The organism is Actinotalea alkalitolerans (genome assembly GCF_023369855.1).
Lineage (GTDB): Bacteria > Actinomycetota > Actinomycetes > Actinomycetales > Cellulomonadaceae > Actinotalea.
This window is the reverse complement of sequence record NZ_JAMBPP010000020.1, coordinates 8,069-65,087: the sequence shown is the minus strand read 5'-3', so window position 1 is coordinate 65,087 and position 57,019 is coordinate 8,069. Positions and strand designations below refer to the sequence as shown.

Annotated in this window: 57 protein-coding genes and 1 pseudogene; 26 read left to right on the top strand and 32 right to left on the bottom strand. The window is 70.3% G+C overall.

Annotated features, from left to right (window positions below; genetic code table 11):
* Nucleotides 1-300: 300 nt before the first annotated feature.
* The gene (locus tag M1R94_RS18715) at nt 301-1,050 is read right to left on the bottom strand and encodes a hypothetical protein (protein WP_249383249.1); all 750 of its coding nucleotides are present in this window, start codon (nt 1,048-1,050) and stop codon (nt 301-303) included.
* A gap of 190 nt (nt 1,051-1,240) precedes the next feature.
* Here M1R94_RS18715 and istA point away from each other — a divergent pair, with 190 nt between their 5' ends.
* Both istA and istB read left to right on the top strand, forming a co-directional pair.
* Nucleotides 1,241-2,467 (top strand): IS21 family transposase, encoded by a 1,227-nt coding sequence (gene istA, locus M1R94_RS18710; RefSeq protein WP_249383248.1) that lies wholly within the window; start codon nt 1,241-1,243, stop codon nt 2,465-2,467.
* Complete coding sequence (istB, locus tag M1R94_RS18705) at nt 2,467-3,252, top strand: IS21-like element helper ATPase IstB (RefSeq protein WP_249383247.1); 786 nt, start codon at nt 2,467-2,469, stop codon at nt 3,250-3,252. The genes istA and istB overlap by 1 nt, the downstream gene beginning before the upstream one ends.
* Nucleotides 3,253-3,511: 259 nt before the next feature.
* Here the strand turns inward: istB and M1R94_RS18700 are convergent, their stop codons facing one another.
* The 15 genes from M1R94_RS18700 to M1R94_RS18630 all read right to left on the bottom strand — a co-directional run bounded on the left by M1R94_RS18700 (nt 3,512) and on the right by M1R94_RS18630 (nt 20,183).
* Nucleotides 3,512-4,483, bottom strand: coding sequence for a site-specific integrase (locus tag M1R94_RS18700; RefSeq protein ID WP_249383246.1), 972 nt, complete (start codon nt 4,481-4,483; stop codon nt 3,512-3,514).
* Nucleotides 4,484-4,560: 77 nt separating this feature from the next.
* Nucleotides 4,561-7,086 (bottom strand): AAA family ATPase, encoded by a 2,526-nt coding sequence (locus M1R94_RS18695; protein WP_249383245.1) that lies wholly within the window; start codon nt 7,084-7,086, stop codon nt 4,561-4,563.
* Entirely contained in the window at nt 7,083-7,250 is a 168-nt protein-coding gene (locus tag M1R94_RS18690) for a hypothetical protein (RefSeq protein ID WP_249383244.1), read from the bottom strand. Before M1R94_RS18690 ends, M1R94_RS18695 begins: the two co-directional genes overlap by 4 nt.
* A gap of 185 nt (nt 7,251-7,435) precedes the next feature.
* Nucleotides 7,436-7,627 (bottom strand): hypothetical protein, encoded by a 192-nt coding sequence (locus M1R94_RS18685; protein WP_249383243.1) that lies wholly within the window; start codon nt 7,625-7,627, stop codon nt 7,436-7,438.
* 129 nt (nt 7,628-7,756) lie between these two features.
* Nucleotides 7,757-8,740, bottom strand: coding sequence for an AbiTii domain-containing protein (locus M1R94_RS18680; RefSeq protein ID WP_249383242.1), 984 nt, complete (start codon nt 8,738-8,740; stop codon nt 7,757-7,759).
* Between the two features lie 314 nt (nt 8,741-9,054).
* On the bottom strand, nt 9,055-10,095 hold the full coding sequence (locus tag M1R94_RS18675) for a PDDEXK nuclease domain-containing protein (protein ID WP_249383241.1): 1,041 nt from the start codon (nt 10,093-10,095) through the stop codon (nt 9,055-9,057).
* 365 nt (nt 10,096-10,460) lie between these two features.
* A complete protein-coding gene (locus M1R94_RS18670) occupies nt 10,461-11,060 on the bottom strand; it encodes a hypothetical protein (RefSeq protein WP_249383240.1) in 600 nt (199 codons plus the stop codon).
* A complete protein-coding gene (locus M1R94_RS18665) occupies nt 11,057-11,626 on the bottom strand; it encodes a DUF4913 domain-containing protein (RefSeq protein WP_249383239.1) in 570 nt (189 codons plus the stop codon). Before M1R94_RS18665 ends, M1R94_RS18670 begins: the two co-directional genes overlap by 4 nt.
* Nucleotides 11,623-13,386: a TraM recognition domain-containing protein gene (locus M1R94_RS18660; protein WP_249383238.1), complete on the bottom strand. Its 1,764-nt coding sequence runs from the start codon at nt 13,384-13,386 to the stop codon at nt 11,623-11,625. Before M1R94_RS18660 ends, M1R94_RS18665 begins: the two co-directional genes overlap by 4 nt.
* Nucleotides 13,383-14,855, bottom strand: a complete 1,473-nt coding sequence (locus M1R94_RS18655) for an ATP/GTP-binding protein (RefSeq protein WP_249383237.1) — start codon at nt 14,853-14,855, stop codon at nt 13,383-13,385. The genes M1R94_RS18660 and M1R94_RS18655 overlap by 4 nt, the downstream gene beginning before the upstream one ends.
* Complete coding sequence (locus M1R94_RS18650) at nt 14,852-16,420, bottom strand: SCO6880 family protein (protein WP_249383236.1); 1,569 nt, start codon at nt 16,418-16,420, stop codon at nt 14,852-14,854. Before M1R94_RS18650 ends, M1R94_RS18655 begins: the two co-directional genes overlap by 4 nt.
* Nucleotides 16,417-18,057, bottom strand: a complete 1,641-nt coding sequence (locus M1R94_RS18645) for a hypothetical protein (RefSeq protein WP_249383235.1) — start codon at nt 18,055-18,057, stop codon at nt 16,417-16,419. Before M1R94_RS18645 ends, M1R94_RS18650 begins: the two co-directional genes overlap by 4 nt.
* 34 nt (nt 18,058-18,091) lie before the next feature.
* Nucleotides 18,092-18,868: a hypothetical protein gene (locus tag M1R94_RS18640; RefSeq protein WP_249383234.1), complete on the bottom strand. Its 777-nt coding sequence runs from the start codon at nt 18,866-18,868 to the stop codon at nt 18,092-18,094.
* Entirely contained in the window at nt 18,868-19,194 is a 327-nt protein-coding gene (locus M1R94_RS18635; RefSeq protein ID WP_249383233.1) for a hypothetical protein, read from the bottom strand. Before M1R94_RS18635 ends, M1R94_RS18640 begins: the two co-directional genes overlap by 1 nt.
* Complete coding sequence (locus tag M1R94_RS18630; RefSeq protein WP_249383232.1) at nt 19,191-20,183, bottom strand: MinD/ParA family ATP-binding protein; 993 nt, start codon at nt 20,181-20,183, stop codon at nt 19,191-19,193. The genes M1R94_RS18635 and M1R94_RS18630 overlap by 4 nt, the downstream gene beginning before the upstream one ends.
* A gap of 392 nt (nt 20,184-20,575) precedes the next feature.
* Between M1R94_RS18630 and M1R94_RS18625 the strand changes: the two genes are divergently transcribed.
* The 9 genes from M1R94_RS18625 (at nt 20,576) to M1R94_RS18585 (ending at nt 28,334) form a co-directional block, all read left to right on the top strand.
* A complete protein-coding gene (locus tag M1R94_RS18625) occupies nt 20,576-20,824 on the top strand; it encodes a helix-turn-helix domain-containing protein (protein WP_249383231.1) in 249 nt (82 codons plus the stop codon).
* 98 nt (nt 20,825-20,922) lie between these two features.
* Nucleotides 20,923-21,369, top strand: coding sequence for a hypothetical protein (locus M1R94_RS18620; RefSeq protein ID WP_249383230.1), 447 nt, complete (start codon nt 20,923-20,925; stop codon nt 21,367-21,369).
* A complete protein-coding gene (locus M1R94_RS18615) occupies nt 21,366-22,499 on the top strand; it encodes a M23 family metallopeptidase (protein ID WP_249383229.1) in 1,134 nt (377 codons plus the stop codon). Before M1R94_RS18620 ends, M1R94_RS18615 begins: the two co-directional genes overlap by 4 nt.
* Before the next feature lie 152 nt (nt 22,500-22,651).
* Complete coding sequence (locus M1R94_RS18610; protein WP_249383228.1) at nt 22,652-22,930, top strand: ArsR/SmtB family transcription factor; 279 nt, start codon at nt 22,652-22,654, stop codon at nt 22,928-22,930.
* Nucleotides 22,931-23,511: 581 nt separating this feature from the next.
* On the top strand, nt 23,512-25,326 hold the full coding sequence (locus M1R94_RS18605; RefSeq protein WP_249383227.1) for a helix-turn-helix domain-containing protein: 1,815 nt from the start codon (nt 23,512-23,514) through the stop codon (nt 25,324-25,326).
* A gap of 731 nt (nt 25,327-26,057) precedes the next feature.
* Nucleotides 26,058-26,951: a ParA family protein gene (locus M1R94_RS18600; protein WP_249383226.1), complete on the top strand. Its 894-nt coding sequence runs from the start codon at nt 26,058-26,060 to the stop codon at nt 26,949-26,951.
* Nucleotides 26,948-27,523 (top strand): hypothetical protein, encoded by a 576-nt coding sequence (locus M1R94_RS18595; RefSeq protein ID WP_249383225.1) that lies wholly within the window; start codon nt 26,948-26,950, stop codon nt 27,521-27,523. The genes M1R94_RS18600 and M1R94_RS18595 overlap by 4 nt, the downstream gene beginning before the upstream one ends.
* Before the next feature lie 29 nt (nt 27,524-27,552).
* On the top strand, nt 27,553-28,026 hold the full coding sequence (locus M1R94_RS18590) for a hypothetical protein (RefSeq protein WP_249383224.1): 474 nt from the start codon (nt 27,553-27,555) through the stop codon (nt 28,024-28,026).
* The gene (locus M1R94_RS18585; protein WP_249383223.1) at nt 28,023-28,334 is read left to right on the top strand and encodes a DUF6225 family protein; all 312 of its coding nucleotides are present in this window, start codon (nt 28,023-28,025) and stop codon (nt 28,332-28,334) included. The genes M1R94_RS18590 and M1R94_RS18585 overlap by 4 nt, the downstream gene beginning before the upstream one ends.
* A gap of 402 nt (nt 28,335-28,736) precedes the next feature.
* Here M1R94_RS18585 and M1R94_RS20970 read toward each other — a convergent pair.
* Both M1R94_RS20970 and M1R94_RS18580 read right to left on the bottom strand, forming a co-directional pair.
* Nucleotides 28,737-29,015 (bottom strand): annotated as a pseudogene (locus M1R94_RS20970) (DUF6650 family protein); the annotation flags it as partial.
* Between the two features lie 34 nt (nt 29,016-29,049).
* Complete coding sequence (locus M1R94_RS18580; protein ID WP_249383222.1) at nt 29,050-29,328, bottom strand: hypothetical protein; 279 nt, start codon at nt 29,326-29,328, stop codon at nt 29,050-29,052.
* Between the two features lie 456 nt (nt 29,329-29,784).
* On the opposite strand from M1R94_RS18580, the gene M1R94_RS18575 reads away from it, so the two are divergent.
* Both M1R94_RS18575 and M1R94_RS18570 read left to right on the top strand, forming a co-directional pair.
* Complete coding sequence (locus M1R94_RS18575; RefSeq protein WP_249383221.1) at nt 29,785-30,807, top strand: DUF4192 domain-containing protein; 1,023 nt, start codon at nt 29,785-29,787, stop codon at nt 30,805-30,807.
* A gap of 184 nt (nt 30,808-30,991) precedes the next feature.
* Entirely contained in the window at nt 30,992-31,738 is a 747-nt protein-coding gene (locus tag M1R94_RS18570) for a DUF6308 family protein (protein ID WP_249383220.1), read from the top strand.
* A 33-nt stretch (nt 31,739-31,771) separates the two neighbouring features.
* Here M1R94_RS18570 and M1R94_RS18565 read toward each other — a convergent pair whose 3' ends face one another.
* Nucleotides 31,772-32,893, bottom strand: a complete 1,122-nt coding sequence (locus M1R94_RS18565) for a hypothetical protein (protein WP_249383219.1) — start codon at nt 32,891-32,893, stop codon at nt 31,772-31,774.
* A 441-nt stretch (nt 32,894-33,334) separates the two neighbouring features.
* On the opposite strand from M1R94_RS18565, the gene M1R94_RS18560 reads away from it, so the two are divergent.
* The 7 genes from M1R94_RS18560 (at nt 33,335) to M1R94_RS18530 (ending at nt 39,040) form a co-directional block, all read left to right on the top strand.
* Complete coding sequence (locus M1R94_RS18560) at nt 33,335-34,795, top strand: ParB/RepB/Spo0J family partition protein (RefSeq protein ID WP_249383218.1); 1,461 nt, start codon at nt 33,335-33,337, stop codon at nt 34,793-34,795.
* A 452-nt stretch (nt 34,796-35,247) separates the two neighbouring features.
* Complete coding sequence (locus M1R94_RS18555; protein WP_249383217.1) at nt 35,248-36,180, top strand: hypothetical protein; 933 nt, start codon at nt 35,248-35,250, stop codon at nt 36,178-36,180.
* Nucleotides 36,181-36,630: 450 nt separating this feature from the next.
* Complete coding sequence (locus tag M1R94_RS18550; protein ID WP_249383216.1) at nt 36,631-37,032, top strand: DUF6573 family protein; 402 nt, start codon at nt 36,631-36,633, stop codon at nt 37,030-37,032.
* Nucleotides 37,033-37,127: 95 nt separating this feature from the next.
* Complete coding sequence (locus tag M1R94_RS18545) at nt 37,128-37,385, top strand: hypothetical protein (protein ID WP_249383215.1); 258 nt, start codon at nt 37,128-37,130, stop codon at nt 37,383-37,385.
* A gap of 12 nt (nt 37,386-37,397) precedes the next feature.
* Nucleotides 37,398-37,682, top strand: coding sequence for a hypothetical protein (locus M1R94_RS18540; RefSeq protein ID WP_249383214.1), 285 nt, complete (start codon nt 37,398-37,400; stop codon nt 37,680-37,682).
* A complete protein-coding gene (locus M1R94_RS18535) occupies nt 37,679-38,089 on the top strand; it encodes a hypothetical protein (RefSeq protein ID WP_249383213.1) in 411 nt (136 codons plus the stop codon). Before M1R94_RS18540 ends, M1R94_RS18535 begins: the two co-directional genes overlap by 4 nt.
* Nucleotides 38,090-38,272: 183 nt before the next feature.
* Entirely contained in the window at nt 38,273-39,040 is a 768-nt protein-coding gene (locus M1R94_RS18530) for a PDDEXK family nuclease (RefSeq protein WP_249383212.1), read from the top strand.
* Here M1R94_RS18530 and dcm read toward each other — a convergent pair.
* The 3 genes from dcm to M1R94_RS18515 form a co-directional block, all read right to left on the bottom strand.
* Nucleotides 39,001-40,476: a DNA (cytosine-5-)-methyltransferase gene (gene dcm / locus M1R94_RS18525; protein ID WP_249383211.1), complete on the bottom strand. Its 1,476-nt coding sequence runs from the start codon at nt 40,474-40,476 to the stop codon at nt 39,001-39,003. The two genes, M1R94_RS18530 and dcm, sit on opposite strands and share 40 nt — an antisense overlap.
* A gap of 99 nt (nt 40,477-40,575) precedes the next feature.
* Entirely contained in the window at nt 40,576-41,739 is a 1,164-nt protein-coding gene (locus M1R94_RS18520; protein ID WP_249383210.1) for a DNA sulfur modification protein DndB, read from the bottom strand.
* Between the two features lie 231 nt (nt 41,740-41,970).
* The gene (locus M1R94_RS18515; RefSeq protein ID WP_249383209.1) at nt 41,971-42,267 is read right to left on the bottom strand and encodes a hypothetical protein; all 297 of its coding nucleotides are present in this window, start codon (nt 42,265-42,267) and stop codon (nt 41,971-41,973) included.
* A gap of 729 nt (nt 42,268-42,996) precedes the next feature.
* Here M1R94_RS18515 and M1R94_RS18510 point away from each other — a divergent pair.
* Complete coding sequence (locus M1R94_RS18510) at nt 42,997-43,911, top strand: AbiTii domain-containing protein (protein WP_249383208.1); 915 nt, start codon at nt 42,997-42,999, stop codon at nt 43,909-43,911.
* Between the two features lie 105 nt (nt 43,912-44,016).
* On the opposite strand, the gene M1R94_RS18505 is transcribed toward M1R94_RS18510, so the two are convergent.
* Complete coding sequence (locus M1R94_RS18505) at nt 44,017-44,406, bottom strand: heavy metal-responsive transcriptional regulator (protein ID WP_249383207.1); 390 nt, start codon at nt 44,404-44,406, stop codon at nt 44,017-44,019.
* A 90-nt stretch (nt 44,407-44,496) separates the two neighbouring features.
* On the opposite strand from M1R94_RS18505, the gene merA reads away from it, so the two are divergent.
* Nucleotides 44,497-45,888: a mercury(II) reductase gene (gene merA, locus M1R94_RS18500; protein WP_249383206.1), complete on the top strand. Its 1,392-nt coding sequence runs from the start codon at nt 44,497-44,499 to the stop codon at nt 45,886-45,888.
* Nucleotides 45,889-46,183: 295 nt separating this feature from the next.
* On the opposite strand, the gene M1R94_RS18495 is transcribed toward merA, so the two are convergent.
* The 8 genes from M1R94_RS18495 to M1R94_RS18460 form a co-directional block, all read right to left on the bottom strand.
* Nucleotides 46,184-46,810 carry a recombinase family protein gene (locus M1R94_RS18495; protein WP_249383205.1) on the bottom strand — a complete coding sequence of 209 codons (627 nt, stop codon included), beginning with the start codon at nt 46,808-46,810 and terminating at the stop codon, nt 46,184-46,186.
* Between the two features lie 175 nt (nt 46,811-46,985).
* Nucleotides 46,986-47,996, bottom strand: a complete 1,011-nt coding sequence (ccsB, locus tag M1R94_RS18490) for a c-type cytochrome biogenesis protein CcsB (protein ID WP_249383204.1) — start codon at nt 47,994-47,996, stop codon at nt 46,986-46,988.
* Between the two features lie 129 nt (nt 47,997-48,125).
* Complete coding sequence (locus tag M1R94_RS18485) at nt 48,126-49,004, bottom strand: F510_1955 family glycosylhydrolase (protein ID WP_249383203.1); 879 nt, start codon at nt 49,002-49,004, stop codon at nt 48,126-48,128.
* Between the two features lie 54 nt (nt 49,005-49,058).
* Nucleotides 49,059-49,829: a cytochrome c biogenesis CcdA family protein gene (locus tag M1R94_RS18480; RefSeq protein WP_249383202.1), complete on the bottom strand. Its 771-nt coding sequence runs from the start codon at nt 49,827-49,829 to the stop codon at nt 49,059-49,061.
* Nucleotides 49,826-50,299 (bottom strand): TlpA family protein disulfide reductase, encoded by a 474-nt coding sequence (locus tag M1R94_RS18475; protein ID WP_308199934.1) that lies wholly within the window; start codon nt 50,297-50,299, stop codon nt 49,826-49,828. The genes M1R94_RS18480 and M1R94_RS18475 overlap by 4 nt, the downstream gene beginning before the upstream one ends.
* 182 nt (nt 50,300-50,481) lie before the next feature.
* The gene (locus tag M1R94_RS18470) at nt 50,482-51,006 is read right to left on the bottom strand and encodes a signal peptidase II (protein ID WP_249383201.1); all 525 of its coding nucleotides are present in this window, start codon (nt 51,004-51,006) and stop codon (nt 50,482-50,484) included.
* A gap of 17 nt (nt 51,007-51,023) precedes the next feature.
* Nucleotides 51,024-52,982, bottom strand: a complete 1,959-nt coding sequence (locus M1R94_RS18465; RefSeq protein WP_249383200.1) for a heavy metal translocating P-type ATPase — start codon at nt 52,980-52,982, stop codon at nt 51,024-51,026.
* A complete protein-coding gene (locus M1R94_RS18460; protein WP_249383199.1) occupies nt 52,975-53,388 on the bottom strand; it encodes an ArsR/SmtB family transcription factor in 414 nt (137 codons plus the stop codon). Before M1R94_RS18460 ends, M1R94_RS18465 begins: the two co-directional genes overlap by 8 nt.
* A 59-nt stretch (nt 53,389-53,447) precedes the next feature.
* On the opposite strand from M1R94_RS18460, the gene M1R94_RS18455 reads away from it, so the two are divergent.
* From M1R94_RS18455 to M1R94_RS18445, 3 genes are read left to right on the top strand one after another with little or no spacing between them, the layout of a single operon-like run.
* Nucleotides 53,448-54,065 carry a class I SAM-dependent methyltransferase gene (locus M1R94_RS18455; RefSeq protein WP_249383250.1) on the top strand — a complete coding sequence of 206 codons (618 nt, stop codon included), beginning with the start codon at nt 53,448-53,450 and terminating at the stop codon, nt 54,063-54,065.
* A complete protein-coding gene (locus M1R94_RS18450; RefSeq protein ID WP_249383198.1) occupies nt 54,062-54,691 on the top strand; it encodes a methyltransferase family protein in 630 nt (209 codons plus the stop codon). The genes M1R94_RS18455 and M1R94_RS18450 overlap by 4 nt, the downstream gene beginning before the upstream one ends.
* Nucleotides 54,692-54,737: 46 nt before the next feature.
* On the top strand, nt 54,738-55,337 hold the full coding sequence (locus M1R94_RS18445; RefSeq protein WP_249383197.1) for a cadmium resistance transporter: 600 nt from the start codon (nt 54,738-54,740) through the stop codon (nt 55,335-55,337).
* A 45-nt stretch (nt 55,338-55,382) separates the two neighbouring features.
* Here M1R94_RS18445 and M1R94_RS18440 read toward each other — a convergent pair whose 3' ends face one another.
* Entirely contained in the window at nt 55,383-56,564 is a 1,182-nt protein-coding gene (locus M1R94_RS18440; protein ID WP_249383196.1) for an IS30 family transposase, read from the bottom strand.
* A 229-nt stretch (nt 56,565-56,793) separates the two neighbouring features.
* Between M1R94_RS18440 and M1R94_RS18435 the strand changes: the two genes are divergently transcribed.
* On the top strand, nt 56,794-57,019 hold a 226-nt coding region (locus M1R94_RS18435; RefSeq protein ID WP_374109495.1), incomplete at its 3' end, for a hypothetical protein.

The window sequence follows — 57,019 nt, the reverse complement described above, 5'->3', positions numbered from 1 at the left end:
GCATGTCGAGAGTTATCAGCGACTGAGCGATCGAGTCGTCCTCGAGACACGAGGCCCACTCGCCCTCCGGGTAGCCGATCCCGACGACCCAGACCTCATCTGCCCCCGTGGCGGGCACCTCCGCGGCTCGTTCCTGCGCGCATCCAGCAAGCAGGACGCCAGTGACCATCATCCAGAGCCCGCCCGCAGTCCACCGCCTTGGTCCGGTTCGCATACCGACCTCCCTTACGGGACCAGTGTCTTCGCGCCCAGCCCGCTTGCATCAACTTCCAGGCGCAACGTTGGAGACGCGTCCTAGGGTCACCCAGCGGCGCGCGACGCCACGACGAAGGTCGCGATCACCGCCGCCCAAGTGCCGGCCATCGCCAGCCAGGTGCCCCAGTTCGCCAAGTTCGCCCGTCGGCTGGCGTCCTTGGTCGCTTGCGCCTGAGCCTTCGCCTCGGTCTCCGCCAATGCGCGGTGCTTCTCGGCGACGTCCCGGTGCTCAGCGGCGACCCGAACCATCTCCGACATCCGCTCGCTGAGGTCGACGATGGCGTCCAGCGTTCTCTGTGGGGTGTCGTCGACCTCGAAGTCCTCGGGGTCGTATCTGGCGATCTCGGGCAGCGGGGCGCCAGCGTCCGCTCCCCGGACCAGGGCTCCCGGCGAAGTGGGACGCGTGAACGTGTGTGGCTTCGGCGCAAGGCCCTCGAACAAGCCATCCAGGTTTGGCCTCATCGCAGCTGCGAGGTTCTCGCCGATCCTTCGGAACTGATCGCCGTACAGGTTCGCGAACATCGGCTTCAGGGACTCCGCGAGGTGGCGTGACGCCGCCTTCGCCGCCTCATGGTCGGGGTGGGTTGGGTCCTCGGCGGCCTCTTGGAGCTCGTCGATTGACAACTCCATCCCTCGGTCGACGAGCGGGTCTCCTGTCAGTTCGCGCTCGATGTCGTCGAGGTTGAAGACGGCCCCGTCCTGGGGCTCACCCGGGTCCGAGGGCGGCTCCTCGTGTTCCGCCGGCTGCTCCTCGCTTGCTTTCGGCTCCTCGTCCTGCGGCTGCTTTTCGCTCATGGCGCCATCCTGCCGCGGCGCTGCGATGAGGGCACCGAAAGCGGCCCCCCTCGCGGAGTGCTCTCGCTGGCTCAAGCCAAGCCTGGTGACGTGACGATGATGACGCCGGCGGCCGCCCGTGTCGACGACGGCTGAAGACTGACCCCCTGGCGTCGGACGAAAGTGAACCCCCTGCGCGACGCTGTGGAGGGTGATGAGCGTGGAGGACTGGGCAGAGATCCGTCGGCTGCACCGGGTCGAGGGGATGGCGATCAAGGCGATCGCGCGTCGGCTGGGTGTCTCGAGGAACGCGGTGCGTCGGGCGTTGGCTCGTGATGCGCCGCCGAAGTATGTCCGGGCGCCCAAGGGGTCGATCGTCGCTGCGGTCGAGCCGGCGGTTCGTGAGCTGTTGCGGACCACCCCGGACATGCCGGCGACGGTGATCGCGGAGCGGATCGGGTGGGACCGGTCGATCACGGTGCTCAGGGACCGGGTCCGCGAGCTGCGTCCGTACTACTTGCCGGTCGATCCGGCCACGCGCACGGCCTATGACCCTGGGCAGCGGGTCCAGTGCGACCTGTGGTTCCCGCCGGCGCCGGTCCCGGTCGGCTTTGGTCACACGGACTCCCCGCCGGTGCTGGTGATGGTGTCGGGCTACTCGCGGATGATCTTCGCCAGGATGGTCCCGACCCGGCAGGCCGAGGATCTGATCGCCGGGCACTGGGCGCTCCTGCAGGTCATGGGCGCCGTCCCCAAGGAGCTGGTCTGGGACAACGAGCCAGCGGTCGGGTCCTGGCGGGCCGGCAAGCCCAAGCTGGCCGATCAGTTCGAGGCGTTCCGCGGGACGTTGGGGATATCGGTGCACCAGTGCCGGCCCCGCGACCCGGAGGCCAAGGGTCTGGTCGAGCGGGTCAACGGCTACTTCGAGACCTCGTTCCTGCCCGGGCGCACGTTCGCCGGTCCGGGCGACTTCAACACCCAGATCAGCGACTGGCTGGTCCGGGCCAACGCCCGTCATCACCGGTCGCTGGGCTGCGCCCCGGCGACCCGCTGGGCCGCGGACAACGCCGCGATGCTCGTGCTGCCGCCCCTGGCCCCGCAGATCGGGTGGTCCACTCAGGTCCGCCTGCCCCGCGATCACTACGTCCGGTTGGACTCCAACGACTACTCCGTGGACCCGGTCGCGGTCGGCCGAAAGGTCACCGTCACCGCCGACCTGGAGCAGGTCAGTGTCCGCATGGGCACCAAGGTCGTCGCGGCCCACCAGCGGTGCTGGGCCCGTCAGCAGACGATCACCGACCCCGCCCACCGGGCCGCGGCGCTGGCGATGTCGTTCGCCGCCGCCCACCGGGCTCCGGCCCCGCCCGTCGAGGAGGTCGAGCAGCGTGACCTGGCCGACTACGACGCCGTGTTCGGGCTGGCCGAGGTGATGGTCTGATGGCGACCGCGATCAAGACCAGGGACATCACCGCCGAGCTGGCGTTCCTGACCCGAGCGCTGAAGGCTCCAACCCTGCGCGAGGCGGTCGCGCGGCTGGCCGAGCGGGCTCGGGCGGAGTCCTGGACCCACGAGGAGTTCCTCGCCGCGTGTCTGCAACGCGAGGTCTCTGCCCGCGAGACTCACGGCGGTGAAGGTCGCATCCGGGCCGCCCGGTTCCCCGGGCGCAAGTCCCTGGAGGACTTCGACTACGACCACGCCCGCGGCCTCAAGCGTGAGCTCATCGCCCATCTGGGGACCTTGGACTTCGTGGCCGCCAAGGAGAACGAGGTCTTCCTCGGCCCGCCCGGGACCGGCAAGACCCACCTGGCCACCGGCATCGCGATCCGCGCCTGCCAAGCCGGCCACCGGGTCCTGTTCGCGACCGCCTCGGAGTGGGTCGATCGCCTCGCAGCCGCTCACCACGACGGGCGCCTGCAGGATGAGCTGCGCCGCCTGGGCCGCTACCCCCTGCTGGTCATCGACGAGGTCGGCTACATCCCCTTCGAACCCGAAGCCGCCAACCTGTTCTTCCAGCTCGTCTCAGCCCGCTACGAACGAGCCTCCCTGATCGTCACCTCCAACAAGCCCTTCGGTCGCTGGGGTGAGGTCTTCGGCGACGACACCGTCGCAGCCGCCATGATCGACCGGCTCGTCCACCACGCCGAAGTCATCGCCCTCAAGGGCGACTCCTACCGACTCAAGAACCGCGACCTCGGCCGGGCACCCAGCCCGACCGACGACTGACCGAACCACCGCAGAGGGGTTCACTTTCAGCCGACGATCCGGGGTTCACTTTCAGGCGACGTTGACAGCCCGTGCTCTATTGCTGGCGCTTCTCGACAACGCGGCGGGCGGCTCGTCGTGGATGCAACCCCGCTGGGGACAGCAGTCCTCGCGTCGAGCCAGGTGCCGCGGCGCCTGCCCAGATGTCGATGCTCCAGCGCATCTCGGTGAACTCATCGTTGTCCTCGTTCCGCACGGCGCCGACGTACCGTGCGCGACATCACAGACCAAGGATGGTGGCGGCGTTGTCGGTCCACGCCTGGTGGACCCGCACGTAGGTTCCCAGGGTGGCCAGGGAGCGGTGGCGGGTTTGGTGGGCGATCGCCCGATCGCTTGCCCCGCGTAGGTGGGCGTAGGTGACGAACCCCGCGCGCAGGCTGTGCGCGCTGTAGGGGCCGGGGTCGATGCCGGCGCGGGCGACGGCCTTCTGGACCAGGGTGTTGACCGACTCCGGGTGCAGGGCGCGGGTGGCCGGCTGGTTGTTCTTGCCGACGGCGCGGAACACTGGGCCGTCGGTGATCCCGGCGAGCTGGATCCAGTGATTCAGCGCGACCACCGGGCAGCGTGCGGGGTTGGCCGCGCGGGGCAGCACGACCAGTTCGACGTGCTCGCCGGTGGGGTTGGTCTTGGACCGTGCGAGGGTTAGGACCAGGCCGTTGGGGTGGGCGGCGACCTGGTCGAGGGTCAGGGCCGCGAGCTCGCTGCGCCGCAGCGCGGCGACGAACCCGACCAGGATGAGCGCTCGGTCCCGCGCACCGGCCAGGTCCGGCTCGTCCTGGCGCCCCGGTGTGCGCCAGGCCTTGGTGACCGGGCATGCGTCCAGGACGTCGAACAGCTCCGGAGGCATCAATGGGGTCGCCTGGTCCGGTGGGGCGCCGTGGGTGCGTCGGATCCCCTCCCACACCGCGACCACCCGGGCGTTGCGGGTGGGGTCGGGATGGTTGCGGAGCTGGTGGGCGAACTTGATCGCCGACAGCCGCCGGCTCATCGTGCCGACCTTCGCGCCGGCCCGGGCCAGATCGGATAGGTACCCGGTCACCGTGGCCGGCGCCGCTGGCATCGGCTCGAGGTCGTGCTCGGTGCACCAGGTGGTGAACTCGCGCCAGTCCGAGCGGTACCCCCGCATCGTGTTGGCCGCCCGGGCAGCCTCGACGTACTCGGTCTCGCTGGAGGTGAGCGGAACGCCGTCCAACAGCGCGGCCGCATCGAGATTGGAGGTTCCGCCCCCTCGATGAGACCGGGCAGGGTGGTGGGAGTCGGTCGGGCCGGTCACAACAGCAGCCCACCCGGCCAGTGCTTGGCGTGGTTCTTCGCGATGCGGCTGAGGTTGCCCTTGATCTGGGCAAGGTCGCCGTTCGACGGAGTCCCGTCGTCGTGGCTGCCTGGGTTGAGTACTTGGCCGAAGCTGCGCCACCGACCCTTCTCGGCCTCATCTGCCGCGTAGTGGCAGACGAGGGGGACGAGATCGCCAAGAAGTGGAGCTTCAGCGTCGACCTCGGCGACGGTGGAGGGCCTTCCCTCACAGGTGCGACCGGTGGCGATGATCTGCTTCGCAAGGCGTTCCGCAGCCGACCGGTAGCTGTTGCATGCGTCCTTCCGGCCGCGCATCGTGCCTGCCTTGAGGTGCACCCCGGCGTCCTGCATCAGTCGGCTGAAGGTGTCGGAGGTCTGAACGGCCTCAGTGCCGGCGAGCGGATCGGCGAGGCTGAGCTCGAACACGAGCATGTCGCGGTAGTTGTGGTTGCTCTGGGCGAGCTCGGCCAGCCTGGTATCGAACGTGGTGAGCACCACCTGTGCTCCAGCGTCCAGCAGCCTGTCAAGCGTGTTCTGGACGAAGGAGAGCCGGTGGTCGGCGTCGCTACCTGGGATGGGGTCGTCGAGCACGATCACGGAAGAGCCCAGCAGTTCGGCGCGGGCGAGGAAGATGGCTAGTCCGAGCGCGTTGAGCTGGGAATCACTGAAGATCCCCAGGGCGTCCCGGACGACAACTTTCTCAGTGGGGGCGCTGCGTAGCGTGGCGTCGAGGTTGACGAAGCGCGAACCCCCTGCGCGGCGTCTGACTCCGCCGAAGCCAACGAGTTCTTCCGGTCGGATGGTGGCCCACCACTCGTCGATGGCCTTGCTCATCTGCTCGAAGCGTGCGTCGAGCACGCGGCCGGCTCCCTTCCTCAGTGCTTGTTCGGCGGCCTTGAGTCGGGTGATGGTCCGCTTCCGTCCGGCTTCGGCTACCAGGTCGTGGACGAGTTGCTCGACGTGTGCGACGAGGTTGCGCAGTTCAGTGAGCCCGCTGCCGGCAGCGCGATGACGGACGGCCGGTTCCACAACAGCACGCAGTGTCTGCAGGGTCTCGTGGTGATCGCGGCTGGCTCGCTGAAGCTCCTCCACTGCTTCAGTCAGCGCGGTGTAGCTTCCGGCGAGGTCGCCCGAGGGGTCGTTCCGGGTCTTGATGTCCAGCGCGGTGTGATCGAGCATCTCGGTAGCCGCCTTTGCGGCGGTCCTGACGTCACCGGTGGCGGAGGCGAGGCTCGCAGCGGTTGCTTGCGCGGGCTCCGCCAGCGTGTCGTCGACGCCGAGGTGGCGTAGTTGCGCGGCGGCTGTCGCGAGCTGCTCTGGTGACCAGGCCCCGGCCAGCGGGACCGCCCCGGGTAGTGCCGAGAGCAGGTGATCGAGGACTTGGCGGGCCCTTTGGACGACACCGTCTGCGGCGATTGCCGCGGTGTCGACCGCTGTGGTGCGGCGCAGCTGGTCGCGCAGGGTCGCCATGCGGGCTGGTGTCAGTGCCCCCGGAGTTGCGCAGATGGGGCAGTCCATCGGGTGGTCGAGCTTGGCGAGGTCCTCGACTGCCAGGGCAGCTGCGAGCAGGGGTGCCAAGCGGGCCGCGTCGCGGTCGGCCTGGGCCAGTACGTGGGCGTACGGGCGGAGGTCGGGAGGGGAAGGTGCGTCGACGACCGTGCCAGCGGTGAACGCCCGTAGCGGGAAGGTCTCCTCGTTCTGCTCGGCAATCACAGCCTCCAGCGCAGTCTGAAGTTCGGGGCGTGACGCGGAGGGCGTGCCGAGGAGGGCACTGCCGGCCGTGAGGAGGGCGACGTCGACGGCCGCCGCGATCGCTTCAGCGTCCGGAGTGCAATCGGCAACGGTCTGAAGTGCGTCCGCGGCGGGAGCGGCTGGGGTCTGGAGCAGAGTCGCCACCTCGGTGAGCGTGGCTCCGGGGGCCTCGCGCTCCAGTGTCGTGCGGGCAGCGGTGACCCGCTCGCGGAGGAGGTCAAGGTCGGTCAGTGACAGGAGGGCCTTGAAGTAGCCGACGCGCTGCTTGGGTTCGGTGGCCAGCACATGGCGCAGGATGTGTTGGAGGAGCACCGGTGCGCGAACGGGTGGGTCGCTCATCGGCAACCCCACGGGCGCTAGATCCTCGGCCGGGAGGCCGTCGATGAGCAGTCGGCTGGCGCACTCGGTTCCGTGCCCGAAGTCCTGCACGAGCTCGCGGCGGACCTTGTGCACGACGCCGCCCGGGGCCGCGACTCCGGCCTCGATGTAGACGTCGAGGTCGCCGTCGGGCAGGTGAGCGTTGCGCAGGCTGTCGTCGTACTCGGCTTTCGCGCCGCCGAGCAGGTCGCGGCGGCTGCTGCGCCCGGTGATCAGGAACTCCAGCGCCTCGGCCAGGCTGGTCTTGCCCTGGCTGTTTCCGGCGTGCACCACTATTAGTGGTGCGTCGAGCTCGAGGCGGCGCGGCTCGGTGCCGAACGCACGGAAGCCGCGGATCTCGACCCACAGCAGCCGCGCGCCCTGGCCGGTCACGACGTGCGCCAGTCCGCCACAAGAGACGTGAGCGCGTGGTCGAGCTCGGCGGCGGTCGAGGCGCTGGTGGCCGCCTGGGCCAGGGCACGGGCGTCCCGGTCGGCCGGTGTTGATCCCGGCAGCTCTGCGAGGAGATCGTCGAGGTTCGGCAGTAGGTTGCTCACAAGAGCAACCTACGGGCTATCAGACGGGATTCCGTGCATTATCCCGCCCAATGTGGGGACCCTCAATTGGGCCGGCCAGGGTGCCGCAGACCTGGCTCGTGGACGCGAGCGGGGCGTGGGAGGTGCGCGCCCGGGCAACCTGGGGTTCGCGGCTCTCGCCACGGTGTAGCCCGATGGTCGTCATCTCATGTCTGGTGCTGGCGGCGGATGAAGGGTGCCATGCCCGGCACGGTGTAGCCGATGAGCCCGTGGTCCGTTGCGTAGATCAGTCCCTTGGCGATGAGTCCGGCGCGTGTGGGGCCGATCCCGCTGACGGGCTTGCCCAGGCGACCGGCTACGGCGCTGGTGCTCGACGGTCCGCCTTCGTCCTCAGCCATGGCAGCGAGGAACTTGCGCTCGGGGCGGGCGTGACGCGGTCCCAGCGGGCGGTGAAGAACCGCCCCGCCGGTGAGGCCCCATGCCAGCCAGCCCAACGCTCGTTCACGTGCTGATCCCGCCGACGGGAGTCACCTGTCGTCGGAGGCGATCGCATCGCCAGCTCTGCTCTCCGTCTTGGATCTATCGTCGGGTCCCAAGGTGAGGACCTCACCGAGCGCCGTGTAGACGGCAAGAAACAGGTACCGCGCTTCATGCACATCTACCCCTCCAGGACGATGCACGCTGGCGGAGACCCGGTCGTAGAGATCACCGAGCGTCCTCCGTAGCCTGGTCGCGCGTCCGCCCGTCACCCCACTCTCGTGCAGATGCGCCTGAAGCCGGTTGAGGACGCGGTTTGCCGTGACGTCCAGGTCCTGCTCACCGATCTTGTAGGGCTCCTTGGCCGGCGGGAACACATGGTCTGCCACGGCGTCGATCAGTTGTCGGCACGTCGTCATCGCCTGGCTCACCGCCGACTCGTCACCGGAGTTCAGTCGCTCCGAGATGCTCGCGATGGACTTCAACGCATCGCCCGCCATCGAGGCGAGCGTCGCGTCGACCGCCTCCCGGGAAGCCTCGAAGAGGTTCGCCTGCACCTGCGAGTACGTGAGCTCGGCATGCACGTCGGCCGCGAAGCGGTAGACATGCGACTCGACCGATGACAGGACGCGATCGAGCGCGTTCGCTGTTGAGGCCGTGCGTGCGATGGTTCCCGAGCGCTCCCGCATCGCGATCGTCACGTAGTCGCCCGACAGGCTTACCGAGCCGGAGTGAGCCTTGATGATCGACCGGGCGTTGTCCCTGGCGGCTTCCAGGGACGCCGACGAACCCCAATAGCCCTCGCCCGCGTCCTTGTCTGCCCACCGCTTCGTGGTAGTCATCCACGCCTGCCCGTCGGGCCCGGACGGCACGCCGTCGAGTTCGTACCCGAGCCAACGCTGAGCGCCAGCATCGTTGAGGAGACGGGCGACTCGCATCGCCTTGAGCACGTGCTTCGCCGTCGAGGTGCGTGAGAGCTCGATGTCCGCCAGGAGCTCGTCGGCGTGGGCGAGGGCCTCCTCGTGCCGGTTCACGAGTACGAGGCTACTCACCCCCGTCGTCCACCGTGCCCGTCTCGTCCCCTTGGTGTGGAACGGTCGTCAGCGTGCGGTACGCGGCCGAGAGCACTCCCCGGGCCGCACAGTCTCGGTTGTTCTCCTGAAGCCACCGTCTCGGAACGGTCGTCTCAAGGATCACGCCCGAGATGGCTGCTGCACACGGGGGCGGGCACGCTGCTCACGCCCGGAAGTTGTGCGGGCGGGGGACGACACCGCACAGTGGACTCGGGCAACCTTGGTGCCGTACGAGGCGCGCACCTACTGCTACGTCGTGAGTTGCGCGGCGGCCGTCAGTCCTCGGTGGTCACCGACCAGGAGGTGCTGATCGCGGAGATCACCTGGGTGTCGGAGGGCAGCGAAGCGCGTTCAGCCGCGGGCAGGGTGTCGTAGGTGTAGGTCGCCACTGCCATCGGCGCCTGTGAGGCGCCGAGCGCGTACCGCACGGTGCTCTCGTTGCGGTCGGCGCACAGGAGCAGGCCGACCGTCGGCTGGTGCTGGGCCTGGCGCAGCCGGTCCTCGACCAGGTTGATGTAGAACCCGAGCTGACCGGTGTAGTCGGGCTTGAACTTGCCGATCTTGAGCTCGACGACCACGTAGCGCAGTTGGGTGACGTGGAAGAACAGCAGGTCGATGTAGAAGTCGTCCCCGTTGACCTCGAAGTGCACCTGCCGCCCGACGAAGGCGAACCCGGACCCGAGTTCACGCAGTGTCTCGACGATCCGGTCCATGAGTGCCTGCTCGAGGTCCCGCTCGCCGATGCCCCTGCTCAGGCCGAGGAAGTCGAACACGTAGGGGTCCTTGGCCAGCTGCTGAGCCAACTCGGAGTCCCCGGGCACCAGGTGCCGGTCGAAGTTGGACGGGGCCGCACCCACCCGCTCGTGCGCACGGGACATGATCTGGTTGAGCAGCACGTTGCGGGACCAGCCGTGCGTGTCGGCCTGCTCGGCGTACCAGCCGCGGGTCTGTGGGTCGTCGAGCTTCTCGAGCAACGTGATGACGTGCCCCCAGGGCAATCGTCCGATGGGCTGTCGGACGATCGCTTCGGCCGGCCATGCGGTCGCGAAAGCGCGCATCGCGTAGACGTTCGTCCGTCGCAACCCGGTCATCTCCGGGAACTCCGCTCGCAGATCCGCCGAGAGCTGGTCGATGACCTTGGCGCCCCACCCTGCGGCCTCCTGCCGGCTGCGGATCGACTCACCGATCCGCCAGTACAGCGTGAGCAGCTCGGTGTTCACGACCCGGTGAGCCCGGAGCTGGGCCGAACGAACCTGGTCCTTGAGGTCGGCGAGCAGATCGGCGTAGTCGGGCGGCAGAGTCAGGTCACGAGACACGCTCTCATCGTGCCGCACGGGAGTGCTGCCCTCGCCACGGGCCGGCCTCAAGGGCTCCGGCGTCGTTTATCAAGCTTTGCAAAGCACCTTGACGACAGTGGTGCGTCATGCACATGAGGCTGTCGCGGCGCCTGACGGTAGCTCCTCGGTGAACCCGTTCACGAAAGTGGGTGACCAGCCCGTAGTCGGCGAGCCGGTCGGACCGTACCGGGGGTGCGCCGTTGAGCCAGGCGAACAGCAGCGGCTCGCCGTCCTCCGCCCGGTGCTCTCCCAAGCGATGACCTTGTAGTACGCCGTTGGGTGCCCGCCGGTCTCGCCCGCTCTCCGGTCGAGCCGGGCGTACCACTTGCCTCCGTCGATAACCCTCACTGGGCATCGGATTCTTCGGTCTCTGGGTCGGGTGCGGGCTGCCAGGCGCGGGCGATCACGTCGCCGGCGGGACGGACGGCAACGATCTCAAGGGTGTGGTCGTGGTGTCGCCAGATCACGTAGTGCGCTGGGGCGGGTGCGGTCCCAGTGACAGGTGAGGTCACCAGGAACCAGGACCACCGCCCCTCCAGACGCTCGTCGGTGAGCGGCTGGCCCTGGAGCTGCCCGGCGGTGGCGCCCTGGAGTGCCTCGTCGAGGTGGGGTGAGGCGGAGCTGCGCAGGTCTGCGACGACGTCGGGCCAGAACCGCACAGGCTGCGGTGAGCTCGACGTCGTACTGATGGTGCTCAGCGCGGCGGTGGTGGCGCCGGCTGGGTGGGCCAGCCGGTCACGTAGGTGCGGCACGGCTTGGAGGACCTCGAGCTCGGAGAGCAGGTCGCGGATGTGGTCGAACAGCTCCCAGGAGACCAGGGTGGCCTTGGGGGTGCCGAAGGGTCCGATGATGACCGGCCCGTGTACGCCGGCGGCCATGTTCTTGACCAGGACGCCGATCTGCGCGCGGACCTCATTGAGGGGATAGATGTAGGGGACGCTCACACCGGATTCTCTCCCATCGCCACTTCGCCGCGGCCCTGGGTGGCCATGGCCGCCGCCAGCGCGGTGGCGTCGGTGGTCACGGGCGGCACGGAGTGGCGTAGGTCGTGCCGGTTGGCCGTGCAGTGCTCGAAGGTGCCGGGGCGGGTGTGCAGACGATCCAGGCACGGCCACAGCCACCGGTCGTGCCAGGCCAGGGGCGCATCCGAGGGTGCGGTGCTGGCGTGTGCGGCCTGCCAGGCCAACATCAGCCCGGTCAGCTCCTCGACGGCTACGGGGTGCGATGGCCAGCACGGCGGGACGGTGAGCTTGGCGCTGGCCGAGCCGTAGCGGTCGTTGAACCAGTCGACCCACGCGGCCAGGTCGGTCCACAGTCGTTCACGGTCGGCGCCGGTGACGGTGCGCCAGCACCACCGGTTCGACCTGGCGGCATCGGCCGTGCCCGGCTGCTGCTCGTGCACCTCGACCAGGGCGGTGATCGCCTCGGTGAGCTTGTCGATGTCCTCCCATGCGGTGCGCAGGGCCGCGTTGAACTCCTCACGGGTGATCAAGTCGGACAGCTCGCTCATTGCATCGCCCGCCCGGTCAGTTCCTCCACGCCCGCCTTGCCCGCCTCGATCGTCTTGCTGTCGGGCCGTTCCCACCACGGGGTGAAGGTCACGTGAGCGGCCTTCAGACCGCGGTAGAACAGCAGGCCGGTGCCCACGGGCATGGTCCGGATGTCGTCGGTGGTCATGACGTTCTCCCACTCACTCGAGGTGGAAACCGACCCTCGGTCCTGCCCGCTGGAGTAAGACACGCGCTTGGCCCGGTACCGGCCGGTGGCCTCTGACAGAGCCCGCAGCCGGTCGACCTCCTTGATCCCGGGCAGGTACATGGTCACGGTCGCGTTGGCGCGCAGCGCCTCGGCCCCCTCGCGGCCCCACAGGTCGTCCATCTGCGCGAAGGACTGGCAGATGACCATCGTGGTGATGCCTCGCCCACCGGAGTCAGACATCAGCGCCGGCAGGTCGGGCAGCGGGGCGACGTTCGCGGCTTCGTCCAGCACCAGGCGCAGCGGCGGCCACAACCGGCCACCGGGCTGATGCTGGGACAAGCGCTGGGCGGCGCGGACGATGTGGTCGGTGAGCATCGTCAGCAGCGGTGCGACGTTGCCCGCCCCACGCCCGGACAGCAGGTAGATGGTGTTGGGACCGGACAGGAACTGTGCGACGTCGAACTCGTCCTCGGCCACCGGGCAGACCGCCTCGAGCACCCGGGGAGAGGTCAGGGGCGCCAGGAGCCCGGACAACGTCATGCGCAGGGAGTCGGTGGTCTCCCCCGCCCGGGATCGGGTGCGGGCCTTGAGCAGATCGGCCCACCCGACCTGCTCGGCATAAGGAGACTCGGTCAGCAGGCGGATCGGTTCCTCGTCCTCGAAGTCCGCCGCCCAGCGCATGACGTCGCGCATCGACCCACCGGGCTTGAGCGCCGCGGCGTGCAGGAAGTACGCGAGCACCTCCCCCGCCCGGGCGTTGAACCACTCCGAGTTCTTCCCCCCGGATCGGCCGGGGTCCCCGGCCGCCCACGCGCGCCCGCGCTCGAGCGCCTCGTCGGGGTCCTGACATCCGCGCACGGGGTTCCACCGCAGCCGATCGGGCCACCCGGCGACCTCGGCGGGGTCCATCGCCTGCACCGTGCCGGCCCCCCGCCGCATGGTGGCCGTCAGGAACAGCAGGTCGTTCTTGGTGCCGGTCGCCACCACCGGCCCAGGAGCACCCAGAACCCACCCCACTGCCAGGCACATCGTCTTGCCCGACCGGGCGGGGGCGATCAGGCAGTAGGAGTCCTCGTGCTGGCCGTACAGGTCGACCCCGCGCAACGTCCCGACCGGTACGCACAGCTCCTCAGTGCTGTGCGACCCCCCGGCGGGGCCCATGACCTGGTGGGCGCGCTCGAGGGCCGGGCCGGCGTGGATCGCGCTGAGATGCTTGGGAGTGGTCCGACCGGTCCGGGAGTCCAGCGCCCGGCGACCCAGGATCATCGCGACCCAGAACCCGCCGACGCCCAGCCCCGTGACCATCACGCCCGTCAGGGCGTAGACCACCGGCGCTGGCCCCACCGCGTCGGCGTAGCCGGCCACGGGGTGGGTGGGCGAAGAGCGGAACGCCTCGAGGGTCTCGCGCAGACCAGGGACGTTGTTCCCGGTGAGTGTGGCGGTGCCCGCGGCCGCCACGTGCAGCAGCAGCCCGATCACGATCCCCACCAGCCCCACCCACGCCAGCAGGATCAGCAGCGAGGTCGACAGCGGCCGGTAGGGCCGGTGCTGGGCAAGTGCGGTGACGCTCACGACCCCTGCCCCTGTGCGTGCAGGGCGACCGTGGCCACCGAGTGCATCGCCTCGTCGGTGTCGGTGATCGCCGTCTCCCACGCCGAACGCACGTGGGTGACGATCACCGGCTTCTTGGTCCCGATCTTGACCAGAGCCGTGCCCTGGGGCAGGTCCAACAAGGTGTCCTTGCACGAGCGCGGAAGGTTGAACCACTCCACGCACCGTGCGGCGTCCTCCTCCTTGCCCTGGCGGAACAGGACCACCGTCTCGGACTCCTGGATGGTCGCGATCGCCGGGGACCCGGCGGGCACGTCCGAGACGTGCTGCAGCGCGGTCACGTTCATCAGGGCCTCGCCCCGGGCGATCTTCTGGTTGCGGCGAGTGACCTTCGCGAACGTCCCGTCGACCAGGTGCCAGCCCTCCTCGGCCACGAACACCGTCGGGACGGTGGAGTGCTGGTTGTCCAGCACTGCCCGCAACCACGAGTTCACGATCGCCATCACGATCGGGACCGCCGGACCGTCGTCGGGCAGGGCGGAGATGTCGAACACCGTCAGGCCACCGGTCAGGGAGACCTCCGGGGAGGTCGGCCCGTCGATCAGCCCGGCGAGGTCCTCGCTGATCATCCGCTCCAGCTCGGCTGCGGCCTCCTGGCCCCACTCGGCAAGCATCTGCAGGCTCACCCGTGAGGGCACGAACTCAAGGCTCGTGGGTGTCGGGTCATCGAGATGGGCGACGACGTCCACGATGGTCGCCACCCGCCCCTGCTGGCGCGCGGTGCTCACCGCAGCCTTGTGGGCCACCCGAAGCGCCTTGCCCTCCATCGGGCGCACCTCACGGCCCAGCGCCTCCCCCAGCACCGCTCGCAGCAGCAGGAGCTGACTGGCACCACCGGTGTCCTTCGTGCCGGCGATCGCGGGGTCCAGGACGTTGATCCGGCACCCGGCCGACCCGGTGCCCAGCACGAACCGGATCGGTGCCACGCCCAGCGCCCGGGCCAGCGGGGTGTACTCCCCCGCCGCGATCGGTGCCCCGCCCACGCTGGTCCCGACCTGCTGACGCTTCTTGTCGATCACCACCACGCGGCGACCAAGGGTCAGCTGGCGCAGCACCGCCCAGGTCTTGATGAACGAGCTCTTGCCGGCCCCGATGTCACCCACGACCAGCACGTTCGGCGAGGAGATGACCTTGTCCCGGTAGGCCTGGAAGACGTCGTGGAAGAAGGGCCACCCAGTGAACTGCTCCTTGCCGATGAACACCCCGGCAGGAGAGGTCGGGGAGGCCGAGGTCCCCAGGAACAACCCCGCAACCTGCCGGGTCGTGGACGCCGAGGCGACGCCGACCAGCTCATACCAACCAAGCCGGTCCAACCACTTGCGCCGCTGGCGGCGCCGCACAGGCGGGGAGGTCGCAGGCGCCTGGCGGGTGCGCGGCACCTGTGTGCGCGCCACCGTCGGCGTACTCGTCCGGTCGGTCGTGGTGCTCATCGTCGTACCGCCATCCCCCGCGCCAGGGGCAGGCCGGCAGCCAGCCCCGCTTCCTGCCAACCGTCCAACCACCGCAGCCCGGTGATGTGCGAGGCCTCCGCGGCAGCCTCGATCTGCCGGGTTGCCGCGTCGAGCTCCTCGAGGTCCGCGGTGCACAGCGTCACCGTCATCGACCAGTTCGCCCCGTGATACCCCGTGCCGACCCGCAGATCCGCCAACCGTTGCTGGGAGGCGGTCAGCTGCTGCTCGGCCGACCCGTCCGAGACCTGCCTGGCGGCCTCCCGTGCCCGCCCGATGTCCAAGGTGACATCGCTCTTGGCCTTGGCCCGGGCCGCGTGGGCGGGCACCAGGTCGATCATCACGCTCAGGGTGCGCACCACCGACGGGGAGACCCCGCTGACCAGCGGGGACAGGAAGTTCGGCGCCAAGTGCCCGGCCTGGACCTGCCGGGCGGTGATCACCGCGGTGCGGGTATGCCAGGACCTCTCGGTGCCCGTGACCACCAGGTCGCGGCGGTCCCGGGCGTCCCACGCCAACCACCCGCGCGCCCAGTCCATCCCGGCGACCATGTCGATCGGGTGGTCGGGGTCCTGCAGTGAGCGCAGCACCGCGCCCAGGCGTGCCTCGTCCAGCGGGCGAAGGTCGATCCCATACCCGGCGGCGCGGTGCATCGCCGCGACGACCTCACGGCGCGCCAGCGCGAGCTCGCCCTGCGCGCCGGCGCCCAGGCGCCGCGCTTCGAGGGCGAACCGTGGCGTGACCGGCAGCCGCAGGACCAGCCACGTGCGGTGCTGCTCGGTCATCGCCGCCGCGGTGTCCAGCAGCTCGACGTAGGAGTCGGTCAGCAGCGCCGAGGTGCCCGGTGGGACGTGGCGCCCCACCCACATGCTGTGATCGGCAGTGTCGTAGGGCACCACCCGCGAGACCTGCTGGAGCCCGCGCACGAACGAGGCATCACCGGCCAGGGTCGCGCAGAACGCCCCCCACCCCTCATAGGCCCGCCCGAAGTCGTGGTCGCGTTCCTGCCCGGTCGGCTCCCCCCGCATCTCCAGCGCAGCGGTCAAGAAGTGCGTCCGGCCTGGGTTGGAGTGGCGCACCACCGCCAGCGCGCCACCGGCGACCTGGACGGTACCGATCACCCGGGCGTTGCCCACGACCACCGGGACATCGAAGACCCCGGCCGGCTTCTTCGCCCTGGACACCGCGGGCTGCTCACCGCTGGTCGCCGGCACGGCCTCACGCTGGGCGTAGGCCGGGACGAAGACCGCCCCGCCCCTGCGGCGGTTCCACTCAAAGCGCGCTGCGTGAGCCGTCCACGCAGCTGCCGAACGCCCACGCAGCGGACCCTCGAACGGGGTCCAGAACACGAACGCAGCCACCAGAACCGCACCCGCAGCCGCGATCCGGCCCCACGTCGCCACCCCGCCCAGGACCAAGGGAACGACCCACACACCCGTTGCGGCCATCCCGGCCCACTCAAGGCGCGAGCGGACTCCCCCCACGATCCCCCGGCCGGTGGACTCCCCACCCAGCACCACACGCCGGTCGATCAGCAGCCCGTTCACACCTCACCCCCACGGATGTCCGGTGCCGAGGTGTTCGCCGACTCCCTGGCCTTGGAGACCGCGGCCTGCGCGGCCTGCGAGGCCAGCATCGCGGCGAGCATCGCCCCACCGGTCGCCGCCCCAGCTGCGCCTCTACCGGCTCCGGTCGCGGCCGCGCCCGCGCCGCGCCCAGCACCGGCCCGCGCGCCCGGCCCCACACCGCCACCACGTGCGCCGGCGGCCGTCCCGGGGCCGCGCTGCGGGGCAGAGGCCGCCATCGCCGCGGCGGGTCTGCTGCCCACGTTTGGGGCCGCTGGGGTCGAGCTGCCGCCTGGCCGGGTCCCCCGCCCGGGCGACGCGCTGTCGGCTCGGGCGCGGTTCATCGCCATCATCGTGGCCATCGACCCGGCCGCTCCGACCGCTGCGCCCAGGGCCACTGGCCCCGAGGAGCGGGCTGACTCCGAACCGTCGGGCAGCAGCGGGAACCACTTCAGCAGCGTCCAGGGGGCGAAGGCCACGAACATCAGCGCCAGCACCACCATGAGCGCGTGGACCACGGCGCGCATCCCGCTCTCCAAGGATGTCGGCGCCAGGTCGACAGCGTTGGAGAACTTCATCACCACGCCCAGCACCAGCAGCATCGCTGGCTTGGCCAGCACCAGGCCGATCCACACCATCGGCAGCCGCAACGCCTTCGAGCGCCACCGGGGATTGGCGAGCATCCCCCACGAGATCCCCGTCACCGCTCCCAAGATGTAGATGCTGATGGTCTGGATGAGGAACGTGCCCAATACGCCAACACCGGCCAGGAACAGCATGCCGAACAGCAGCAGCCCCATCCCCAGGCCGCCCGGCACCCCCGAGGTGATCGAGGTGAACGTCCCAGCCTTCTGCAGGAACTCCACAGTGTCTGGACCCATCCAGGCGATGGCTCCTGCTGAGAGCCCATCGGCGACCCACTGCACCGCCCAGGCCACCGGTGGGCCCATGAACAGCATCAGCGCCCCGACCGGCAGGTACATCAGCAGCGTCCGTGCGCTCTCCTCCGGGCCGATCCGGCCCGTGCTCGCCTGCCACAACGTCAACAGGACCATCACCGCCAGAACCGCCAGACCGATGCCTGCCGTTGCCGCGTAGGTGCTTCGCCACCACTCCGCCGTCGCGTCAAACGAACCCAGCTGCGTTGCCACCGTCATCGAGGAGGTGAACAACCCGACAGCGTCCTGCTTGACCTGGTTGGCCCAGCTCTCCACCGCCGACGCCGGATTGGCGACGAACGCCAGCATCTCCACAGCCGTCTGCGCCGCGCCCAGCGCCACCTCGTACGCGTCCCAGAACCAGCCCTGCACCTGATCCATCTGCGAGGCCAGCACCCCAAGACACACCGCCTTCAACAGCAGGACTGGGCCGGTCAGCACGTTGCACAGTGCAGTTCCGGCCAAGGCTGGCATCGCGGTCCTGGTGAACTGAGACGACATCGCCTCCACACAGCGTGCCTTCGATCGGGCGAGGGGGCCCTTCGCGAAGAGGTCGCAGGTGCGTTCGGCGGTCTCCTTGGCGGCCTTCTGCTCGGCGGCGAGCTTCTGCTCCTCGCTGTAGCCCGAGTCGTCCACCGACACGGTCGCCGCCGCGGCGCCCGTGCCTGTCAGCATCGTCATGGCGGCCACGGCACTGACCAGAAGAACTCGAGCCCTACGGCGCATTGGTGTACTCCGTCCACCCAGGCCCGTTGGCGGCGATGAGTGCACGGCGCTGGTCGGCAGGCAGCGGGGCCAGCGAGTCGAGCGGGATCACACCCGAGGCGGGGTTCTCGGCCATCTCCGCGAGGTCAAGCAACCGCCAGTCGTCCTCGAACCACGAGACCCGAACCGTGCGGGGAGATTCGTATGAGTAGTTGGCGCCCTCCCCGTCGCTGTCCTGAGCGAAGCCGACGATCTCAACGGTTGCGGAGGCGCGGTCGGCGCAGCTGTGCACCCGGAAGGCGCCCCACTCAGGGTGAAACTCCGGGTCGTGGAACTCGATATCGAGCTCCTGCGCTTCCTCGCGAATCGTGCGGAACTGTGCCTTGAGGTCGCGGATGGGGCCGGAGTTGGCGTCCAGCCCGGCGTTGATCTGGTCGAGCAGGGTGTCGAACTCCTCAGGGGTGAGCTGGTCCTGGTAGAGACCTTCCAGGACCGCGACGTAGTACGCCGTGGCGGCGTGCGCGGCGCCGGTGCAGTCGTCGGCGAACCCGATCGGTGTCTTGCCATCGGTGGCCAGGTCGCTGCCCCCGCCTCCGGCTTCCACGGCATAGGCACCGACCGGCAGCGAGGTCGTGGGTGCTGGCGAGGTCGCCGCAGGGGCAGGCGGCGGCTGGTCACGGTTCGTCGCGGCGTAGATGCCACCGGCCAGGACAGCGACCACCACCCCCGCACCGACGAGCAGCCCGGTCCGCCGTCGGGGCGGCCGAGCAGGGGCGTCCGAACTCATCAGCCCTGCACCAGCCAGATCACCGCGCCGAGGATCAGGCTGACCCCCGCGACACACCCGAACGCCACCAGTGCGGTCTTGAATTGTCCGGCGGCCTCCATCACACCGTCGGAGGAGTGGGTGACCCGGCTGGCCCATGCCCACTTGCCGCCGCCAAGGATCACCGCTCCGGCGGTGGCGATCAGGACCAGCGCCCACAGCCCACCCAGGATGATCTGGACCCGCCCGGAGAACTCCACGCCCCAGACGGCCAGGCTGGGCGTCACGCCGTCCATCGGGTTGCTCACGCTGCCCACCACGTTCAGGGCCAGGGTCAGTGCGTTCATCGGTGCGTCTCCTTGATGCGGGCGTATTCGGTGGCGGTATCCAGGTCGGCGAAGCCACGGGCGATCGCGGCGGCCACGCGCAGGTAGGCCCGGCGGGTGGAGGGGTCCAGGTCGCCGTAGACGATCGACTCCCCCACCGCCAGGTGCCGGTCGTAGGGGACCTCAAGGACCGCAGCGGTCTGTGCGGTGAACCAGTCCCGCCACTGGGCGACCTGCCCGGCCAGGTCGGCGCGGGGTGCCGAGGCGCCGGTGACCACGGTCACCGCGCGAGAGACCAGGTCGCCGTGACCGTTGGCCCGTAGCTGGTCGATCAACCGTCCTGCCGAGACCACCACGTCGGCGGCCCAGCGCACGGGGATGACGAGCAGGTCGGCGGACTCGATCGCGGCCAGGAAGTTCGGGGACCGGGGGTTGTTGCCGGTGTCCACGACGATGACGTCGTTCCAGCGCCGCAGAACCCGGTGGATGCGGTCGTACTCGATGTCCCCGATCTCACTCATCCGCTTGGGGTCCTCATCGGAGACCAGCACGTCGAACTGCCCGGACTCCTGGTGGCGCAGGAACCGACCCAGGTCTCCGCGTCGCGCATCGACCTGCTCGAACGCATCGAGGTTGGCCAGCAGGTCCACTGCGGTGGTGGGTAGCCGGCCGGGCTCGGTGCGGATCCCCAGGGTGCCCAGGGTCTCGTTGTTGTCCCACGCCACGGTTGCCCCACCGCCGCGGACCTCACCGAAGGTCCCGGCGATCCCCACAACGGTCGGGCTCTTGCCAGAGCCTCCCTTGGAGTTGGCCACCACGACCGTCTTGCCGGTGGAGAACTGCACGTTGACCGCAGCCCTGTCCACGGCCTCCTGCACCTCCGCCTGGCCGGCACGAGGCGCGATCGCCCCGAACGTCACCCGACGCACCACCCCACGCCAGCCACGCGTCGCGGCCCGCCGGTCCGGGCGCACCCGACCGGGCATCAGCTCGCTCGAGGACCGGACCACCGCCGCAGCCTCAGATGCGCCCCGATCAAGCTCGCCACCACCCGCCCAGCCGTGCTGGCTCGCCGTGCTCACCGCTGACTCAGGATCCCCCCGGTCGGCCTCAGCCTCCCTCGACCTCGCACGATGGCTCGGCGGATGGCTGACCGTGTCTTCCAGCGCCGGTGGCAGCGGCGACATCACCGGCTCGCTGCGGCGCTCCTGCACCTCGGCCACGACCACCTCCGGTGGCGGAGGTGTCACATCGACCCCCTCCCGCACCTCGCCCTGCGTCCCCCCCGCGACATACGCGGCCCCTGCCCATGTTTGTCCTGTCATGCCCCTATTGTCACAGTAGTCATAGTCGGTGTCTACTAGGAGCAGACGACAGTTCGTCACTATCTGAAAGCGGAGAAATGACAGAGATCCAGTCGCGACGCCGGTGGCCGAGCCTCCTCAGCGTCGAGGAGGCGGCCGAGATGGTCGGGATGAACCCTCAGACCGTGCGCGTCCTGATCAACAAGGGCGAGCTGCGTGCCCGCCAGATCGGGCGCACCTGGGTGCTGTCCCGCGCTGACCTGATCATGGATATCGCACACCACCGACACCGGGTCGCCGAGGACTATCGAGCCCGCGGCGAGCAGCGCAAGACGCGCGACCTGTGAACCGCCGAACCTTAGCGCTGGGCCTTGGGCTGATGGCGCTGGCGGGATGTGCGACCTCCGGTGACCAGGACCCCGGGGTGCACGGGGGTGAGACGACCATGGCGCCACCGACCATCTCCCCCTCCCCCACCCTGTCCGCACCCCCGCCGGGCGTCGACGGGAGCGACGACGCGATCGAGGAGGTGCTCGAGGAGTACCCCGAGCTCGACGTCCAGCCGTGGGCGGTGGCAGGTGGCGACGCGCTCGACACCGCGGCCGCCGTCGTAGCCGTCTACCTCGACCCGGCATCAGCGACCTGGTGGGCCGATCTGTCGGCGCTGCTTTCCCCGCAGGCCGTGACCGTCTACTCGCTAGTCGACCCGGCAGTCATCCCGGCCGGTCAGGTCACCGGCGACCCCGTCGTCCTGCAAACCGCCGGCGACGGGATGCTCGCGACCGTGCGCGTGCCGACCAGCATCGGCGACCTCGACGTGCTGCTCACCCGTGCCACGGCCCAGGCCGGTGGAGGCTGGGAAGCCGAGCAGATCAACCCCGGAACCACGTGAAGGCCTTCGCCACCGCAGTCCCGTTGACAGCCCTGGCCCTGGTCGCCGGGATCTTGCTCCTGGACGACCCCAAGGAGGCACCGGCGATCGACGCCTGCCAGGTCGTCGGCGAGGTCACCACCGCGACCGGCGACGTCGTGCAGGAGATCGCGGGGTTCACCGGCGTCCAGCTGCGCAACGCAGCCGTGGTCATCAACACCGCGACCGACCGCGGGCTAGGCGATCGAGGCGCGCGGATCGGCCTGATCACCGCCATCCAGGAGTCCGGCCTGCGCAACCTGGCCAACGCCGGAGCGTTCACCTATCCCGCGCGAGGCAGCTCGGTCATGAGCGCCTCCCAGTGGGCAGTCCTGCGCGACCAGGTCAGGCTCTCCCTGGACCTACCCAACGACGGGGTCGCCCCCGGCGACTGGGACTCCATCGGGCTGTTCCAAGGCCGGCTCTCAGCAGGGTGGGGCGGGACGGGGACGCTCGATGAGCAAGTCCGCAACCTCCTGGACCCCAGCTACACCACCGGCCGCTTCTACGACAGCCTCGAGAGCGTCCAGGACTGGCAGGACCTCGAGCCGACCCTGGCCGCCCAAGCAGTCCAACGATCCGCGTTCCCCCACGCCTACGCGCGCCACTGGGCCGCATCCGGTGAGCTGTACGAAGCCCTCGCCGGCGTCACCCTGGACTGCGGCGCGACCTCAGGCGAAGCCATCAGCGCCCACGGGTGGACCAAGCCCATCACCACCTACAAGCGCATGAGCTCGGCATTCGGGATGCGACTGCACCCCACCCTGGGCATCTGGCGCATGCACAACGGCCAGGACTTCTCGGCCGACAACGGCACACCCATCTACGCCGCCGCAGACGGCACCGTGGTCAAGGCCGGCCGCGCCGGGCCCAGCAGTGACCTCAACTGGGTGATCGTGGACCACGGAGGCGGCGTGCACACCTACTACCTGCACTCCGAGGACCACGGCATCCTCGTGCGTCCCGGCCAACCCGTCACCGGCGGCCAGAGCATCGCCCTGGTCGGCTCGTCCGGGCGGTCCACCGGCCCCCACCTGCACTTCGAGGTCCGCGTCAACGGACAGCCCGTAGAACCCATGGCCTACCTCGCATCCCGAGGCATCACGTACTGACTGATCACTGTGCAGGTGTCAACGACGGCACTGTACGCTCTTAAGTGTGGCTAAGGCTATCTTTGCTGAGTCGACGCCGAGTCGGCACAGGGGGGATCGGGCAGGATGGGCGCATGCCGCGCCTGACCACCCCCCCGGATCTGCCAGAAGGGGTGGCAAGAGCGATTGAGATCATCGGCAACCGGGTACGAGCCCGGATCGTGCGAGAGCTCGCCGTGGCCGGGCCTCGCACCGCACCAGAGATCGCTCAGGCGATCAACGCGCGACGAGAGATCGTCTACCAGCACCTCGTCACGCTCGAAGCGGCTGCACTCGTCGTGGCCGACGAACCCGCTGGCCGGCGCCACGGGCGGACGGTTCGCTGGTCCGTCCAGGCTGATCAGGTCCTGCTGCTCACCGAAGAGTTCGCCAGGTACCTCGCCGGGAAGTAGCGATACGTCGCGCCTCCCGCTGGCCGGTTGGGCGCTTCGTCGATCTTTGGGCGGCGACACACCGGTGAGCCTCCCGTACACCCGTTCCCGGAACCGAAATGATCCCCGCATGGCAACTCGTCGAGGTCGACCCTCCAAGGGTCCGCGCGGTCACCTGGTGACCCGTCCCCACACCGAGCTCGATGCCCTCGTCCGCGATGCCGCGCATCGTCTGGGGATGAGCGTCAGCGACTATGTGGCCTGGCAGCTCGCGCTCGCACACGCGCGTCCCGAGCTTGCCCCTGCTCCCCCGGCGGAGTCCGCCCAGGGTCTGCTTCCGATCCAGGAAGGTGGTGTGCGCCTCCAAAGGACCGCATAACCGCAGACAAAGCGATGGCCCGCCCCCCTTGCGGGGGACGGGCCAAACCCTAGAAGTTCTTCACCCGATGCTTGGCGGCTGGGCGGTGAAGAGCTCCGGTCAACACACCCTTCGGTGTGTCCTAACGCTTGGAGCCAAGGTAACCCACGAACTGGCGCTACCCCTAGCGCACACGACCGAGTCTCGGCGTGTCGTTGTCGATTCACCCGAACAGCCGTCCGGTTTGTCCGGAGATCCGGCGACCCTCCGGCCCACCGAAGCCCTCGAGCAGGCCCGGGCGCAGTGGAGGGCACTGGCTCCCCTGATCGCCGGCACGCCCCGCGTGCGGCTGGGTGTGCGGACCGCGCGTGGCCTGCTGGAGTACCGCACACGCGATGAGAGACCCCTGTCCCAGGCGCTACCCAGCGCACCCGCGGCCGTGCGCGTCTACGGCCCTGACGGATGCTGCGCGGCCCTGTGCCTGGACCTGGATGCCTCCCGCGGTGGCCCCGGCGCCGTTCAAAGCGACGCCCAGCGACTGAGCGCCTGGCTGACCCGCCACGGAGCCCGACACGTCACCGACGTCTCCCCCAGCGGCGGTGTGCACATCTACGTCCCCATCGCCGGGCGCATCCCCTACGACACCGCCCGTGAGGTCGTCGAGGCCCTCGCGGCCTCCCATCCCACCCTGGACGCCGGACCCCACCGCTCGCTCAAGACCGGCTGCATCCGCCCACCAGGATCAGCGCACAAGGCCGGCGGTCACCAGGAGCTCACGATGCCCCTGGGGGCCGCCTACGACGTCCTGCGTCGATCCAACCCACCACAGGTCCTCACAGCCCTCCGCGGCGACCTGAAGGCCGCGATCGCAGCATGGCGCACGGCCCAGGTCGCCCCGCAGAGCGCGGCGCTCGAGGAGAACCCCAACCGGCGGCTGGGCCAGCTCTCGACCCGGCTGCGCCTGCTGGCCGAGACAGGGCTCATCGACCCCAGCCGGTACACCTCGCCCTCCGAGGCCCGCCAAGCAGTCATCGCCGGGGCCGTGGCCGCCGGATGGACGTTGGCCGACGTCGCCGCACGGCTGGCAGACGGCCGCTGGCCGGGCCTGGCATCCCTGTATGCCCGCTACTCCCCCACCCAGCGCCACCGTGCCCTGGCACGTGACTGGCACGGCGCCCAGCGGTTCATCACCACGGCTCGAGAACACCCCCGCCCAGCGACCGGCAAGAGTGCTGTCCGTATATCCCACACAAGCGCTCCTAAGACACACGGGGGGCCACCTGCGGCCTCCAGCGCGCAGTCCGAGCATGAGCACATCCGCACCTGGCGTACCGCACTGCGGGTCGTGGAACAGGGACGCTTCCCCGGACGAGCCGGCTACCTCAAGCGCTTCGTCCTGCGAGCACTGGGAGAAGCGGCCCACAAGTCCGGTAGCCGGTACGTCGCGTTCGGCACCCGGTCCCTGGCGGTCGCCACCGGCGCAGACCACTCCACCGTGGCAGGCGTCCTGCGAGCACTGGCAGCTGAACCCGGCGGCTGGATCGACCTGGTCAACCCAGCTCGAGGAGAGAACGCCGACCTCTACGAGCTGACCCTGCCCAAGGACCTCGCCGAGAACGCCCCTGACCTGCGATGGGACAAGGGGAAGGCCCACGCACTGCGCCCCGTGTTCCGCACACTGGGCCCTGTGGCAGCCCTGGTGTTCGAGGCGATCGAGAACGACCGAGCCCATACCGTGACCTCCCTGGTCAGCGCTACAGGCATTGCACGCTCGTCAGTCCACCTGGCCGTCGACACCTTGGCCGCTCACGGCCTCGTGGAGCGCCAAGACGGACGCTTGGTCCCACTCCCCCACAACCTGCTGCGCGCCGCCGAACAGCTCGGCGTCCTGGAGGACGTCGTGACCCAGCTGCGTCGATACGCACAGGACCGCGCCCGCTGGCACGCCTACCTCGCCCGCCACGAACCCCACCAGGCGCCCGGCGACCCCGCCGAGGACTACTGGTGGCCACCAGAGGAAGACGTCGGATGGACACTCCTCGACTCCCTCGCAGCGTGAGGACGCCAAGCCCAAGGTGGCCAGCAGGTCGGTCGGTGGCGCACGCACCGCGTGGCTGCCTGGCGCGACCCACACGGCACCGTGCTTCGCTCCCCCAGCCAGCGCTGCGCCGCCGATGCCGTGCACGCTCGAGCTCTTGCAGCCGGCTGCGCGCCGCGCACGCCGAGCTGATGGCGATTCGCTCCGCCCCAGACTCCCCCGTCGCGGCCGCCGCACTGGCCCAGATCCGCTCCATGCTCAAGCTCTCTACAAGCGGAACCGTTGAGCATGGGTCAGGTCGACCGGGACGGTGCCGGCTCCCCATAGCGCCGGATCGGCACAGCCCTCCGCGACAAGGGCGCCGCACTGGCACCTCCACGCCATATGGCGGCGCGCGGGCGTACACGTGCAAGAGACCGTGGTCTCCCGTGGCCGTGTCACACGCCGATTCCAGCCGACGCCACAGGACGGGCACGCTCGGGGCGGCACGAGCTCGTAGCCCGTGGCGGTGTGACGCCACCGGTCCCACACATCTCCGGACGCCCGCATGTGCCGGAGGGTATTGCCCCGCACCGACATCGCTTCACACACTCGATATGGCCTCGCTTATGGCATGAGGCAACGTAGCGTGTATGGTGGAACCAGCAACACTAAGAAACGTTGCGGACTGTGCTGCATGTATCGCGTGTCGTTCAACCCGATGCCACGTTCATCGGCCTACCGTCAAGCAGGCACAACGAAAGGTGCACACGATGGCGATCACCCGCACGGTGGCCGTAGCCCAAGGAAAGGGCGGAGTCGGCAAGACCTCCGTCACCACCAACGTCGCCGGCCTCGCGGCCCTCGCCGGCCTACGCACCCTGGTCGTCGACTGCGACCCCCAGGGCAACGTCGCACGAGACCTCGGCCTCGAGCCAGGCACCGGCAGCCCGCTGCTCTCAGCCCTCGTCTCCGGCTCACCACTACCCATCACCCGGGCCGTCCGCGCCGGCCTGGACGTCGTCGAAGGCGGACCGGAGGTCGCTGACCTCTCAGGGCTCATGTACGCCCGCTCAGCGCGCGGCGGAGGCAACCTCGCCCAGTCCCTGCACGCCTCGCTGGCCGCCGTCGCGGACGACTACGACCTGATCCTCATCGACACCCCACCGGGGGAGAAGGTCCTCGTCGAAGCCGCCCTCGGTGTCGCAGCCGCCGTCCTAATCCCCACCCGCGCCGACGACGCCAGCCTCGACGGACTCGCCCGCGTCGCCGAACGCTTCGTCGTCGCCCGCGAGACCAACCCCGAACTGCGCCTCGCTGGAGTCCTGCTGTTCGCCGTCGGAGCCCGCTCACGCCGCCTGGAGTCCTCCGTCCGACGCTCCATCCAGAGCATCGTCGGCAACGCCGCACCCATCTTCGAAGCCCGCGTACGGCACCTGGAGAGCGCCGCCGTCGACTCCCGGCGAGCAGGGATGCTCGCCCACGAGCTCGAGGGCGCAGCGATCGAGGACCGGCGCGCCCGCCTCGCGGCGCTGCGCGCCGGCAAAGCACCCGCCGACGGGCTGCTCGTGCGCAACGCCGAAGGCCTGGCCTCAGACTACGAAGCCGTCACCCGCGAGCTCCTGACACGCCTCGCCCAGATCGAGGAAGAGGTCGGTGCAGCATGAGCACCGCCCGACACCCCAACCTCGAAGACGCCTTCGCCCCCAGCGGCCGCGGAGCCGGCCTCGAAGGACTCCTCCAACCACGCCGCGCCACCCAGACCACGCCCACCGCCCCCGAGCCGGGGGAGGTGATGGGGGAGCCCGCAGCCGCGGACACCCCGCTTGAGCGAAACAAGCGCACCCGAAGGGCCGCAGGCAACACCACCCAGGCAAGCAGTGGACAAGCCCTGAACGTCGCCGCCTACCTGCCCCCCGCCACCCTCGCCGCCGCCCAGCGCGAGAAGCAGGCAACGGGGGAGCAGTACGCCGACCTGCTCGCCCGTGCCTTCGACGACGTCGACGAGCAGGCACTGCGCGCAACATTCGCCCCGCAGCCAGCGACAAGCAGCGGGGCAGGGATGCCACGGCGCGCGGTCCGGGCCCGCGGAGCAGCAGGCATCCAACGCCAATTCCGGCTCACCGCCGAACAACGCGACTGGCTCGACGAGCAAGTCCGCGCCTACGACGCACCCTCACGCAGCGCATTCATCGCCACCGTCCTCGGCCTGCACTTTCGCACCCTGACCCAGCAGTGAACGTCAGACCCCACCGACAGGATCACCCCATGACGAACACCACCAGCGAGGTCCACGAGGCCCTGCGCGCCTGGGCGCGCGGCATCTACCCCACCGAGGCCGCCACCGAGCTGCTCATCCGCACCGCAATGGTCAGTACCGAGCAACCCTGGGTGCAGCCCGGAGACGACCCGGGCTGGTGGTGGATCAACTTCGAGGAGCTCACCCGTGCCCTCAACGCCGGCACAGCCCACTCCGGTGGGGAGCGACGACTGCTGTCCATCGCCGCGTCCCTCGGCGGGCACAGCCCCGAGGGGTTCCGGCTTGCCGACGCGCTGCCCGGGCTGGACCGCAAGCACCTCGCGCTCGTCCTTGCCGCCGTCGCACACGCCGGCGGCTCCCACGAGCACCACGACACCAGCGCTCTGGAGAACGCCGCGGCAGCTGGGCTGCCCCTAGACCGATCCATGCTCGCCGGCACCCCCCTCGGGTCGCTGTACCCGTGGCCGGAGCAGCAGGCATGACCCTCCCGTCAGAGCCGGTGCAGTGGACCGTCGGACAGCTGCGCGCCGAACTCATAGGCCTGCCCGACGACACGCCCCTGGCGATCGACATCTGCACCGACGCCGCTGGCATGGGCCGAACCCGCCGACCCCTCATCGGAGCCGGATACGGGCCCGGGATCGACCCCACCGAAGAGATCTTCACCGGCCAGGAGTTCCCCCTGCTCGCCAGCTACCGAGCGATCAACGACGAGCCCGCGACGCCCAGCCGGCCAGACATGACTTGGCCGAGCACCGACCGGGGCGTCACCCCGACGGACGACGACTGAGGAGCCCGCACAGGTCTAGATTCGACTCAGAAGCCCCGCTGCCTGCCCCCCCTGCGCAACGGGGCTTCTGCCATCCCTGCACGCGTCGTCAACATGGCCTACTCGCTGACCAAGAGATCGCCTGGACCTTTGGCTGAGCAGGGGGGCCCGCGGCGACGTTCGCAGCCCACGACGGTCTATGCGGGCCGTCAGGTCACTCGTCGAAGCGCTCGAAGAACCAACCCGCTTGACCTGGCACGATCGTCGCGAGCTCGTCGGTGACCTCAAGGTCGAAGTCGGCCGCAAGCTGGCCGACCTGTACGCCGACCAAACCTCGAGGCGACCAAGAGCGACCGACAGAGGATCGGTGCCCGCAGGTCTCCAATGGCGGTCCCACTCACCCCCGCCCGGCCCGACCTCATCGACGAAGTCCCGGAACAGCCGCTGCAGCAACCCGATGCGCCGGGCAAGGTCCACGCTGACCTCGGGGTTGTCGAGGTGCACACCCAGGTGCTCCCGGACGCTCATGGCGGACTGAACGCAGTGCTCCTCGATCTCCACCGAGAAGTCCCTCCACAACATGCGCCGATCCGAGAGCAGATTGAGCACCCGCCGAGCGATCTCCCGATCATCGTCCTTGCGCTCCCACTGCACTCCGCCCACCGGGCCGATCGACCCACCTGTAACGCGGTACCTCACCATCTCAGCCCTCCGAGGACTCCGGTACTCACATTGGTCAGTCCGAGCTGTACCGCCAGATCGGCAACGGCCAGTCCGACGACGGCCCGAACTCCATCCGGTACCCGCCCTCGACCACCGTCCACAGCCCCGCAGCCACGACCTCGTCGATCAGCTGCGGATCGCCGTACTCGCGCGCGACCTCAACCGGCACGACCCCTGTCTCACCGTTGCTCGCCGTCCACGCACCACACCGCAACCACAACCCCGTGCCAGCGCTGCCCGCCTTCACGATCGCCGGGTGCATCGCCATGTCCGTGTGCGTCTCGAACGCCATGACCAGACCCTAACGACGACAACGACACGATCTACGCGACGTCGCGCCTACCGCCCGCCGTATCCCTCGCAGCGACTCGGCTCCGCCTCCTAGCTGCTCGCCGCACCTCGAGCAGTGGGGGAGGGGGTGCACAGCTGGCCGTCGGCTGCGCCGCCGGCTTCCGGTCGTCGACCGCCGGGGGCGGTCTCCGGCTGTGAACGGCGCTTGTTCTCTTCCCCTCCTGTCTCTCCATCATCGCCGGCGCGCGCTGCGTGCAAGCGGCTGCGCCGCCAGCTCCCCCGACGAGCCCGACCTGCACTCGCTTCGTTCGTTGAGCCCGGCCGAACTCGTCTCCTCCACTGCCCTGCGGGTTGTCACTCCCGCGCGCTCATGCCGGCGGTGATTACGGCGCCAGGAGGGGGCGAAAAACGGTCGGCAGAGGTCGACCACCCACTCCCGGCAGGAGGGCGGCTCACCATGAGCAGCACCATCACCCAGACCCTGCGGGTCAACGACCCGCGCGAGGTCCTGGCCGCGATCGCCTACCGGCTCGGGTTCCACCCCGCCGAGTCCGTGGTCGTGGTGTCCCTGCGGGGACCGCGTCGAGCCCTGGGCCTCGTTGCCCGCATCGACCTGCTCGATGCCGACCAGGCCGCGAGCACGCTGGCCGGGCACCTGGTCACCGACGGTGCGGACGCCGCGCTGGTCGTGGCCTACACCGACGACGCCAACCGGGCGCACGACGCCACCGTGTTCCTCGACGACGCGCTCAACGTCGCGGGGATTGCCCCTGTGGGCGTGTGGTGGGTCACCAGCACCGACTACCGGGCGATCAACCCGCGGCGGCCCCGCCAGTGCCCGCAGACCGGCCAGCCGCTGGACCTGGACACCACCATCGTCGCCGCGACGATGGTCACCCTCGGCCACGCCGCAGCGTCCTCCCGTGACAGCATCGGCATCACCGCAGCGCCGCAGGCAGCCCGTGCCCTCGCGGCGCAGGCGGGCGAGGCGTGGACCGTCGACCCGACCCCCTCCGGGCGCGCGACCGGGCTGGGGCTGTGGCGCGAGGCCCTGACCACCGAGCGGACCCCGCAGGTCGCCGGGCGGCTCGCAGCCGCCCTGACCGACGTCCTCGTGCGCGACGCGGTCCTGTGCGACGTGATCGGGGACCCGGACGTGGCCACCGCCGTCGCCGTGGGCACCACGTCCGCCGGGGTCGGCACCACCCTCGCCAAGGTCGTCGACCCGGCCACCGGCGTCGCGCCCGACCCGGAGGTCACCGGCCCCGCGACGGACCTGCTGACCTACGTCGCAGCGCACACCACCAGTGCCGCCGCGCTGACCCTGCTCGCCGTCCTGGCGTGGTGGGGCGGGGACGGTGCCCGCGCCAGCGTGTACGTCGAGGCCGCGCACCGGATCGACGCGGACTACCGGCTCGCCGCCCTGGTCAGCGACGCCCTCGGTGCCGGCATGGCACCAGGCTGGCTCCGCACCCGCTGAGCACGCCGCGCAGGGCGGCCCGGGAGTGAGGTAAGCACCCCCGGGCCGCCCCACCGCCCATCCTGCTCGGCGGGGGCGCGGTGCGCCGGCATCGAGCCGACCCACCGCGCGGCGGGAGGCTGCCGTCCCCCGTACCCCCAGCTGGCCCGAAGGAGTGTCGGTCTGACGTGCAACGATCACGGCCATGAGCGACCCCGAGCTGTGGCAGCAGATCCCTGACGGCTGGCCGGTGGCAGACCCCGCACTCATCGCGAACGCGACGAACAGGTCCCTGGACGCGCTGAGCAACGACACCGACCGAACGGCGATCAGCCGACTGGCCCGCTACTACGACCGGACACGCAACTTCGTCGGCGCGACCTTCGTCGAACTCTTCCCGAACACGCCGAACGACATCACCGCTGTCGACCTGCACGCCGTGACGCTCATGTCCGTAGAGATCGGGCCCGGCGCAACCCGCCGGCTCCTGGGAGGCAACACCCACCGCCCTGCGATCCTCGAGGCCCTGGCCGGCGTCGAGCACAAAGATCTGCTGGTCGCGGGACCGGCCGATCTCCTGGCGATGGAGAAGCTCTACGCCGCCGTCAAGGCCGCCCTGTCCGACCCGAGCACAAAGGACCCGAACGCCTGGGTCACCGCCAGCAAGCTGTGCGCCCGTAAGCGGCCCGACCTGTTCCCCGTCCGCGACAACCTCGTCTGCAACTACCTCGGGCTCATCCCCACCGCCAAGGGTGCGAAAGGCAACTACCAGATCGACTACCAGGTGTACCGCGCCCTCATCGGCGACCGGCAGATCATCGAAGCGATCGACGCACTCCGCGAGCAGCTACGCGCCGAGCACGACGTGCGCGCCGACAGCGGGCGGCTACGAGTGCTTGACGCTGCGTTATGGACCTGGGCCGCCGGGAAGGGTCGCAAGAGGGAGCGCTGAGCGGCCTACTTGGCTGGGGCCGCGGGCGCATCGTCACCCAGGAACCGCACTGTCTCTTGCCAGAAGCTGCCTCACGAGGTCGACCGTGGCGAGGTACCACCAGAAGATCCAGTCCAGGTAGGCGTCGGCGTAGTTCGGTTGCTGGTCAGCCCGTTGGTGCCGGATGGCGAACTTGTTCGCGATCTGGAACAGCGATCCCTCATCGCCCTGCAGCATCTCTGCCTTCAACAGGTCACGGTTTTCCTCGAGGATGCCGGCCAGCGCGACGACCGCCGTCCGCTTCTCGACGCGGGTGGCCCCACGTCGACGGAACTGCTCGATCGCGTGCGAGAGCGCATCGGGAGAGGGTGCAGCCGCATCATGAACGAGGCTCTCCACGAGCTCATCTCGGGGATCGCCCGTCGTCTCGACCAAGACGCCGCTCGGATCGAGACGCAACAGCGAGTCAGACCGCTCGAGCAACGCGTTGATCCGCCACCGGAAGACCCCCTGCCCAGCGCGTCGATCGAAATCGCCGTAGTGCCACTCGCGACCGTATGAGTGGTACGACCGCTTCCGCGGGCGCGCCACGAAGTGATGTGCCGCTTCGATCACTGTGTACGCATGGTCGGGGCCGAGCACCACCTCGAGCTGAGGCGGCCAGTCCTCATCCGAAGCCATCAGGTCGGAGAGCGCCTCACGCGCCCGCCCTGCGTGGTCGTTATCCGAGTCCACGCAGTCCTCACCGAACGCGAAGTCGAAGTACCCGGCTGCGTCGAGCTCGGTGATCAACTCACCCACCGCGACGATGAACGCCACTTCGGTGAGCATCGGCCTATCCCGCCGCACTCCGCCGGCCTTGCGATCGCGGTACAGGACCGGGCGCGAGTACAGCGGCACCCGCAACGGGTCGGCGGCCATCTGCGTCGCCAAGGCGTCGAAGGTCCCGTCGGCCAGCGCCGCGTTGCACCACTGAAGGCCCGTGTCAGCGTAGAAGGCCTCCTCGAACAGGAGCCGAGCGGCGTCCTCATCGGTGACCCCGCGAACCATCAACGGGCCAGGCCCGACGGATCCGAACGAACCAGGGACAGGGCGGGCTGACGTAATGCCCCGCAACTCGCTGGCAAACAGATCCCGCGGCCACACGAGCTGCAAGTCCTCAACACGCACTCCCATGCGGGCACAGTAGATCGTCTACGCGACGTCGCGGCTGCCGCCCTGGACGTCCATCGCAGCGACTCGGCTCCGCCTCCTAGCTGCTCAGCTGGCCCGGGGCGGTGGGGGAGGGGGTTCACGACTAGGCCGTCGGCTGCGCCGGCGGCTGTCGGTCGTCGACCGCTGCGCGGCCGCCGGCAGCAGAGACGTCTTCTTTCTTCCCCTCCTGTCGCTACATCATCGCCGGCGCGACCTGCACGCAAGCGGCTGCGCCGCCAGCCTCCGGGCACGAGCCCGGCCTGCGCTCCTACGTCGCTGAGCCCGGACGAACTCGTGCCCGGCGCTGCCCTACGGGTTGTCGTTCCGGCCGCTCATGCCGGCGGTGATTACGGCGCCAGGAGGGGGCGAAAAACGGTCGGCACCAGCAGACCACCCAGGCTCCTGGCAGGAGGGCGGCTCACCATGACCGTCACCGAGTCCCAGACCACGGCCGCCGAGGCCACCACCACGACCGGGCAGATCGTCCAGGTCGACCCCCGCACCCTCGTCCTTGAGGTCAACGTCCGCGCCGACGCTGCCCTGACGCCGGAGTTCGTCGGGTCGATCAAGACCCACGGCGTGCTGACCCCGATCCTGGTCCAGCGCACCGCCGACGCCCTGCACGTCCGGGCAGGTCAGCGCCGCACCCTCGCGAGCATCGAGGCCGGGCTGACCGCGATCCCCGCCTACGTCGTGGACGGAGACACCGACGAGGCCCGCCGGATCATCGAGCAGATGGCCGAGAACGACCACCGCGCAGCCCTAGCCGACCGTGACCGGGTCGCCGCGTTCCAGCAGCTCTCCCTGCTCGGCCTGTCGGCGGCGCAGATCGCCAAGCGCACCCACACCAAGAAGGACCAGGTCACCACCGCCCTGACGGTCGCAGGGTCCGAGGTCGCCGCCGCCGTCACCGCGAAGTACGACCTGACCCTCGACCAGGCCGCCGTCGTCGCGGAGTTCGACGGGAACGCCGAGGCCGTGAAGGCCCTGACCGTCGCCGCCGTGGACGAACCGGAGCAGTTCGCGCACGTCGCCCAGCGGCTGCGCGACGACCGCGACGAGGCTCAGGCCGTCGCGGACCTGACCGCGACGCTGACCGAGGCCGGGACCCCGGTGATCGACCGCCCGGCCTACGACGACAAGACGATCAAGCGGCTGGTGGAGCTGGCGACGCTCGACGGCGACGAGCGCACCCCGCTGACCCCGGAGACGCACGCCGAGTGCCCGGGCCGGGCAGCGTGGATCGACAACGGCTGGAAGGGCGTTCAGGCCATCCACGTGTGCACCGACCCCAAGGGCAACGGTCACGTCGACCGGTACGCCTACACCGGCGGCACCGAGCGGCAGTCCGGTCCGATGAGCGAGGAGCAGAAGGCCGAGCGTCGCGCGCTCATCGCCAACAACAAGGCGTGGAAGTCCGCCGAGACGGTCCGCCGCGAGTGGCTGGCTGGCTTCGCCGCCCGCAAGACCGCCCCGAAGGACGCGGCCGGGTTCCTCGCCGGTCGGCTGGTCGCCGGGACGTACGCGCTGGACAAGGCCTCGACGCAGACCCGCCACCGCCTCGCGCGGACTCTGCTGGGTCTGCCCGAGCACGTCGGCTACGGCGCACCGGACCCGCTGGCGGACCTGGTCGCGACCGCGACCCCGGCCCGCGCCCAGCACATCGCCCTGGTGCTGGTGCTCGCAGCGATCGAGGACGGCACCGGCACCCACACCTGGCGCAACGTCAGCGAGCAGGACCGCGCCTACTTCACCGCCCTGGCCGGATGGGGCTACGCCCTGTCCGAGGTCGAGGCCCTGGCGACCGCCGCCCCGACCTACCCGAGCGACGCCGAGGGCGACGACGACCAGGACGCCGCCAAGGGCTACGACAACGGGGAGTGACCTCCGCACCGCCTGGCCGGGCCTGCGGGTCCGGCCAGGTCGGTCACCCGGCGGGCGTGGCGGGGCCGGCATCGAGCCGGCCCACCACGGCGGGGGCCGCCGCCCCCGCACCCCCCCGGGCTGAACAGCCCCGGGACGTGGCCGCTGCGCGGCCCGAGCTCGTGGGCGCTCCGCGCCAGCCGCGACGACGGTCACGGGGCCGGGGACACGTCGGGCTCACCTGGCCGGTAGCACCCCTGCCCCTCCAAGCAAGCCCACCCCCACCGCAGCTCGCGTAGGTGGCCAGGGACGGTGCTCCGCACCAAGGAGCTCGAGCCGGGGAAGTCGGGCGGCGGGGGTGGGCTTGCTCGGAGCCTCTGCGACCGGGGCGCTGCCTCGCGCCTGCCGGTGAGGCCCGAAAGGAATCGGGCGCTCACCGGCCAGACCACCCGGACACCGAAGGAGCCAAGACCATGACCACCACCCGCACCCGCCCGGCCCGAACCGCTCGCGCCCCGTACCAGGTCGGCGACCACATCTCAGCCCTGTACGGCGACCCCCAGCACGGCACGTGCCTGGCACGCGCGGCGCGCGTGGTCGCGGTGCGGCGCACCGACGAGCGGGCCGACTACCCGTGGACGATCACCTACCGCATCAGCGAGGACCTGACCCGCGACGTGCGCGTGAACGCCGCCGGAGTCGACGCCAACCGGTACGTCGAGCCGTCCACCTCCGTCCTGACGCTCGAGGAGGCCCACACCCCGGCTGGGCAGGTCGCGACCGCCCTGGCCGAGACGCTGCGCCACGCCGGGGTCCCCGGGCCGCTGGCGTCCACGACCGGCGGGACCAACGTCGCCGTGGTCCTCACCTGGCCGTCCGGCAACGACCGGATCATGGTCGGGGTCGAGGTCTGGGACGGCGCCCCGGTGTTCTACCTGGCCGCGTACGAGGACCGCGAGCACGAGGCCCCGGGTCACGAGCGCACCGCCCACAGCATCCCCGCAGTGGTCACCGAGGTCCTGCGGCTGCTCGCGACCTACACCGTGAACGCGGCCGCCGAGCAGGACGGCCCGCCGTGGGACGCCCCGGACGGGCTGACCGTGACCGTCCACCACACCGACGGCACCACCACCACGGCACCGGTCGTGGCGCTGGTCGACCGGAACGACGTCGCCGGGACCGTGCGCGTCGAGACCCTGACCGGCGAGCCGGGGGAAGGGCTGGCGATCGTGCGGCGCACCTACCCGTTCTTCTCCGAGACCCGCACCACCGTCTACGCCGAGCCCTACACCCCCGGACAGGTCAGGACCGGCGGGTGGAAGTTCAACGGGGCCACCGTCACCGGCCACGAGCCCATCACCGGCATCACCGGGCCGATGCGCCTGCACGACCGCGACGAGCGGTGAGGCAGCGACCGGCGCCGCGCCGGACCCTGCGGGTCCGCCCGCCGGGCCCGGGGCCGGCGGGCGCGGTGCGCCGGCATCGAGCCGGGCGCACCGCGGCGGGGTGACTCGGCCGCCCCCGCACCCCCAGCTGCGCCACGCGACGGAGCGCGCGGCGGCGGACGGTCCCTACGGGACCGGCCGCACAAGCACTCGTCTCTCTTTCCCCTCCTGGCTTCCCATCATCGCCGGCGCGGCCTACGCGCAAGCCCGGCCTACGGCCGGGCCGTCTTCGTCGACGAGCCCGACCTGCGTTCGCTGCGCTCACTGAGCCCGGCCGAACTCGCCTTCCTCGCCGCCCTACGGGTTGCCGCTCCACCCGCTCATGCCGGCGGTGATTCACAGCGCCAGGAGGGGGCGAAAAACGGTCGGCACCGCAGACCACCCACCACCTGCGCAGGAAGGGGACCACCCGTGGACCTCACCGAGCTCTTCGGACCCGTCATCCACCGCTACACCCGCGCCCAGGCCATCGCCGACGGCGCCCTCATCGACGTCACCCCCACCGCCCGCGAAGCAGGGTTCGTCCACCCCGTCGCCCTCACCGCCAACGCCTGGGCCGAGGCCGTCGCCTGGACCCGCGACAACGACGAGTACCAGGACGAAGCCGGGCGGCTGTGGGACGTCCTGACGATGGCCCGCGTCACCATCCGTGGGACTGGCACCACCGACACCGACCGGGTCGAGTTCCGCGTCCTGCGGATCCCCAACACACCCCGAGCCACTCGCCCCCGGCTGACCAGCCTCGTGATCCACATCGGCCCCGGCGACGACGGCGAGCCCGTCCTGACCGTCATGACCCCCACCGAGGACTGAACCCACCCAGACCGCGGAGGGTTGGCGTGACCACTGACACCGCCGGCCCCTGCGCTCCATCCGCCAGCACCGCACCGACCAGCGAGGAGCTCGAGATGACCACCACCCGCCGCCTGCGCCCACTGCCCGCACCGTGGGCCGAGCCGATCCTGACCCTCGTTCACTTCACCCGTGCCGCCACCACCCCAACCGGTGTCGACCCCGAACCGTGGGCCGCCGCCGAAGCCGGCCAGACCGTCCTGCGCACCGGGTACAAGGCCGCCAGGCGCACCGCCTCGGCCGGCCAGTACGCCGCCCACGCCCTACGCATGCACGCCGCGGCCGCGATCGCGAATGGCCAGGCCCCCAGCTAGGTACACCAGCTCGTGCAGGAGAAGGCCGCTCTGACCACCTGGGCACCGGCTATCCGCGCTCGAGGCGCGCACCGGCTCCTCACCGCCGCAGGGCAGGACATCATCGGGACCGACCCCGTGCCGGCCCTGCTCATCGCGGACTGGCTGCTCACCACCGCCGGCGCCGCGGTCGTGGAGAACACCGGACGGCTCGCCGCGTACGTCCTGGCCCACCCCGGCATCGACGTCGACCACCTCACGGGCGCCTGGCACGCTACCCACGGGCACCGCCTGCAGCGGGGGAGGGGCGCAGCATGAGCGACGAGGAGACCACCACCGACGAGCTGCTGCGTGAGATCGTCTGGTCCCGGTCACGCGCACGGCGGACCCTGCGGTGGGTGACGCCCAGTGCGTTCGGCGGCTACGCCGCCGTCGCCGCAGTCGTCGACGACCACGACCGACGCAACCCCGACGCACCTGCGGAAGGCACTGAGCGCGTCTTGAGCATCGCCGCCCATGCCCAAAGGCTGCGCCAGGAGCAGGTGGACCACCCCGAGCGGTTCACTGCGGCCGCCGGGATCAATGCCCGCCGCACCGGCGCCCCCGACCCCCAGCTACTCACCCTCGCCGGGCAGGTCCTCAACTGGCTGCCACTAATCGCCACCCACGGAAGCGACCCGGCCGGCGATGACGGGACGGTCGACGTCGAGCGTGGCCCGCTCTGACCCTGGATCGGATTCGCGTCACGGGGGACTGCTGCAGGGCTGGTTGACACCGTGACCTGCCCCACGGCCTGTGAGGAGGACAGTGCCCTCCGCAGCCCGGCAGCCCGGTTGAGCAGCAACAGGGCAGGCGGCATCGGCGGGTCGCTGCGAGCCGACGGTCAGGCAACCGGGCAGGGTGTGGACATGCCAGTCCAGGATGACGCCCGCGAGCAGCAGATGATCGACAAGTTCAACCTGGTCGTGGCCGCCGGCCGGGGCCGCTCGGACGTGGATGCCGTCCTCGAGCTCGAGGAGCTCGAGGAGCCGCTGCCGTTCGAGCTGAAGTCGACCACCAGCAAGTCGGTCTCGACGGTGCGTGACTTCGGCCCGCAGCACATCGCCAAGTGGCGTGACATGCACTGGCTGTTCGCTTTCTACGACAAGGCCGGCAGCCGTCTGCTGAGCTGCCGCTACGCCTCGCCAGCCGACATGGCTCCCTGGATCGCGGAGAAGGAGCGCTACGTGCTCCCCGACCTGATCCTCGCCCAGCGTGCACCGCAGCTGGTCACCGACGAGGTCCTGGTGCAGGTGCTGGGGGACCGGGCGCGATACGAGATCGCCGAGGCCCGTTCCATCATGAAGAACCAGTGGAGCGCTGCGCAGTACGTGGACAACGCGGACCTGGACAGCTCGGGCTACTCCAAGGCCCGCATGGTGGAGCTCCTGCGGGAGCGATGCGGGTATGTGATCCGTCGTGGCGCAACGCTCAACAACCCGCACATCCCGGGCCCCTACCTCGACGGGCTGCCCGTGATCGAGAAGGACCATGCGGCAAGGCTCCGGGTTCTGGTCCGCGCGTACCTCGCAGAGAAGCGGACGGCAGAGGCCGCCGGCGGGAACGTGCGGGCCGACGTCGACCCGGTGGTGATGGATCAGGCCAAGGCGGCGGCGACCGAAGACGCGACGGCGTAGGCCATCGGCGGGGGTACGGCGTTCCCGATCTGTCCAAGCTGCATATAGGTGGCTCCTTGGAACGGCCAGTCGTCCGGGAACCCCTGCAGAAGCGCGACATCCGGCACGGAGAGCCGAAAGTGGCCGTTGGCGGCCACGAATGCACGGGCGCGCTCCCGGGTGGGTGCAACCCCGTTTGGCCAGATCTGAAGCTGGGCGAAGACCCGCTGGGCTGCCGTGCTGTTGAGGATCGAGGTCGTGTGGCGGGGTCCGGTCAGGGTGCTGCGGATCGTCGGGGACAGGGCGTCAAAGCCGATGTCCGGTAGTCCCAGCGCTTCGCGGACGCCGAGCGTGCGAGGCAGGCCGACCGGCGGCTCACCGTCCGGGACCCAGGCATGGGTCGGGGCGGGCGGCTCGTACCGCGCGGCGTCGCGGCGCCGGCGGAAGCCCACCCACACCACCCGGCGGCGGGTTTGCGGAACGCCGAACTCTTCGGCTCGCAGCAGCAGTCGGACGATGGTGTAGTCGCGCCCCAGCGGCCCCGTGATCGTCTGCTCGACGTAGTCGGCGAACTTCTTCGACGCCAGGGCGGGGACGTTCTCGGCCACGAATGCGAGCGGCCGCACGGCCCGCACGGCGCGTACGTAGGCCGGCCATCCGTCCCGGGGGTCTAGCTGGCCGCGCTGTCTGCCCGCGACCGAGAACGGCTGGCACGGGGGCCCACCGTGGAGGACCTCGACCTGGTCGCGCCAGGCCTTCCAATTGACCCGTCCGACGTCACCCTCGGGGCCGCCGAAGACCTGCCAGTCCGGGTGCGCCTTCTGCAGGGTGTTGGCGGCGTCCTGCATCAGCTCGAAGGAGGCGACGTGGGCCATGCCTGCCCGGGCGAACCCGAGGTCCAGCCCGCCACCTCCCGAGAACAACGAGAGTGCGCGCAGGCCGTTGGGGGATCGTTCAGGCATGAGGTCGTGCGCGGAGAGCTTGGGCACGTTGACGTCGTGGATCGGCTCGGGGCCCTCGCCGGCCAGCGCCGCGGTTTTCGCCAGCCGTGACAGCGTCGCGGTGCGGCGGAACGCCTCCCGCTGCTGCGCGGTGAGGTCTCGCGGTTGGTGATGGGGGTGGGAGCTGGGGATCCGTGATGGCGCGTACCGGGTCTCTGATCCGCCGCCGGTCGCCGCCGGGCTCAGCTCGCGGAGCATCGCCTGCAGATCGTCGGAGCTGAGGAGATGTCGACGGCGTCGTCCTTCTAGGACGGCTACGGTGAGGCCGGCGCGGCGCAGCCAGGTGAGGTGGTGCGACAGCGCGGTGGGCGCCAGGCCCAGCTCGACGGCCAGCTCACCGGGGTAGGCGTGGCCGTCGCGGGCCAGGACAGCGAGTACCCGCCGTCGGGTCGGCTCGGCCAGCGCCTGGGCCAAGGGGGCCAGCGTCTCGAGTGCGTCGCTGCTCGTGTTGGTCACCCGAGCAACCTACAGCTGTCGTTGAAGTGTGCGCGGACGACGCGCCAGGCGCGCCGGGGAGGGTGCGCATGCGTTGCGCACCCTCCCCGACCGGGGCTGTCACAGGCCCATCTTGGTCTTGAGCTCCTTGCCCATCGCCGTGCGGGTCTGGAAGCTCATCCGCAGCGTCAGCCGCTCGTTGCCCTCCTTGTCCGGAGAGGGGATCAGAATGCCGATGCGCTGCCAGACGGGGTTCTCGTAGGAGAAGTAGTCCACCTCCTGGGTGTAGGCCTTGCCATCCAGGTCGACGTCGACGGTCTCAGTGGCGTCCAGGGCCTTGAAGGCGGTGGCGGGGTCGACCCCGTCGCGCCACATCGCGTACATGACCGCCACGATCCCGTGGATGCTGACGGCGGTCCCGGCCATCGACTGCCCGCGCAGCTCCTGACGCTTGGCCTTGGTCAGCCGGCCGAACTCCGGCCGGACCGCGACCAGGGCGTCCCACGCTTCCTTGAGCCACTCGGCGTGCTCCCGGACGTCCTCCTCCGTGACGGGCTCGGCCTGCCAGAACGTCTCGATCGCCTGCGAGAGCGTGTTGTAGGCCGCGAGCTTGTGGCTCGAGGCGGAGACGGTGTTGGTGAGGACCTCGATGTTGTCCTGGCCGAGGTGTCGGCTGGACTTCATGAGCAGGTTCGCCACGCGCTGCTCGGGGGTCTCGGAGTAGGCGAACTTGGCCGCCGAGTCGTTGACCTTGTCGCCGCGGGTGTTGTAGACGGCGGCCACGCGCTTGGCCTCCTCGTCGTTGGCGATCCAGATTCGGACCTGGAACCGGGTGGCGAGGTCGAAGGTCTGCGCCGGGCTGGCAGCCGCGAGCAGGATCGACTTGATCCGCGACAGGGAGTCCACGGCGCAGTCGAGCTCGCCGCGGTCCAGGAGCAGGATCTCCACGCCCTCGTCGTCGGTGACCACGTCGAACATGGACGTCTCGGGGTTGAGGCGGACGCTGATGTTTCCGATCACTGCGTTGTTCGCCAGCAGCTCTCGGGCCCACTTCTCGACCTTGGCCCGTGTCTTGCCCCGCAGGGCCTGGCCGCCCGCGTGCGCCGGCCGGATGTTTCCGGTCAGCTTCAGCAGGTCGCGCTCGACGAGGTCGACGAGGAAGCCGGCCGTCATCACCGTCTCGTAGTGCACGCCGCCGGCGTCGTCGACCTCGTGCACGTCGATGATCTCCAGCAGCGGGCTGGTCAGGGTCTTGGTGTTGGTCTTGTTCTGGATCGCGGTCACGTCGCCTGCTCCTTGATGGTGCTAAACCGGGCGGGCGGGCTACTCGACCGGTGCCGCCGGTCTGGCGACAAGAGAGAAGGTACGTGCGGTACGTGTGATTGTCAATGCGCTACGTACGACCCGGCATGGGTACGTGGCATGCGACTTCAGAACGTGTGACCAGCGTGAGGTCGAGTGGGCGATGACCGCCGTTCGGCAGGATCGTCCGGCGGCCGGCATCGGCTGGGTGGGCTAGATCTGCTCGAACGTCCACCCAAGCTGGCCCAGGTCGTACAGGCCCTCCGCGTCCGGCGCGATCCGGTCTTCGTACTCGGGAGGGTCGTCGGGATCGAGGTCAATCGCCGGCCACACGATGGCGTCGGCGCCCTCCCATCGGTGACCGTCACCGATCGCCAGCAGAAGGTCCTCAAAGGTGGCGCGCAGGACGACTGGCGTCGCAAAGCCGTTCCACGGATCGCCGAACCGCACCGCTGGCCAGGACCGTGTGCGCTCGAACGGGGCGAGCGTGAATCGCTGTTGTGCGCTCATCAGTGGCCCGCGCGCTTCTGGTGCGTACGCACGCTGGTCGGGGTACCGACGTAGTCGCAGCCCGAGTGTGAACACTCGTCCCACGCCCCCTCGGAGACGGCTGCCGCCGTCACGGAGTGCCCCGCGCCGTAGCCGTGTGCGTGTAGGAGCTGCGCGACCGAGCCGCCGTACCGGGCAGCGAGCAAGGCTCCTTCGGCGACCTTGTCGTGACCCTGGGCGAAGAAGGAGCCCAGGCCGACCTGGCGGCCACAGCCACACCAGCATGTGCCGGTGGGGATCAAGCGGGGGAGAGCGTCGAGTGCCATATCTCCAAGGTAATACGACAAGAAGGCGTGTCAAGACGTACTTTCAAGCCGAGACGCCTAGCCGCGTGAGCGACGACGAGCGGTAACCGCGCGTGCGGCCGTGTCCCACTCAGGGATCCCTCAACGACATCCGCGACGGGGCGCCCTCAGTTACGCCTGCCGCACGCGGCTGTGACCCGCAGTGCCCGCCCCGAGAAGTGGCCCAGTGACGGGGCCTCATGCGGGACAGGCAGCGGACTACCGTCCACCTGGACCCGGTGCTGCCGGTCCAGAGCGCGAGCTCTCCCAGCCGAACGATCGGCTGTGACGCTCGTAGACGAGTGGTCCATCAGTTCTGCTGATACCGCGTATGGGGACACTCCTGGCCTGGCCCCCTTCCCTCTGGAACGACCGTTTGTGGCGTGCCGGTGGCACACTCCTGCCCATGCCGACCGCTCTCGAACGGATCATCGACGGCGCGTCCGACCCGTCCGTGTCGACGGCCGACCTGCTCCGGCGGGCGGTAGCCGTCGCGCATCGCCTCCGCGCCGACCAGGTGAAGACCTGGGCGGAGCACGAGCTGCGCGGATACGTCGACGTCGTCGAGGAAGAGTTGCCGATCTACCGATGCGCGCAAGTCTCGATCGCCAAGGCTCAGTGGACGGGGTTCGGTGGCTCGTCGGCGACCACCCATCTACGGGTGTCCGATGCTCCATCGCAGTTCGCCCCGCTGTTCGAGATTGCGGCTCGCCAGCCGGTCTCGGAGTTGGAGTCGCTGGCTGTGTCTGAGGATGGCCTCGCCATCCCATGGCCAGCGGCTGCCGTGAGCTGGTGGAACCGGCTCATCGATGAGGAGAAGGCGGTTCACGTCTCGGGTATGTATCTCTTCTCTATGCGCACCGAGGTGCCGAGGCAGCTCCTCGTCTCGGTGCTCGACGCGGTCCGCACGCAGGTCATGAACCTCGCGCTCGACCTCGAGAGCGCCGGCGCCCAGACAGGGGAAGTTGGCGGGCCGACCGTAGACGACCCGCCGGTCCGGGCGGCCGTCACGACGTTCGTTACGAACGTCTACGGCCCAGGGGCGGCGATCACCCAGGCCGGCTGGATCGACAAGCTGACCGTGAACGTCGGCGACGTCGATTCCCTCGCGCGCGCTGCCCTCGCCCTCGGCCTGGGTCAGGCAGACGTCGCGACCTACGTCGAGGCGGTTGAGGCGGCGCAGGACGACCCGGAGCGGAGCAAGCTCTCGAAGTTCCTGGAGGCGGTCAAGTCGGGCGGCCTCTCGGTCGCTGGCGGTATCGCGAGCAACGTCGCCGCCGACCAGCTCCTCAAGTTCGCGATGAGCTTCCTCGGGACCTGACTGCTACCAGGCTCGCTCGCGCGGCGGCCCGTAAACGGTGGCGGTCTCAAGCGGTCAACGCACCACCTTCGGCTTGCACCGTAGCCAGGTTCGCGATGCCGACGCTCAGAGGTACCGGCAGACGGTTGAGGGGTTGCACGATTCGGGGTCTGCCTCGGTGGCGGAGTCGCGCAGCTCTGCGACGGTGAGGCGGAGTGCGTGGAGGTCTGCGATCTGGCGGTCGAGCTCGTGGACGCGCCGGTCGAGGAGGTCGTGGACATGGTGGCAGGGCGCCGTGCCGGCGTCGCGGACCTGTAGGACTTCGCGAATCTGGGCAAGAGTCAGGCCGGCGGCTTGGCTGCGGCGGATGAAGTCCAGTCGGGCCACGGTCTTGGGGTCGTAGTCCCGGTACCCGCCGGCGGTCCGCTCGGGCGCTGGGAGGAGTGCCACTGCCTCGTAGTAGCGCAGCGTCTTCGTCGTGGTGCCGCTCGCCCGGGCGAGTTCTCCGATGCGCACTCTTGGCTCCTCTCGCCGGTCACTTGACCTTCCAGTGTGGGGGAAGGTCCACCCTGGCGTGAGCAACGTTGGGTGAGGAGAGGGTGCGACATGAATGACGACTCTGACGTGGACCTGGCCGTGGTCGGCTCGGGGGGCGCGGCGATGGCCGCAGCCATCACCGCGAGGCAGGCGGGGCGCAGTGTCGTCCTGATCGAGCGGGGCGTTCTGGGTGGGACGTGCGTGAACATCGGCTGCGTCCCGTCCAAGACGCTCCTCGCCGCGGCCGGCACCCGACACGGTGCGCTGAACAACCCGTTCGACGGAGCACCTACCTCGGCCGGCACGGTGGACCTGGGCGCGTTGGTGCGCCAGAAGGACGAGCTGATCGAACGGCTCAGAGGGGCGAAGTACGCCGCCGTGGCCACGGCCTACGGGTTCGAGGTGATCTCGGGGCAGGGGAGCTTCCTCGACCGGGACACGCTCGCCGTCGACGGGCAGGCCCTGCGCGCCCGGGCGTACGTCGTGGCGACCGGCTCCGAACCGGTGGTACCGGCACTGCCGGGTCTGGATTCGGTGGACTGGTTGACGTCGACGACAGCCATGGAGCTCGACGAGGTGCCCGAGTCGATCGTAGTGATCGGCGGTGGCTACGTCGGCCTCGAGCAAGCGCAGCTCTTCGCCCACCTCGGGGCCAAGGTCTCCCTGGTCGGGCGCGTGGCACCCCACGCCGAGCCTGAGCTGGCCGAGGGACTGCGCCGGGTGTTCTCCGAGGACGGCATCGACGTGATCGAAGAGCACGCCGTCTCCGTCGCGGCGGAAGGGGGCCAGGTCGTGGTGCGGACGGCTTCAGGTGCGGTGGCCCGCGGCGCGCGGCTGCTGATCGCCGTGGGTCGGTCGGCCAGGACCGACGGACTGGGGCTCGCAGCCGCGGGCATCGACCTCGACGAGCGAGGCTTCATCCGCACCGATGCGTTCCAGCGCACGACCAACCACCGCGTCTACGCCGCAGGTGACGTGTCAGGGGCCCCGCAGTACGTCTACGTCGCCGCCGCAACCGGCCGGGTCGCCGCGCGCAACGCGCTGGCCCGGACCGCAGGCGCGCCCGACGCGCAGGTCGACTACACCGGCCTGCCCGCCGTGGTTTTCACCAGCCCTCAGCTGGCCTCGGCAGGGATGAGCGAACAGGAAGCGCTCGGGCAGGGCTACACCTGCGCGTGCCGGGTGCTGGACCTGTCCGACGTCCCGCGTGCCCTGGTCAACCGCGACACCCGTGGGGTGGTCAAGGTGGTCGCCGACGCCACCACGGGTCGGGTCCTGGGTGCGCACGCCCTGGCCGGCGGCGCGGGAGAGATCATGCTCGCCGCCACCTACGCCATCCGGGCAGGCATGACCGTCGACGACGTCGCCGACACCTGGGCGCCCTACCTGACGATGGCGGAGAGCCTGCGCATCGCGGCCGGCCTGTTCCGCAACGAGATGCCGACATCCTGCTGCGCCTGACCCGCCCACCATCGACGCCGCCGGTGTCGATGAGCCACCCTGGGCCATGGCATCCACGGCAAGCCGACCTCCGTCCAGCGCGACCAAGACGTGCGGCTGCTGCGGACGGGTCCGGCCGCACGCCGTCGAGCTCGGCAGCACGCCCGGGGTGTACATCTGCGCCGGCTGCGCACTCTGGGCCGCACGCCGCTCACTCGCGAGCCGGTTCGCCGGCCGCTCGAGGCACTGAGGCGGGCGGCGGGCGCAGAAAACGTAGCGAGCCGACCGGCACCTATTCGCCATGGGAGAACGGCGGTCAGGTGTGCTCCTCTGCGGCCCGCGCAGTCCCCGGCGCGGCCGTGTGGTGCTCTACCGCCCGGGGCGGGAGGTGGCGGTACAGGCTGGTGCGGGCTATGCCGGTCTTGGCGACGATGTCGGCGATCGAGTGCCCCGTCTCGCGAAGGTGGGCGGCGTAGGCGATCTTGTCCGCGTCGACCACCACCGGTCGGCCGATTCGCCGGCCCTTGGCCGTCGCAACCGCGCGCGCGTGGGCTGCGCGCTCGACCGTGTACGTCCGCTCCATCTGCGCGAAGAGCGCGAGCAAGACGACGGCGAGCTGGCCCATCGGATCTCTCGGGTTGGCCGAGTCGACCTTGATGGGGTCGGCGAGGTTGCGCACCCCGACGCCGCGGTCGGTGAGGTCGTGGATCAGGTTGAGGGTGTCGCGCACGGTCCGGCCGAGCCGGTCCAGGGTGTGCACCACGATCACGTCGCCGTCGCGGGCGTACTCGAGCGCCGCGCGGAGCCCGGGCCGGTCAGTGGTCGCGCCGGACTTTTTGTCGAGGAAGATCTTGTCTCGTGCGACGCCGGCGACCACGAGCGCCTCGACCTGCCGGTCGAGGTCCTGCTTTGCGGTCGAGACCCGCGCGTAGCCGAGATCCATCGGGCGAACGTACCGGAGGTTGCTTCCGTACGGAGTCAGCGGGACGGTGTTTCGGGACCAACCTCTGGCACGGCGCGTCGGCCGAGCGGGTTTCGGTTCGGCCACGCGTCGAGGGGGTGTCCCACTTCCAAGGAAGTGGGACGCGGAGACGGGCGACCGAGCAGGGGCCGTGTGGTCAGAGGCCGCTGTAGCTGTGCAGCCCGAGGAAGAAGAGGTTTACGCCGGTGAAGTTGAAGATCACTGTTGCGTATCCCGCTACGACGAACCACGCTGCTCGCCGCCCGGACCATCCGCGGGTTGTGCGTGCGTGGAGGTAGGCCGCGTAGACCACCCAGACGATGAAGCTCCACACCTCCTTGGGGTCCCAGCCCCAGTACCGGCCCCAGGCGTGCTCCGCCCAGACGGCGCCGGCCATGACCGTGAAGGTCCACAGCACGAAGCCGACGGCGTTGATCCGAAAGGCAAGGCCCTCGAGGTTTCGCGTGGACGGCAGCTGGTCCAGGACACGCCAGCGACGGTGAGCCATCCCGCGCTCCTGCGCCAGGGGGCTGCGACCGTCGGGTCGACCGGGGCCGGTGCTGACCAGGGCCGGCTGTGGGGCCGAGGTCCGAGCGATGTCTCGGGCGCGGTAGTCCTTCAGCAGCTGCAGTGCGCTGGCGGCGAACGCGACGGTGAACAGGCCGGTCGCGATGGTCGCGATCGAGACGTGGATCACCAGCCAGGGACTTTGCAGTGCTGGGACGAGGCCGTCGACCGGTACGTAGAAGTTCACCAGTGCGACGCCGAGGGCGATGACGGTCAAGCCCATGATGATCGTTCCGAGGAACCGCGCGTCCTGCCGGCGGCAGAGCACCAGGAACGTCAGGACCGCGACGCCGGTCCCGACGAGTGCGAACTCGTACATGTTCGACCACGGCACCCGCCCCGCGGCCACACCGCGCGTGATCGTCCCAGCGAGGTGCAGCAGCGCCCCGACGGTGGTCACGGACATCGCGATGGCAGCCGCCCGGCGCGGGGCCTGCGAGGTTGGGCGTCCCGAGGGTCGTGCGGCTGCCGGAGTGCCCGCAGGCCGTGAGTCGGGTCGGTCGGCCAGCTGCGCGAGGTCGACGGCGAAGCAGATGAGCGCGACGGCGTAGGCCGACGTCGCTCCCCAGACCAGCACGTGGCTGATTTCCCCGGGGCTCACCTCGACCACCCCATCGGCGGCGAAGGAATCGGCAGAGGTCCTGGCCAATGCGCGGGTTCAGTGGTGTGCATGGTTCCTCGGTCGATGGTGGGGTGTGCGTGGGGGCGGGGTTCGGCGAGGGGTTCGGCGTTAGCGTGTGAACGACGATCCGCCGTCGGCGGATCGTAGGAGCGCGTCGGCGACGACGACGAGGATCTCGATGTCGCCCTGGGCTTGTAGCCGGGTGGTGATGGCTTGGGGTGCCTCCCCGACGGTCCCGCGCAGCTCCCAGGTCGCCCCGGCGTCGGTGCTGAGGAACACACCACCGTCGGGCGCGACACCGGCAACGGTCAGGTCGTCGGCGAAGTGCGCCAGCTGCAGGAGCGGTGCCTCCGGCTCGACGGTCCAGGTGATGCCGCTGTCCGTGGAGCGCGCGGGCCCGGACGCGCTCGTGGCCAGCAGGGTGGTTCCGTCGGGCGATGCCGCCAGGGCGTGGGTGGCGACACCGGGATCGAGGGTGGACCAGCTCTGCCCGTCAGCGGAGGCGATCACGGTGGTTCCGTCGAGGCCGACCACCCCTGCCTGTGAGGCGCTCAGCGTGTGGAAGTCGGTCTGCCCCTGGCGGGACAGGGGCGTCCAGGTCTGTCCTGCGTCCGTGGACTCGATCAGCCCGACGGGGTTGGGTAGGTCGACGCCCGCTCCGGGGTGACCGGAGGAGTAGAAGTGGTCGGGTCCGGCGGCGGTGAACCCCATCAGGTCGATGACCGGGCCGACGCGGACCGGCCCGGTCTCGTCGTAGCGGAAGAGGCCGTCGTGAGTGGCTAGGTAGACCTTGTCGTCGGCGGGGTTGAAGGCGACGCCGTGGACGTGGTCACTGGGAAGGCCTTCGCTCCTCGCGGCCTCTGCCGGGCTCGGGGTCTGGTTGGTCCCGGTGTCCGTGGTCGCTGAGCAGCTGGCCAGGACCAGCGCCATTACAGCGGCGGACAGAGTCGCGCGGGCGGTGCGGCGGGTCGTCGTGGAGGGCGGCATGGCAGTGGGTGGTCCGTTTCCTTCGGCGGGGGCGCTGCGTGGCGGGGTTGATGGTCAGATGACGGTCACGAATCCTCCGATGAACCCTTGCAGGCTCTGGGTCCAGGTGGTCCACAGACCCGTCATCAGCGCCAGGCCGATCAGGACCAGCATCGCTCCACCGGTCCGCATGATCGCGACCCGGTGCTCGCGCAGGAACGTCACAGCGGCGGTCGACCGGTGCGCTCCCAGGGCGATCAGGAGGAACGGGAGGCCGAGGCCAGCGGCGTAGGCCGCGGCCAGGAGTGCCCCGCGTAGGGCGCTTGCCTCGTTCAGCGACAGGGACAGGACGGTCGCGAGGGTGGGTCCGATGCAGGGCGCCCATCCGAAGCCGAAGACGATCCCAAGCAGGGGCGCACCGAGCAGCCCTTGGCGGGGGGCGAGATGGATCCGCCTCTCGCGCTGCAGGCCGGGGATCCAGCCGAGGAACGACAGTCCCATGAGGACGACCACGGCACCCATCACGGGCATGACGACGGCCAACCATGGCCGTATCGCGACGCCGAGGGAGCCGAAGGCGACTCCAAGCAGGACGAAGACCACGGAGAACCCCAGGACGAACAGGCCCACTCCGGTGAGCAGGACCGCTTTGGACCTTTCCCCCGTGGAGGCACCACTCATCCCGGTGACAAACGCGAAGTACCCGGGCAGGAGCGGGATGACGCAGGGAGAGGCGAACGAGACGATCCCGGCGAGGATCGCCACGGGCACCGCCAGGAGCATCGGCCCGGAGAACGCCGTCTCCTGGAACGCGCTGGCCAGGTCCTGCCAGAACCCAGCGCTCACGGAGCCTCAGCCAGCGCGGTGTCGATCAGCTCACGCAAGGTGGTGGGGTCCAGACGCCCGATGATGCGTCCCAACACCCGACCCTGCCGGTCCAGGACCACCGTCGTGGGGACCGCCTCGACGGGCACCCGTCCCTGCAACGCAGCGATCGCGGTCCCGTCAGCATCGTGGATGCTGGGGTAGGGGATCTCGAAGTTGCGCTCGAACGGCTGCGCTGCGCCGGCGTCGTCGGTCCCGTTGACCCCGATAAAGTGGACTCCCTCCGCGGCGTAGTCCTGGGCGGCGGCGACCAGGTCTGGTGACTCGACCCGGCACGGCGGGCACGCCGCGTACCAGGTGTTGATCACCACGACGTCCCCGACCCAGGCCCCGGTGTCCACGTCGGCGCCGGCGAAGTCCTTGCCGACCAGGCGGACGGGCTCACCGCGATCTGCGGCTTCCCAGCTGGAGACGGTGCCATCACCCGACACGTACCCCGCCTCCGCGCCATCGTCGGTCCGCCCGCCGGTGACTGCCGACGTGCACCCCACAAGCAAGACTGCGGCGACGACGCCTGCCAGCAGGGCACGGGCCGCCCGGCCGCGCTGGGTGGTGACCGGTCTCCTCACGGGACGCCGATCCGGGTCCGGGACCGTCCATGCGTCGACTCTGTTCATGTCGGCTCCGTTTCGAAGGCCCCGGGGGCCGGCCCCGGTGCGACATCAGTGTCCGGCGCGCGGTGGCGTGCGGCGGCCAGGACCAGCAGCCCGGCGCCGGTGACGATGGTGGTGTCGGCGAGGTTGAAGGTCGGGAACCAGCCGCTGTGGAGGTAGTCGGTGACGACTCCGTCGCGGGCCCGGTCGATCAGGTTGGCTGCGGCGCCTCCGAGGACGAGCGTCAGCGCGGTGAGCCGCAGCCGGGCCGGTGCAGCTGCGGCCCGCCAGGCGACCGCTGCCACCACGACGGTGATTGTTGCCGTCACGGCGATGATCAGCCAGGTCGGGGCGCCTGTTCCCATCGAGAACGCCACGCCAGGGTTGTAGGCCAGGCGCAGGTCAATCGGGCCGAGCGGTATCGGTGCGTCCAGGTAGTTCTCGGCCCAAGCCTTGGCGCTGAGGTCGATCGCGGCGACCGCCACAGCTCCCGCAGCCAGGGCGATGCGCCGGCGGATGGTCGACGTCCTGGTCGCCGGGGTCATTGCCGCGTCCAGTGCGGTCACCGCGCCGGGGCCAGTTCGGTGGTCGCCGGAGCATTCGCGGGGCGCTGCGCGAGGGGGCTGAGGCGACCGGCGCGTACGCCGTTGGCGATGACGAAGACCTCGGCGATCTCGTGGATCAGGACGACCGCGGCCAGGCCGAGCACTCCCAGGAGCGCGAGGGGCATGAGCGCGACGATGATGGCCAGGGACAGGCCGACGCTCTGCAGCATGATCCGCCGGGCTCGCCGGGCGTGGGTCAGGGCCTGGGGCAGGTGACGCAGGTCTTCACCCATGAGGGCGACGTCGGCGGTCTCGATGGCGACGTCGGCTCCCATGGCGCCCATCGCGATGCCCAGGTCGGCGGTGGCCAGGGCTGGGGCGTCGTTGACGCCGTCGCCGACCATCGCGGTGCGTCGTTGGGTGCGCAGCTGGGTGATCAGCGCTGCCTTGTCCTCGGGGCGCAGGTCGGCGTGGACGTCGGTGATCCCGACCTCGCGGGCCAGGGCCTGGGCGGTCAGGGTGTTGTCGCCGGTGAGCATGGAGACGGTGTAGCCCTGGCGGCGCAGCTCGGCAACGACCTCAACGGCTTCGGGGCGCAGCTCGTCGCGGACAGCGACGACACCGAGGAGGTGCCCGTCCTCCTCGACCAGTACGGCGGTCGCGCCGGCGGACTGCAGGCGTTCGACGTCACCAGCGAGGACGCCGGCGTCGAGCCAACCGGGGCGCCCCAGCCGTACCGGGCGCCCGTCGATCTGCCCGACCAGGCCCGCGCCGGTCACCGCCTCGACGTCGGTGGCCGGGGTGACGGCCGCGACGGCGGCAAGGATCGCCCGGGCCAGGGGGTGCTCGCTGCGCGCCTCGAGCGCCGCGGCGACCTCCAGGACCCGCTCGGTCGACGTCCCGGGAGTCGCGACCACGTCGATGACGGTGGGCTGGTTGCGGGTCAGGGTGCCGGTCTTGTCCAGGGCGACACCGCGGATCGTGCCCAGGGCCTCCAGCGCGGCGCCGCCCTTGACCAGGACGCCCATCTTGCTGGCGGCGCCGACGGCGGCGACGACCGAGACGGGGACGGCGATCGCCAGGGCGCACGGGGACGCCGCGACGAGCACGACCAGGGCGCGCTCGAACCAGGTGGCGGGGTCACCGAAGATGCTGCCGACAACCGCGATCAGCGTCGCGGCGATCATCACCCCCGGGACCAGGGGCTTGGCGATCCGGTCGGCGAGGCGCTGGGCCTCACCCTTGCGGGACTGCTCGGCCTCCACGATCGCGACGATCCGGGCCAGAGAGTTGTTCTCCGCTGTGGTGGTGACCTCGAGCTCCAGCGCGCCGCTGCCGTTGATCGACCCGGCGTACACCGGGGCGCCGGGCCCGGCCTCGACCGGCACCGACTCACCCGTGATCGCCGAGACGTCCAGAGCCGTCCTGCCGGTGCGGATGACCCCGTCGGTCGCGACCCGCTCCCCGGGCCGGACCAGCATCACGTCACCGATACGCAGCTCCTCGGGGGACACGACCGTCTCGGTGCCCTCTCGAAGGACGGTCGCCTGGGCTGGGACCAGGCTCAGCAGCGCCCGCAGGCCGCGTCGGGTGCGGGCCAGGGAGTACTCCTCCAGGCCTTCGCTGATCGAGTACAGGAAGGCCAGCGCGGCGGCCTCGGCGACCTCGCCCAGGAGCACCGCGCCGATCGCGGCGATCGTCATCAGCGTGCCGACGCCGATCTTGCCCTTCGCGAGGCGCCGGATGGTGGACGGGACGAACGTCCACGCGCCGACGAGCAGGGCCGCCCAGTTCAGGATCAGCTCGACGGTCGGCTGGTCCTGCGCCCCGGCGATCAGGCCACCGAGCAGCAGGACACCCGCGACGGCGGCGAACTGCAGCTCCTTGACCTGCCAGAAGCGTTCGGCCTCGTGCTCTTCGGCCTCCTTGCCGGCGGGCGTGGTCTCGTCGTCGCTGCAACCGCAGGCGTCACTCATCGCGGGCTCCTGGTGTCGTCGTCGCGCCCGGTGTCAGGCCGGGGGTGGTCGGCGCTGGCGTCGTGTAGGTCGGGCAGAGCGCCACGGCGTTGCCCGTGGCAGCGAGCAGGCCTTCGCCCGCAGCGAGCAGGTCCATCAGCTCGGGGTGGGTCAGGTGGTACACCGACGCACGCCCCTGCGGGCGGTAGTCGACCAGGCCGCAGTCGCGCAGGCACGCCAGATGGGTGGAGACGGACGACTGGCCCAACCCCAAGGCGGCGCACAGGTCCACGACCCGCGCCTCGCCCGTCGCCAGCTGACGCACGATCGCCAACCGGGTGGGGTCACTCAGGCTCCGGAACAGGGCGACGGCCGGGGCCAGCGCCTCGCGACTCAGCACATCGGGACTTGCGGAGATCATCGGCATGTGCTGATGATACGTCACCGATGTGATGATCGCCAACGAACTGGAGCCGAGTCGTGCTGATGAACCGCGCCGAGACGTTGCTGATGAACAACCCGGCCCGCGCCTGGCTGCAGCGATCCTACGAGGCACCTCTGCTTCAGCGGCTCGGTGCCCGGTTCGCGGGCGGTGCCGTGGTCGAGATCGGGTGCGGCCGGGGAGTCGGGACCGAGCTGCTCCTGGAACGGTTCGGCGTGGCCCACGTCACCGCGCTCGACCTAGATCCGGCGATGGTCGAGCGTGCCCGGCGTCGCCTGGCCCGGTACGGGGCGCGGGTCGACGTCCGGGTCGGCGACGCCTCCGATCTGCCGTTCGCGGCCGCGAGCATCGACGCGGTGGTCGACTTCGGGGTGATCCACCATGTGCCCGCGTGGCGCGACGCGGTCACCGAGGCCGCGCGGGTCATCCGGCCCGGGGGACAGCTCGTCTTCGAGGAAGTGACCCGCCACGCGCTGGAGCGCTGGTCCTACCGCACCTTCCTCGAGCACCCCGAGCACGACCGGTTCAGCGCGCCGGAGTTCGTCGCCGAGGTCGAGCGGCACGGGTTCGTGCTGCCCGAGCCGGCTGTCACCCGGTTCTTCGGGGACTTCGTGATCGGCGTCGCGGTCAAACCCGCGACCACGGTCCGCGGCCCGCTGTGAGCGGCCACGCGATCCTCGGTCTGGTCCTGTTCCTCGTGTGGGGCTTGCTGGCCGGGGTGGGCCGGATGGCCGTCCAGCGGCGACGCACAGGTGACAGCGGGTTCCGGTTCGCCGCCGCTGCGCGAGGGGACAGGCAGTGGTGGGCCAATCGCATCAACGGTGCCGGTTCGGTCGCGGTCGGCATCGCCGCACCGGCCGCGGACCTTCTCGGGCTCGGCCATGTGGTGCCGGCGCTGAGCTCACCGGTCCTGCGCACCGCCGCGGCCGTGGTGGCCGCAGCGGGCATCGGGGCAACGTACGCGGCGCAGATGGCCATGGGGAACGCCTGGCGGATCGGCGTCGACCCGGCCGAACGCACCGACCTCGTGACCTCCGGACCCTTCGCGCTCGTGCGCAACCCCATCTTCACCGCAGCGCTGATCACCTTCACCGGGCTCGCCTTCACCACCCCCAACCTCGTGGCGCTGGCCGGCCTGGCGGCGGTCTTCGCGGGCATCCAGATGCAGGTCCGCCTCGTCGAGGAACCACACCTGCTCACCACGCACGGGCGGGACTACGCCGACTACGCCGCCCGCGTAGGGCGCTTCCTGCCCACCATCGGCCGCCTCCACCCGCCGCACAGCTGATAGTCCCCGTTCCGCCCTACCGCCCCTCTCGACCCGGAAGGCCCCCGTGGACCTGGCAGTAGCCGCCCTGCAAGCCGTCGGACTGTTCCTCGTGACCAACATCGACGACATCATCGTTCTGTCCTTGTTCTTCGCCCGCGGCGCCGGCGCACCCGGCGTCACCGCGAAGATCATCGCGGGGCAGTACATCGGCTTCGGCGCCATCCTGGTCGCCTCGGTCCTGGTCGCGATCGGCGCCGACGCGTTCCTACCCGAGGACGCCATCCCCTACTTCGGGCTCATCCCCCTGCTCCTAGGCCTCTACGCCGCCTGGCAGGCATGGCGCAACCGCCATGACGACGATGACGACGACGACCCCGGCAAGGCCGTCGGTGTCTGGACCGTCGCCGCCGTCACCTTCGCCAACGGCGGGGACAACATCGGCGTCTACGTCCCCGTCTTTCTCACGGTCGGACCGGCAGCGATCGCCGCCTACGCCGTCGTGTTCCTCGCCCTGGTCGCCGTCCTGGTCCTCGCCGCCCGGTACGTCGCCACCCGCCGCCCCGTCGCCGAAGTCCTCGAACGCTGGGAAAGCGTCCTGTTCCCCCTCGTCCTCATCGGCCTGGGCGTCGTCATCCTCGTCGAGGGCGGGGCCTTCGGTCTGTAGATGTCATGTCGGGCCAGGCTGCGCACAACCTGGCCCGACAGCACGCTAGGCGCGTGTCTCGATCGGGGATCCCTCACCGCGATGGTCGTCGTACCGGTCGGTGATGAGTTGCTGGTAGCGGTCGGTGGCGCTGTCCCAGCCCAGGACGCGACGAGGGCGGTCGTTGATGCGGGTCGCGATGTCGTCGAGGTCGCGCTGGCTCAGCGCGCGCAGGTCCGCGCCCTTTCCCAGGTACTGCCGCAGCAACCGGTTGGTGTTCTCGTTCGTCCCGCGCTGCCACGGGCTGCGCGGGTCGCAGAAGTACACCGTCGCCCCGGACGCGGCTGCCAGCTCCTGATGCTCGGCCATCTCCCGGCCACGGTCCCAGGTCAACGACAACCGCAGCCACGCCGGGATCTGCTCGAGCTCGAAGGTCAGCTGCTCGCGGACGTGTCCTGACCGGTACCCCTCAGGCAGGCGCACCAGTCGGAGGAACCGGGTCTGACGCTCAACGAGGGTTGCTACCGCACTTGGCCGGCGGCCCATCACCAGGTCCCCCTCCCAGTGCCCGGGGACCGAGCGCGCCGCGACCTCGTCGGGGCGGGCATGGATGGACGTCATGTTCCGCAGGCGCCCCCGCCCATCGGGACGGCGCGCCATCCGCGGCTGACGCATCGACCGCCCGGTGCGCAGATGCCTAGTCGGCCGCTCGCCGAGCTCCCTGCGATCCGCCGTGTAGAGGGTGCGGTAGATCGTCTCGTGGCTAACCCGCTGCGCGGGGTCGGGCCGGGTGCGGGCCAACCAGGCCGCGATCTGCTGCGGAGACCAGTCCAGCTCGAGGCGCCCTCGAACCTCCTGAGCGAGCTCCGGGTCCAGCGCCAGCTTCGTCGCCTTCGGGCGCTGCGCGCGCACGAGCGCCGCGGCCTCTGCATCGACAGCGCGATACGCCGCTCGCCCGCCGTTGCGCGTGACCTCTCGGGAGATCGTCGAGGCAGACCGCCCGAGCTCTACGGCGATCTCACGACAGGAACGGCCCGCCGCCAGCCCCCGCGAGATCCCCTCCCGGTCCTGCACGCTCAACCGCCGTGGATCACGCCGGCGAGGAGCCGGCCGGACGCCGCCGTGCGCCTGCAGCACCCGGCGCACCGCCTCCCGAGGGGACCCGGTCGCCCTCACGATCGACCGCAGCGAGTCCCCGGCGCGCCAACCCGCCCACACGCGATCCTCGACCGACTCCACCAGCGCCACCGCTCAACCTCCCGCACGGATCCTTCCGTGGTGCGTTGACCGGTTGAGACCGCCGTCGTTTTGCGTCGGCGCCCATCGCCGGCGGGACTCGATCCGGAGCCATGCGTGGTGGCCCGACCGGAACGCACGACCGAATTCGCAAGGTCCGGTACCGCGGCAGGACCGTTTCCGGTCGTGACCGCGATCGCGTGTCCGATGTCGATAACCTAGGTTGTAGGAGGTGGTTCCGATGGCCGTGCCGACGGATCTGTCGCCGCAGATGCGGGCGGTTCAGCGCAACCGGTTGCGGGAGCAGATCGCGCACTTGGACTACCTGCGCAGTCTTGCTGCGGCAGCGCCCGGGGTGGCGCAGCGGCAGTTGGCCGACGTGCTGGGGATCTCACAGGCGGCGGTGTCGAAGACGCTGCGCTCGGCGCGGACGGTGCCGCCTGTTCGCGAGGGGTTCAGTGGTGCGA

Excerpts from the sequence above, each read along its gene's own strand:
- M1R94_RS18575 (WP_249383221.1), top strand. The coding sequence starts at position 29,785 with ATGAGCAGCACCATCACCCAGACCCTGCGGGTCAACGACCCGCGCGAG.
- M1R94_RS18640 (WP_249383234.1), bottom strand. The coding sequence starts at position 18,868 with ATGAGTTCGGACGCCCCTGCTCGGCCGCCCCGACGGCGGACCGGGCTG.
- M1R94_RS18560 (WP_249383218.1), top strand. The coding sequence starts at position 33,335 with ATGACCGTCACCGAGTCCCAGACCACGGCCGCCGAGGCCACCACCACG.
- M1R94_RS18515 (WP_249383209.1), bottom strand. The coding sequence starts at position 42,267 with ATGAGCGCACAACAGCGATTCACGCTCGCCCCGTTCGAGCGCACACGG.
- istB (WP_249383247.1), top strand. The coding sequence starts at position 2,467 with ATGGCGACCGCGATCAAGACCAGGGACATCACCGCCGAGCTGGCGTTC.
- M1R94_RS18570 (WP_249383220.1), top strand. The coding sequence starts at position 30,992 with ATGAGCGACCCCGAGCTGTGGCAGCAGATCCCTGACGGCTGGCCGGTG.
- M1R94_RS18555 (WP_249383217.1), top strand. The coding sequence starts at position 35,248 with ATGACCACCACCCGCACCCGCCCGGCCCGAACCGCTCGCGCCCCGTAC.
- M1R94_RS18685 (WP_249383243.1), bottom strand. The coding sequence starts at position 7,627 with ATGGCTGAGGACGAAGGCGGACCGTCGAGCACCAGCGCCGTAGCCGGT.
- M1R94_RS18495 (WP_249383205.1), bottom strand. The coding sequence starts at position 46,810 with ATGGATCTCGGCTACGCGCGGGTCTCGACCGCAAAGCAGGACCTCGAC.
- M1R94_RS18590 (WP_249383224.1), top strand. The coding sequence starts at position 27,553 with ATGACGAACACCACCAGCGAGGTCCACGAGGCCCTGCGCGCCTGGGCG.
- M1R94_RS18715 (WP_249383249.1), bottom strand. The coding sequence starts at position 1,050 with ATGAGCGAAAAGCAGCCGCAGGACGAGGAGCCGAAAGCAAGCGAGGAG.
- M1R94_RS18530 (WP_249383212.1), top strand. The coding sequence starts at position 38,273 with ATGCCAGTCCAGGATGACGCCCGCGAGCAGCAGATGATCGACAAGTTC.
- M1R94_RS18625 (WP_249383231.1), top strand. The coding sequence starts at position 20,576 with ATGACAGAGATCCAGTCGCGACGCCGGTGGCCGAGCCTCCTCAGCGTC.
- merA (WP_249383206.1), top strand. The coding sequence starts at position 44,497 with ATGAATGACGACTCTGACGTGGACCTGGCCGTGGTCGGCTCGGGGGGC.
- M1R94_RS18655 (WP_249383237.1), bottom strand. The coding sequence starts at position 14,855 with ATGAGCACCACGACCGACCGGACGAGTACGCCGACGGTGGCGCGCACA.
- M1R94_RS18595 (WP_249383225.1), top strand. The coding sequence starts at position 26,948 with ATGAGCACCGCCCGACACCCCAACCTCGAAGACGCCTTCGCCCCCAGC.
- M1R94_RS18485 (WP_249383203.1), bottom strand. The coding sequence starts at position 49,004 with ATGCCGCCCTCCACGACGACCCGCCGCACCGCCCGCGCGACTCTGTCC.
- M1R94_RS18635 (WP_249383233.1), bottom strand. The coding sequence starts at position 19,194 with ATGAACGCACTGACCCTGGCCCTGAACGTGGTGGGCAGCGTGAGCAAC.
- M1R94_RS18580 (WP_249383222.1), bottom strand. The coding sequence starts at position 29,328 with ATGGCGTTCGAGACGCACACGGACATGGCGATGCACCCGGCGATCGTG.
- M1R94_RS18565 (WP_249383219.1), bottom strand. The coding sequence starts at position 32,893 with ATGGGAGTGCGTGTTGAGGACTTGCAGCTCGTGTGGCCGCGGGATCTG.
- M1R94_RS18600 (WP_249383226.1), top strand. The coding sequence starts at position 26,058 with ATGGCGATCACCCGCACGGTGGCCGTAGCCCAAGGAAAGGGCGGAGTC.
- M1R94_RS18465 (WP_249383200.1), bottom strand. The coding sequence starts at position 52,982 with ATGAGTGACGCCTGCGGTTGCAGCGACGACGAGACCACGCCCGCCGGC.
- M1R94_RS18645 (WP_249383235.1), bottom strand. The coding sequence starts at position 18,057 with ATGACGATGCTGACAGGCACGGGCGCCGCGGCGGCGACCGTGTCGGTG.
- M1R94_RS18470 (WP_249383201.1), bottom strand. The coding sequence starts at position 51,006 with ATGACCCCGGCGACCAGGACGTCGACCATCCGCCGGCGCATCGCCCTG.
- M1R94_RS18665 (WP_249383239.1), bottom strand. The coding sequence starts at position 11,626 with ATGAGCGAGCTGTCCGACTTGATCACCCGTGAGGAGTTCAACGCGGCC.
- M1R94_RS18460 (WP_249383199.1), bottom strand. The coding sequence starts at position 53,388 with ATGCCGATGATCTCCGCAAGTCCCGATGTGCTGAGTCGCGAGGCGCTG.
- M1R94_RS18455 (WP_249383250.1), top strand. The coding sequence starts at position 53,448 with ATGAACCGCGCCGAGACGTTGCTGATGAACAACCCGGCCCGCGCCTGG.
- M1R94_RS18585 (WP_249383223.1), top strand. The coding sequence starts at position 28,023 with ATGACCCTCCCGTCAGAGCCGGTGCAGTGGACCGTCGGACAGCTGCGC.
- M1R94_RS18620 (WP_249383230.1), top strand. The coding sequence starts at position 20,923 with ATGGCGCCACCGACCATCTCCCCCTCCCCCACCCTGTCCGCACCCCCG.
- M1R94_RS18545 (WP_249383215.1), top strand. The coding sequence starts at position 37,128 with ATGACCACCACCCGCCGCCTGCGCCCACTGCCCGCACCGTGGGCCGAG.
- M1R94_RS18510 (WP_249383208.1), top strand. The coding sequence starts at position 42,997 with ATGCCGACCGCTCTCGAACGGATCATCGACGGCGCGTCCGACCCGTCC.
- M1R94_RS18535 (WP_249383213.1), top strand. The coding sequence starts at position 37,679 with ATGAGCGACGAGGAGACCACCACCGACGAGCTGCTGCGTGAGATCGTC.